We start from the raw sequence: 57,129 nt of genomic DNA on the forward strand, positions 1-57,129 counted from the left end.
GGTCGACGGTATCGCTTGCTCGGTCTTCGGTGCGGGCTCTGGCGTCGCCTCGCCGCCCGCAGCCCATTCGCCCGGCGCACGTGCTGCATCCGGCGTCGGCACCGAGTCGGTCGGAGGCTGCGGGGCGGAGGTGGCTGTCCGGGGAGTGTGTGCCGAGACTGCAGAAGGGGAGGTCTCGGTTTCGGGCGCCTTGCGCTCGGGCGTGCCTGCCGGGGGCGATACGCCCTGGTGCGGCACCGCCGAACCCGAGTTGACCGCGGCGATCTCTTCCTCGCCCGCGGGCCGAGGCGGACGGCTCGTTGACGCGGTTTTGGATGCGGTGTGCTTGGATGCGCCGCGGCGTGCGGCGTCCCTTTTCGATCCGGTTGGCTTGGATCCAGTCGGCTTTTTCGCCATGCCTGATTTCTTCCTGCAGCGGTGTTCGTTCCGGGTACGACTTCAGCGGCCGATGACTAGTGTAACCCGGGTGTCGAGCCGGGGCGCTCTTGGACCGGAGATCGCGAGATCCCATCCGAAGATCCCGCGCGACGCGGCCCGAGCCAAATCAGTCCCGCGCACTCAGGTCGCCGTGCCGCAGGCCGCGGCCGTAACGGCGAATCGCGTCGCGATAAAAGCGACCGCTGTCCTTGATCAGGCGTTGCCGATCGACGGGATCGACGTGGACTAGGCCGAAGCGCTTTGCGTAGCCGTAGCTCCACTCGAAATTATCCAGCAGCGACCAGGCGAAATAACCGCGCAGATCGACGCCTCGGCGCAGCGCACGGGAGGCCGCGCGCAGATGGGTGCGCAGATAGGCGATGCGCTGTCGGTCGTGGAGACGCCCCGCGACCGGCGGCGGGTCGTCGAAGGCCGCGCCGTTCTCCGTGATGTAGACCGGCGGGTTGCCGTAACGTCCCTGAATCCAGAGTAGGATGTGGGTCAGCCCTTGCGGGTAGACCTCCCAGTCCATCGCCGTGTGCGGGCGCGCGTCTTGGCGTACAGGGCGGGCACCAACCGGCTCCTCGGTCGGATCCGCGCGCACGACCGAGCGCGAGTAATAGTTCACGCCGATGAAGTCCGGCGGGGCGCGCAGGGCGTCCAGCTCGCTTGGACTGTGCCGCGGCCAAGCGCTGCCGAAAATGGTTTCCATCTCCGCGGGGTAGCGGCCGAGGAAGACCGGGTCGAGAAACCAGCGATTGATGAAGGCGTCGCGGCGTGCCGTCGCGCCGATGTCGTCCGCCGATGGGCTCGCCGGATACTGCGGTTCCAGGTTGACGGCAAGCCCGATGCGCTCGATCCCCTCGGCACGACCGCTCGCCGAGGCCGCGGCATGGGCGCGCAGCAGATTGTGCGCGACGATCGGCGTCTCGTGCGGATTGCGATGCCCGGGGGCCAGGTCGCCGTAGAGATAGCCGCCTGCCGTGATGACCCAGGGCTCGTTCAGCGTGATCCAGAGGCGTACCCGGTCGCCGAGGGCGCGATACAGGATCTGCGCATAGTCCGCGAACCACCCCGGACTCGCGTCGCTCGCCCAGCCCCCGCGCGCGTCGAGCGCCTGGGGGAGATCCCAATGGTAGAGGGTGAGCATGGGCTCGATCCCCCGCTCCAGCAACGCATCGACCAGGTGTCGATAGAAATCCAGGCCCGGCTGATTCACCCGCCCGCTGCCCTCGGGGAGGATCCGCGCCCAGGCCACGCTGAAGCGGTAGGCGTTCAGACCGAGCGTCGCCATCAGGGCGACATCCTCGCGCCAGCGCCGGTAGTGGTCGCAGGCGATATCCCCGGTTTCGCCGTTTAAGACGCGCCCGGGCGTATGGGCGAAGCGATGCCAGATGCTCGGCCCCGCCCGGTCGGCGAGCGGAGAGCCCTCGATCTGGTAGGCCGAGGTCGCGGCACCCCACAGGAAGCCTCGCGACGGCGAGGCGTTCTGCATCTCGGTGAGGGGTTCGTTCATGTCTGCGCGCTCCAGGTCCCGTCCTGGGCGACCAAGAGCACCTCGTCGTAGGCGGCGGGATCGTCGTCCTCGTCGCCGAGCGTGATGTAGGTCATCCCGCGCTCGCGCAGCATCGCGAGCAGCTCGTCGATCTGGCATTCGCTCAGCGCCCGGGTCGGGTGGTCGAGCATGACGAAGGCGGGCTCGGCGAGGATCACCCGCGCGAACGCCAGAAGCTGCTGCTCGCCGAGCGAGAGCAGCTCGTTCCAGTTGCGCTCCACGTCGAGTCCGCCCGCCCGAACGAGCGCGGGCTCGAGCTTGAGTGCACGCAAGGTCGCGAGGATGCGCTCGTCGGTGAAGGAGCCGTTGGAGTCGCTCGGGGTGACCAGATGCCTCAGGGTTGCGGGCGGGAGATAGGGCCGTTCCGGGAGGAACATGAGTGCACGGTCTTTCGGGCGCAGGATGCGCCCCTCGCCGGCGTCCCAAAGTCCGGCGGTCGCGCGGAACAGGGCCGTCTTGGCCGACTCGTTCGGCGCGATGATCAAGAGGCGTTTACCGCGCGGGACCGAGGCTGACAATGCCTTGACCAGATCTCGCCCGCTGCGCGGCGAGCGCAGCGTGAGTGCATCGAATGCCACGCGGTCACTATCGGTGCGGATCTCGATGTTCGATACTCTCGAGGTTTGGTCGTCGCCCATCGCCTCGCGCAGCCCCGCCAGGCGCGCGATCACGGCCGTGTAGGCCGAGATCGACTGAAACTGGGTGACGATCAGCGAAAAGGCGCCGAGCAGATGGGCGAAGGCGATTGCGGATTGGGCGATGACACCGAACTGAGCCTCCCCCTTGATGAACAAAGGGGCGACGATCAAGGCCGGAATGATCTGGATCATGTAGTTGTAGCCGGTGGTAAAGAATCCGAGGTTGCGGTTCACCAGGATGATGCGTTGGAAATTCGTCGTCAGATCCTCGAGACGCTCGAGCAGCTGATATTTCAGCCTGGCCTCGCGTCGCAGGAGCGCGATGGAGTCGGCGTTCTCGCGGACATGGATCAGGCGCGAGCGAAAGTTCGCTTCCTTGTCGAGCTGGTCGTAGTTTAAACGGATCAGCGGCTTACCCAGGAGCACCGTCATGAACGAGCCCAGCGCGGCATAGGAAACGGCCACGACGAACAAGAGCGGGCTGATGCTCCACATGACGCCCGAGAAGGCGATCACCGTGAAGCTCGCGTTGAGCAAGAGGAGCACGAACGAGAGCGTCGTGGCGGTGAGGTAGCGGATATCCTCGCTGATGCGTTGATCCGGGTTGGCCAGATCTACCGTGTCCTGCAGGCGAAAATAGGTCCGATCATCGAGATAACGCTCCACGGCTCGCGCCGTCAGCCAGTGGCGCCACACCAGACCCAAGCGTTCCTCGCTGTAGCGAAAATAGACCGCGACCAGGGTCGAGAGCGCGAACACGCCGACGTAAAGGAGGGCGAAGTGCGTGAAGCCGCTCATGTCCTTGTTCTCGATGGCCGTCATGAAATCCCGGCCGACATAGCTGTTGAGCACATTCAGGCCGTTGATGCCGAACAGAAGCAGGATCAACAAGGTAAACAGCAGCTTCGCTTTGCCGCCGACCTCCGAGCGCGCCAGCATGGCGAGCATTTCGAGGAAGCGTTTCCAGGTGGTGCGGCTGATGGTTGTGCGCAGTGCAATCATGGTGGAGCCGGGCCTTCGAGATCGGGGAAGCGAGCGCCGGCGGAGCGCACGACGACCCTTCCGGCTACCCTGGTCCAACGTCGCGGATGACGCTGGCCGGGCGCGAGTATAGCCTTACGCCCTGACCGGTTGCGCGGGATCATCGACGCGATCCTGCGTCGTCCCCGAAACGACCTCTTTCAACCCCACACGCGGGATCCGCAGCCCATGACGAGCGAGCTATTGGATGACTTCGTCGACCCTTCGCGTTGGCAGGCCTACGCGTCGGGACGGGCACAGCTTCGGCTGCAATCCGATAGCGGTCTCGAGGGATCGGCGCTGCGGCTCGACTTCGATTTCCACGGTGGCGGCGGCTTCGTCGTCGTCCGCCGAACGGCAGCGCTCGTGCTGCCGCCGGCCTACTGTATCCGGCTCGCCCTGTGCGGTGCGATGCCACCCAATGGATTCGAGCTGAAGCTGGTCGATCCGGGCGGGACCAACGTCTGGCGCTACCGGCAGGAGATGCTCGAACCCGACGGCGCCTGGCACGTTCTCGAAATCCCGAGCCGCCTGATCGACTTCGCCTGGGGACCGGCCGGCGGCGGTGTGGCGCGCGCGATCGGTGCCATCGAGATTGCGATCGTCGCCGGCTCGGGAGGGCAGGGCCATCTGTGCATCGCCGACCTTCGCATGGAGGACCGCACGCCGCCCTGGCCGCCCGAGCTTACGGCATCGTCCGCCCTGCCCGGACACCCGCCTGTGGCTGTCCTCGACCCGGGAACCGCGACCGACTGGCGTGCCGGCTCCGGTTGCGGGGAGGCATGGCTTACCTTGGATTTCGGTCGCGAATGCGAGTACGGCGGATTGATCCTGCACTGGAGCGACCCCGCGTCCGCTCCGGCCTGCGAGCGCGCCTTCCGCGTGCAGGCATCGAACGACGGGGAGGATTGGCGCCTGCTCTACTCGGCTTCCCGTGCCGGCAGTGCCTGCAGCTTTGTCGGTCTACCGAACGCATCCTCGCGCTTTCTGCGGCTTGCGCTCGATCCGGGGCCCGACGGCGTCTATCCGGCACTCGGATCGATCGAGCTTCAGCCCGATGCCTTTTCGCGCTCTGCCGACGAGCTCTTCCATCATGTGGCCGAGCGCGCGCCGCGCGGGCGCTATCCGCGTTGGCTCTATCGCGAGCAGACCTACTGGACGGCGGTGGATGTCCCCGACGGGGGGATTCCGGCCCTGCTCAACGAGGATGGCTTGATCGAGGTCGGACCCGCTACGGGCAAAGGCGCCGGCTGGACGCTCGAGCCTTTCTTGTTCGTCGACGATGGTCTGCTCGGCTGGGCCGAGCTGGCGCCGGCCCCGTGTCTGGAGCAGGGTGAGCTGCCGATCCCGTCCGTCACCGGAACCCGGGCCGGTCTGGTCCTTGCGACCACCGCCTTCGCGGCCCGCGCTCTCGGGCGCCGGGTGCTCTATGCGCGGTATCGTCTGGAGAATCGGCGCGACACCCCGGTGGCGTCCACACTCTTCGTCGCGGTGCGCCCCTTTCAGGTCTCGCCGCCTTGGCAGGGCTATGCCGACATCGGCGGCGTGAGTCCGATCCATCGGCTGGCCTATCGCGACGGCCGGGTTCGAGTGAACGACGAGGAGGTTGTGATCCCGCTGAGTGAGTCGAGCGGATTCGGCGCGGCGACCTTCGATCAGGGTGCGATCCTCGATCGGCTCGCACTCGGCCGGCTCCCGCCGGACCAAGCGGTGGAGGACCCGCTCGGCTTCGCCTCGGGTGCGCTGCGCTTCGATCGGGTGCTCCCGCCCGGCGGGGTCGAGGAGGTCGTGATTGCGATCCCCTTCGCCCGCGATGGCGTGGGGCCGGTCTCGGATGCATTGCGCCTCGGGCACGGGCTCGATGCAAACGCCGGATTCGCCGAGGCGGTGCGCGACTGGTCCCAGCGGCTCGGCGCCGTTGCCTTTGCTCTTCCACCCTCGGCCCGCCTCCTCGCGGAGACCGCCAAGACGGCGCTGGCCCACATCCTGATCAACCGCGACGGACCCGCCTTTCAACCCGGCCCGCGTCGCTACACCCGCTCCTGGATCCGCGACGGCGCGGTCATGTCCGCCGCGCTGCTGCGGATGGGCTGCCGGAGCGAATCGGCGGACTTTATTCGCTGGTATGCAGGGTTTCAGACCGAGGCCGGCGAGGTGCCCTGCTGCGTCGATCACAAAGGCCCGGATTGGCTGCCCGAGCACGACAGTCTCGGCGAATTCATCTTCGCCGTCGCCGAGCCGGTGCGCTTCACCGGCGATCGGCAGCTCGCGGCGGATCTCTGGCCCGCCGTGTGTCGCGCGGTGGCCTATCTGGAGCAGCTGCGCGCCGGTCGGTTGACCGATGCGGAGCGCACGCCCGAGCGTCGGGCCTGTTTCGGTCTTCTGCCCGAGTCGGTGAGTCACGAGGGGTATCTCGCCCAGCCGGTGCACGCCTACTGGGACGATCTCTGGGCGGTGCGCGGGCTCAAGGATGCCGCCTGGCTCGCCGAGATCCTCGGCGAGGATGCCGAGCATGTGCGTCTGACCACGCTCTGCGAGGATTTTCGCCGCACGCTCTACGCCTCGATCGCGCTGACCATGTCCGAGCGCGGGATCGACTTCATCCCGGGCTCGGTGGAATGGGCCGACCCCGACCCGACCGCCATCGCGGTGGCCCTGACCCTGATCGACGAGGGCTATCATCTGCCCGCAGCTGCCTTGCAGCGCACCTTCGAGGAGCTTCTGAATCGCTTTCGCGCCATGCATGAGCAAGGCGTGGACTGGACCAACTACAGTCCCTACGAGGTCCGCGTGGTCGGAGCCCTCGTCCGACTCGGGCGCCGCCGCGAGGCCCACGAGGTTCTGCGCGTCCTCCTTGCCGATCTGCGCCCGTCGGCCTGGCATCAGTGGCCCGAGATCATCTGGCGCGATCCGCGCGCGCCCGGCCATCAGGGCGACCTGCCGCATGCCTGGATCAGTGCCGAGTATGTCCTGGTCTTCCGCGATCTCTTCGCCTACGAGCGCGAGGCGGACGGGTCGCTCGTGGTCTGTTCCGGGATTCCGCTCGACTGGTTGGATGAGGGCCCGGTGAGCGTGACCGGGCTGCCGACCTGGTATGGCCGGCTGGACCTGCATCTCGGGCGCGGGGCAGGGGATGCCTTCGAGCTGAGTCTCTCCGGACTCGACCGGATCCCGTCGGGCGGGATCCGCTTCGCCCCGCCGCTCGATCTCGCGTCGCGCTCGGTCCGCGTGAACGGCGAGCCGGCGGACGAGGACACGGCGACGGAGCTAGTGATCCGGGCCTTGCCGGCGCGCGTCGTCGTGACCTGAGCCGCGGCTGTGCCGACCGAATTTGTCTTTAAACCGCGTCCGGAGCGACATGCGATATTTTCGTTTTGGGTTTGGCTTTGGAGATGTCCACGACCTCGGTGAGGCGCGGTTTAAAATTTAATATTTTTTAGTATGTTAAACCGCTCCGGCTCCAACGGTCGTCAAGTCGGCCGGGGCCGGTCCCATCCGAAAACATTGCATGTCGCGCCGGGCGCGGGTTAGATGACGCCTGTCAGGAACCTCAACGATGGACACTGATCGCTATAACCGACCGCAGGTCGCGCCTCCCGTCGAGTACCGGCTCTCGAACGGGCGCTATGCGGTGTCGTTCTCGGAGGTCGGCAGCGGTCTCTCATCATGGGAGTGGATCGCCCTGACCCGCGGATCGGTGGATCCCGTGATCGACGACCTGGGCTCGGTCCTGTATCTGCGCGACCTCGAGACCGGGCGTTTTTGGTCTGCGGGCTATCAGCCGACCCGGGTCCCGGCGTCGCTCTACCGCTGTCGTGCGGTCGACGAGGGTTCCGAGACACGCGTCGAGCTTGAACGCGAGACCGAGGGGCTGCTCACCCGTCTCACACTCGGCGTCGAGCCCGACTCCGACCTGGAGTGTCGTCGTCTGAGCCTGCAGAATCGCTCTGCGCGTGCGCGGCGCATCGAGGTGACCAGCTATCTCGAGGTCGTCCTGAACGACCCGAACGCGGACGCCGCCCACCCGGCCTTCAGCAAGCTGTTCGTCCAAACCGATCGCGACACCGCATCCGGCGCACTCTTGGCCCGGCGCCGGCCGCGTGCCGCCGAGGAGCGTTGGCCCTGGCTGGTCCATGCCGTTGCGGGCGCGCAGCCGATCGAATGGGAGACCGACCGTCGGCACTTCCTCGGACGCGGCGGCAGTCTGCACACCCCGGCGGCATTGCTCGGCACGGAGCCCTTGTCCGGTGCGCTCGGCAGTGTCCTGGATCCGATCCTCGCCTTGCGCGTCGTCGTCGAGCTCGCACCCGAGGGGGAAGAGGAGATCCTCCTCCTGACCGGGGCGGCGGAAGGGCGCGAGGCGGCCCTGGATCTGATCCGGCCCTTTCGAGAGGGACGCGACACCCGTTCGCCCGCGCGGCGGTCGCCGCAGCCTCCGGAGTCGGCGACGACGACGGTGCCTCCGTGTACCGAGAGGGACGGGATCGACCGGGACGGCGAGGCCCTGCGATGCTTCAACGGTCACGGTGGATTCTCGCCCGATGGTCGGGTGTACGTGATCCGCCTGCCTTGGAACGGAACCGCGCTGCACCGCCCGCCTCAGCCCTGGATCAACGTGGTCGCGAACGAGCGCGCCGGGTTCCTGGTCAGCGAGACGGGCGCGGGCTATACCTGGTGCCGCAACAGCCAGGCCAATCGGCTGACCCCTTGGTTCAACGATCCGGTCGGCGATCCGCACGGCGAGGCACTCTATCTGCGCGACGAGACCGAGGGCGATTCGGCGGAGGTTCCGCGGGTCGGCGAGGTCTGGTCACCCCTGCCGGGTCCGCGCCCGGCGCCGGTGGCCTACGAGGTCCGTCACGGCTTCGGCTATTCCGCATTTCGTTCCGATTACAAGGATCTGGTGCAAGAGGTCACGCTCTTCGTGCCGCGTCGCGACCCGGTTCGCATCCTACGTCTGCGCCTGACCCATCGCGGGACGCGCCCGCGCGCACTCTCGACCTTCTCGTATCAGCAACTGGTGCTGGGCAGTCAGCCGAGCGCGCCGGCGGCGATCGAGACCGCGTTGGATCCCAAGCGGGGCATTCTGCGCGCCGTCAACCCGGCCGCGGGCGACTTTGCCGGTGCGATCGTCTTCGCCGCGACCCTGGTCACGAAAGGTCGGGTCGAGCCGGTTGGGTTCAGCTGCGATCGCGCCGCCTTCATCGGCCGTCATCGCGATCTCGTCTCGCCGGCCGCCGTCCTCTCCGGCGCCGACCTTTGCATGGCCGCGGGCCCCGGCCTGGACGCCTGTTTCGCGCAGCAGTCGAGGATCCATCTGGCCCCCGGCGAGACGGCTGAATGCGTCTTCCTGCTCGGGGAGTGTCTCGACGAGGCGGAGCTGGACGCCCTGCTCGCGCGCTATCGCCGTGCGAATGCGGTCGCCGAGGCACTGGCCGAGGCGACGGGATTCTGGACTGATCTGACCGACGCGCTCCGGGTCGAGACCCCGAGCCCGGCGATCGATCTCATGCTCAACGGCTGGCTGACCTATCAGAACCTAGCCTGCCGCCAATGGGCGCGCTCGGCGCTCTATCAGTCCGGCGGTGCCTTCGGCTACCGCGACCAGTTGCAGGATGCCTCCGCCTTGGTCGGCCTGCGCCCGGATCTGACCCGCGCCCAGATCCTGTTGCACGCCGCCCATCAGTTCTGCGAGGGCGACGTGCTGCACTGGTGGCATCCAGCCCCGCTGGAGCGCGGTCTGCGCACCCGTTTTGCGGACGATCTGCTCTGGCTGCCCTTCGTGACCGCCGACTACATCCGCGCGACGGGCGACATCGCGATCCTGGACGAGTCGGTCCCCTTTCTGACGGCACCGCTGCTCGCGCCCGGCGAGGACGAGGTCTATCTGCGGCCCGAAGACAGCGGCGAGTCGGCCGATCTCTACGAGCATTGCTGTCGGGCCATCGACCGCTCGCTCACGCGCGGCGCACACGGCCTGCCGCTGATGGGTACGGGTGATTGGAACGACGGAATGAATCGTGTCGGGCGTCTCGGGCGCGGGGAGAGCGTCTGGTTGGGCTTCTTCCTGTATCGCATCCTCGCGGATGTCCTGCCCATCTGCGAACGACGGGGAGACGTCGCCCGCGTCGCCGCCTACTTGGCCTATCGCGACGCTCTGGTCCCTGCACTCGAAGACGCCGGCTGGGACGGGGCCTGGTATCGCCGCGCCTACGACGACGACGGCATTCCGCTCGGCTCGCACACCAACAGTGAATGTCGCATCGATGCGCTTGCGCAAGCCTGGTCGGTGCTCTCGGGCGCGGTCGATCGCACCCGGGCCGAACAGGCAATGGCTGCAATGCACTCGGAGCTGGTCGACGAGGAACGCGGCCTGATCCGCCTGCTCGCGCCGCCCTTCGTCGACACGCCGCAGGATCCGGGCTACATCAAGGGCTATGTGGCGGGCGTGCGCGAGAACGGGGGCCAGTATACCCACGCGGCCTGTTGGGCCGTGATGGCCTTTGCCGAGCTCGGTCACAACGCGCGTGCGGCCGCGCTGCTCGAACGCCTCACTCCGGTCTGGCACACCGGCACACCCGAGCACTTGGCCGCCTACGGCCTCGAGCCCTATGTGGTGGCGGCCGACATCTACGGCGCGGCGCCGCATGTCGGGCGCGGGGGCTGGAGCTGGTACACAGGCTCCGCCGGCTGGCTTTACCGTGCGGCCCTCGAGTCGGTGCTCGGGCTGCGTGTCGAGGCGGGGCGCACGCTGCTCATTCGGCCCTGTATCCCGAACGATTGGCCCGGGTTTCGGATCCTCTACCGCCTCCCCGACGGGACGACCCGTTGCGATATTCGGGTGGCGAATCCGCACGGAGGTGTCGAGGTCGTCGCGGCTCGTCTGGACGGGCAGGCTGCGGCGCTCTCGGCGGGGACCGCGCGGATCCTTCTGCCGACCTCCTCAGGCTTCTATTCCATCGAAATCGAGATGGGGTGAGGAGCCGCCGACGGCGGCGATGTCGGCGCCTGACCCGAGCGCGTATAACCCGCGTCGCGACCTCTTGCGGGGGGCTTCACGCGGACCTGACGCTCGCTTAAGATGTGCGTGTATAAGTGACCTGATCGATGGCGGTTGAGAAGGGTTCGGAGCTTCGCGCTTCGGATCGACACCGCGTCGCACGCCAGGGTCATCCTCATCTTCGCGGTGCTCACCGCGGGTCGGCCGAGCGGTCGTCTCCGCGACGTCCGTGCGTCGACGGCGAGCCCGCGGCGAGTGATCCGAATCCATCCTCGATGGCCACGACGCAGTGTCGCGGCCGGGAGCCGTGCCGCGTGATGTCGGTTGTCCGGACCGCACGGACGCGGCACTCGGCATCGGCGATTCCGCCGCGAGCAACCCTTTTAACGATCTTCGACCGGCATCTCTCACTGGACAACCTGGCGCTTCAGACTATGAATCCATCTCGCGACCTCAAACGAATCTCCGTCGGCCTGCTCGTCGTCTTGGCGATGACGCTGGCGGGAGAGGCCGTATCCCAGCCCGCTGCAGCGCCGGAGGATGCCGGCGTGCCCGGTGCCTTCACCTTTGCGAACGTCGTGCGCCGTGCCGCGGATCTGGCACAGGCGCCTTACCAACGCGATGCGCCCGAGCTTCCCGAAGCCTTCGCATCGCTCGATTACGACGGGTTCCGCGATATCCGTTTTCGACCGGATCACTCACTGTGGCGCGGCGACGGTCTGCCGTTTCAGGTCCAGTTCTTTCATCGCGGATTCATGTTCCAGGACCGTGTGACCATCAATCTGATCGAGGGGGAGCAGGTCACGCCGGTCGAGTTCTCCACCGAGCTGTTCGATTACGGCAAGAACCTGGTCCCCGAGCAGATCCCGCATGACTTGGGATTTGCGGGTCTGCGTCTGCTCTACCCCATCAATCGCGACGATCTCTTCGACGAGGTCGCGGTGTTCCTCGGGGCCAGCTATTTCCGTGCGGTGGCCCAGAATCTGAATTACGGGATCACCACGCGCGGTCTGGCCATCGATACCGGTCTGTCGACCCGCGAGGAGTTTCCGCTGTTTCGCGAGTTCTGGATCGAAAAACCCGCCGAGGACGCGGTCGAGATCAGGGTCTATGCCCTCATGGACAGCCCGCGTGTTTCCGGGGCCTATCGGTTCGTGATCAAGCCAGGCCTCGAGACGACCATGGAGGTCAAGAATCACCTCTATTTCCGGGACTCGGTCGAGAAGGTCGGCATTGCGCCCTTGACCAGCATGTTCATGCACGGCGAGCTTACCGAGCGGTTCATGGATGATTTCCGCCCCGAGGTGCATGACTCGGACGGACTCATCATCGAGACCGGGACCGGCGAGCGCATCTGGCGCCCCTTGATCAATCCGCTCGGTCTGCGCATCAGTACCTTCCAGGTCGAGAACCCGCGGATGTTCGGCCTGCTGCAGCGCGACCGCGACTTCGCTCACTATCAGGACCTCGAGGCCCACTACCACAATCGCCCGAGCGCGCAGGTCGAGCCCATCGGCGACTGGGGCAAGGGCGTGGTGGAGGTGGTCGAAATCCCGAGCAACTCGGAGCGCTACGACAATATCGTCGCCTTCTGGACACCGGAGCGCCGCGTCGAGGCGGGCGACGAGATGGAGTTTGCCTATCGCCTGAGATATTCGGCTGATCCGGAGGAGCGTTTGACCGGCGGACGGACCCTGGCGACCCGCATCGGCGCTGCGGGAACCGACGAGCTGGATTCCGATCGGCGGAAATTCGTCGTGGATTTCGTCGGCGAGAACCTCTCGAAGCTGCCGGCCGAGACCCCGGTCATGGCGACCGTCACCACGACCTCGGGCGAGCTGTCTCCCCCGATTGCGCAGCGCAATCCGGAGACCGGCGGTTGGCGTCTGTTCTTCGAGCTGACACCCGAGCGCGGTCGAACCGCGGAGCTGCGCGGCTTCCTTTATGACGGGAGCGACGTGCTGTCGGAGACCTGGAGCTTCGAATGGATTCCGCAGTGAGCGCGCAGGTCGGCGACACATTGCACGCGTCGCTCGACACCGGCGAGCCGGTGGCCGTATCGCCGGCCGACTGGGAGCACGCGGCGCCGCGTGTCGCCCGTTATCTGCGCGCGCTCGGGGTTCGTGACCCGCGCGATCTCGAACGCCTGTTGACGGCGATCCGCGTGCGCTTCGAGCATCAGGTGGAGACAAACCTGGTGGCCGACGCGGTCGAGACCGGCATCGAGGAAGCGTCCAAGCTGCTTGACGAGTGGCTGGCGGCCGAGCTTGGTCCGGACGTCCCCGGACCCATGCGGGGAGTGGCCCGCGCGGTTGTCCTGGGCGGCGCGGTGCCCGGTTGGGTCGGGGTTTGGTCGGGACGCACGCCCCACCTCGGTGATCGGAGCGGCGATCGGCTCAGGGATCGACCGATCAGCGAGCGTATCCGAGCCAGCAGTCTTGCCGCTGTCCCGGATCCGGCGCCTCTGGCGATGGTGACGCAACGCATCGATCCCTGTTGTTATCGTCTCTTTCGAAGGCTCGCGCGACGGCTGCACCGTATGCTCCCCGGATCTCTTCATCGGCGGCGTGTGAATCTCGGACAATCCATATGAAGGGCGTCTCCTCGGGCGTGCGCTCCGACCCCGTTTATCGTCGGGTCATTTTCTTTTCCCTGGTGTTGTTGACCACCTTCGGCGCCATGAGCCTGCTCAGCGGCGTCTTTCAAGAGGGCGGCATAACCCCGCTCGAGTTCGCGCTCCTGCTGCTCTACGCGATCTTGATCCTCTGGATCAGCGCCTCCTTCTGGACCGCCGCCATCGGTTTCATCCGCCTGTTGGTGCGGCAGGATGAGCCACCTCCGAGCGCACGCGCCGCCGGATCGGAGTCCGGGATGGGTTTCAAAACGGCCCTGGTCATGCCGATCTACAACGAGGATCCCGAGCGGGTCTTCGCCGGTTTGCGTGCGATCGACCGGTCGCTGCAGGAGACCGGACAGGCCGAGGGTTTCGAGATCTTCGTGCTCAGCGATACGCGCGACCCGGACATTTGGGTCGAAGAAGAGCTGCAATGGCGCAAGTGGGCCGTCGAGGCAGGGTTGCCCGAGCGCATCTTCTATCGCAATCGGGTCGAGAACACGAGCCGCAAGAGCGGCAACCTGGCCGATTTTTGTCGGCAGTGGGGCGGGCGCTATCGCTACATGATCGTGCTCGACGCCGACAGTCTCATGTCCGGCGAGACACTCGTGGAGATGGTCGCGCGCATGGAGCGCAATCCGGACGTGGCACTGATCCAGGTTCCCCCGGTCCCGGTCAACCGGGTCTCGCTGTTTGCGCGTGTCCTGCAGTTCGCCAGTAGCCTCTACGGGCGCATCTTCGTTGCCGGATTGAGCTGCTGGCAAGGCGATACCGGCAATTATTGGGGGCACAACGCCATCATCCGGGTCGAGGCATTCGCGGCCCATTGCGGTCTGCCCGAGCTTCCCGGGCATGAGCCGTTCGGCGGCGAGATCCTAAGTCACGACTTCGTGGAGGCTGCGCTCTTGCGGCGCGCCGGCTGGAAGGTCTGGCTCGCCGACGACTTGGGCGGTAGCTACGAAGAGATACCCCCGACACTGATCGATTATGCCAAGCGCGACCGGCGCTGGTGCCAAGGTAACCTCCAGCATGCCCGGCTCGTCTTCGCGGGCGGCTTCAGGCCCTTGAATCGGGTCCATCTCGCGATGGGCGTCATGTCGTACATGGCCTCGCCGCTGTGGCTCCTGTTTCTGCTCCTCACGGGCCTTCAGGCGTACCTGAACAGCCTGGATGTGCCGGTGTATTTCTTCGGCGACTATCTGCTGCCGATCTGGCCCGTGTCCTATGTGGTCGAGATGGCCACGGTCCTCTGGGTGACGCTGGCCATGCTCTTTCTGCCGAAGCTGTTCGCCCTGGTGCTGCTCGCCGTGCGCCCGCGCTTGGGCGCAGCCTACGGCGGATTGCCGCGCGCCACGCTGAGCGTCCTGCTGGAAAGTCTGCTGTCGGTCCTCTATGCCCCCGTGCTCATGCTCTTTCAGAGCAAGTTCGTCGCCTCGATCCTGCTGCGCAAGGTCGTCGGTTGGCCGCCGCAGCAGCGGGGCGATCACGGGACCGGGCTAACGGAGGCGCTCGGCGCCCATGGCGGCCAGACCCTGTTGGCGGTCGGTGCAGGACTGCTGACCTATTATTACGTCCCGGCCTTCTTCTGGTGGTTCACGCCTGTATTGGCCGGGCTCCTGCTCGCGATCCCGGTCTCGATGGCGACCAGCCGTGTTTGGCCCGGCAAGCGGGCAAGGGCACTCGGACTCTTCCTGACACCCGAAGAGCACAAGCCGCCGCGCGTGCTCGAGCTGCTCGAGGATCAGATGAAGCACACCGGAAGCGCCCTGTGCTCGGCGGATGCCGATTCGGGCGAGGCGGGCTCGGAGGAGATCGTCGGGGATCTCTGGTATCGCGCCGTCATCGATCCCTGCGCCTATGCGCTGCACGCCTCGCTCTTGCCTGAAGAAATCCCCAACCGGCGGCGCAGGCATTATCTCGAGGGTCTGATCTTCCAACTCCAGGACGAGGGGCCGAACAGCCTGAGCGCGGCTGAAAAGCGGGTGCTCCTCTCGCATCGCGACGGGCTCGAGGAGCTGCATCTGCTGCTGTGGTCGGCGCCGGCGGGTCCGGTCGCCGCGCAGGGGCCATCCCCGCAGCCGAGCTGACGGAGTCGGCGCGAGGGCGAGCGGTGCGTCTGTCGAGACTCAGGGCAAGGTCAGGCCGAGGAGTTTTGCGGCCTGATTCAAGCGCCGGTCGAAGCAGGAAAAACAGAGCGGCAAATCCGACTGCGCCATGGCGATGTGGGCTGCCGCCAATTGCACTGCATCGTAGCCACGCAAGGCGAAGGCATCGGCAAACTCGCCAGCACGCTCCACAAGGTTTTGCGTGACCTCCATCACGACATAATGGGGCCAGTCCCTGGCTAGGTCCGCTTTGGCGAACTCCAACGCAGCCTGATCAGCCGGGGTTGCTCGGGCGCGCCGTGCCACTGCTGCATGAAATTCGGCCCAGGCGATCCGGCACACCACGACTGCGTCTGCCTCTGCGACGAGGCCCTTCGCTCGAGAGCTATCCGGCTCGGCAACATAGAGCTTGACCACGGCGGATGTGTCGCAAAACAAAATCATCCCCGGTCTTCTTGGACTAGCTCCGAGAGCAAGGGGCCATCAGGCGAGAGACGAATATCGGCGCCTGCGGGTTTTCCGCCGCTCCACTGCGCCGCCCCGGAGACTAGTAGTCGGCCGATGCCTTGCTCGTCGCCGTTCGGAACGGCAGTGAGCCGCGCAATCACCCGGCGGTGCGACGTGATTTCGATGGGTTGGCCTGTGCGAGCCTCGGCAAGGTAATGCGCAAGCCTGGATTTGAGCTCTCGGACCGACACGGACACTTTAGTAGTCACCAATATAGTAAGGATACTTGATTGTGGTCACCGTATGGCATCCTGTCAAGGACGTCAACGGCCTTTTATTCATCACCTTCACCCGCCGGCCAGCAGTCGCTTCGGGTTCGCATGCGACGCTCGAGACGTACCATCGCCCGCGCGGCGCGCGATGCTTTTCCGCAGCACCGAGGCTCCGGGTCAGCCGCCACCGCGCGTGTTGAACGCGACGTTCCAGTGCTCGTCCGGTGTGTCCACCGGGATCGCCGTCAGCTCCAGCGTGCCGACCTCGGTCACCGTGGCCTGAAGCCGGACCGCGACCACCTCGCCCTTTTTGTGATCTTTTGCGGGCAGCACGGTCTGGATCTCGGCGAGCTCCTCGAGCTCATCTTCGCGCCACTCTTCCAGCAGCTCGCCGACCTCGTCCTCGCGCCGGACGCTCGAGCCGAAGAAACGGAAGCGCACCTGCTCGCCCACCACGAGACCGAATTCCTGCGGCGGTGCGACCGGATCCGAGCCTTCCTCGAGCCCGAAAGGCACCAGGCAGAGCGCCTGAATCTCGGGTTCCATGCCGGGAATGGCCGGCATGGCGCTCTCCACCCCGACGTAGTAGGAGTGGCTCGTGCCGCCGCGGATCCGAACCCCGCCGTGACGCCGGACATGGGCATAGAAGGCGGCCCCGCGGGCGACGGCCAGGTCCAGATCGCGTGCATCCAGTAGGCGGGCCACGGGCGCATCCTCCGCGACCAGCCACTGGTTGAGCACCTCGAGCACGCGCTCTTGGAGAACCGGTGCCTTGAAGACGCCGCCGTTAAAGAGCACGGCGGTCGGATGCAGGAAGCTCGCGCCCGGTGTCTGGGCCACGAAGCCCTGCAGGTCCTCGGTCGCCCCGGTTTGGCGGCCGAGGAAGGCGGCCAAATGACGGGTTACGGCCGGATCCTGCGCGTAGGGCAGGCCGACCTTGGTGATCGCGCCGCGCGCGCGAACGGCCGGGCGACTGTCCGCGGCGACCGCCGGGAAGAAGCCCTCGATCAGGGTCGAGCGGACCTCCTCGCGGGTGAGCTCGGTGCGGATGCTGCCGCCGATCAGACGCGAGCCGCGACTCGGGACCACGACCGGCATGCTTTCCAGATCGGGATCGGCCAGCAGTGACTCCTTGGCGATGCGGCAGCCGTGCGTCAGTGCCTGCAATTGCCAGCGATCCAGCTCCACGCCGCTCTTCGCCAGCTTCTGCTTCAACAGATGTGCGAGGGTCAGGTCCATGTTGTCGCCGCCGAGCAGGATGTGCTCGCCCACGGCCACGCGCGTCAGCTCGAGCGCCCCGTCCTGCTCGGTGACCGCGATCAGCGACAGATCCGTGGTCCCGCCGCCGACGTCCACCACCAGGATGATGTCGCCGACCTGCACCTCATGCCGCCAAGCGCCCTTGGTGTCGTTGACCCAGGAGTAGAGTGCCGCCTGCGGCTCTTCAAGCAGGACCAGGTGCTCGATGCCGATCGCACGGGCCGCCTCGGCGGTCAGCTCGCGCGCGGCCGGGTCGAAGGAGGCCGGCACCGTGACCGTGACCTCCTGACGGCTCAGCTGGTCGTACGGAAACTGCCCGTTCCAGGCGTCGCGCAGATGGGCGAGGTAGTGCACGGTCGCATCGAAGGGCGAGATCCGCGGGATCTCGTCCGGCGCACCTGCCGGCAGGATCGCGGACTTGCGGTCGACGTCCGGATGACAGAGCCAGCTCTTCGCACTCGAGACCAGACGGATCGGCGTCGTGGTGCCCTGGTTGCGAGCCATCTCGCCGCAGATGCGGGTCGGGTCGGTCTGCCAGGGCAGGCCAAGGTCAGCGGCCTTGAGTTCGTCGGGATGCGGCAGATAGAGAGAGGACGGCAGCAGGGGGCGGGCCTCGACGGAGCCCGGCCCGATCAGCTGCGGGATGGAGACGAGCCCCTGGACGATGTTCTCGCCCTCGCTCTTGTCCGACTCCACGAACGACAGGGCGCAATGGGTGGTTCCCAGATCGATGCCGACGGCGTAGCGATAGTGACTCACAGTTCCACCTCCGCTGCGGCGAGGATGCGCAGGTCATGTCCGCCGGTGGTCTTGGGGAGATCCATCTCCGTGACGCGCCAGCCGCGATGCACGAGCGTCCCGTGGAACGGCGGATCTCCGACGACATTGCCGGTCGGTCGATTCGCGGAGGCGTCGAAACCGGGCGCCAGCGTGACGCGACTGCCCTCGGGCTCCTCGCGCACCGGTGCGATCTTCAGGTGTGTGTTCAGGACACCCCGACAGCCCTGATGGACGATGCGTGCGGCAGCGCCGATCTCTTGATCGGAGGCGCCTTTGAGATCCTCTTGCAGAAAGTCCACCAAGCGCCCCTCTTTCTGCAGCAAACCAAGCAAGAGCAAGGCCGAATCCGGCGCAGCGCTCGCCAAGGGCACCGCGGCCGGTGCGGCGGGCCGCGCCAAGGCGTGCCCGGCCTCGCCCTTGGCGAGCGCCCCGACGGCGCGGGCAAAGCCCGGATCCTTCAGGATACGTTTGAAGCTGCTGAAGGCGATGAGGGCCCTCCGGAAGAAGGAAGGCGTTGCTGAGCCCATGGAAGCATCCTCGTGACGGCCGGTGTAATCAGATCGGACGGCGGGCGATCGCACGCCGTCCCGAGGTGCGCATGGTACCGCGCCGCTCGCCGTCGCTCGACCGTGGATTTCACGCAAATCGGCTGATCTAAACGCACCTGTCTCGATGGCATAATCGGGGCCTCACCAACAGCCCGGATCGGGCGACATCAGGGGGCTCGGTCGATGCAACCGACGAACTTACCGGCGCCCGGCGCGCCGACCATGGACGAGCGCCGCAAGATGGTCGAGATCGCGGCCTATTTTCTCGCCGAGCATCGCGGTTTCGCCCCGGGCGAGGCGGATGCCGACTGGCTTCGTGCCGAACAGACGATCGACGCCATGATCGCGGACGGACTCGCCCACGGGCTCGGTCGCGACTCGGCGCATCGCGCAGACGTGACCGAGGGGATCCGCAACGCGCTCAAGCTCGGCGGCGGATTGCCGGCTGGACCTTCGTCGCGCTCCGAGCACTCGTGAACCTGGCATGAGCCGGATCGTCCAGTGATGTCGACGGGACGCAGCACCATCAGCCATTCACCACGGCGCCGCGACCGTGTGCTAGTGTGTCCGGTCATCGCCAAACACTACCGGTTCAGGGCGCAGCCAATGGCGTCAGAGCAGATCGATCAGCAACAAGAACCAGGGAGCGGTGGCCCGGGCGAGGTCTTCCGCGCCTTTCTCAAGCTCGGGCTGACCTCCTTCGGTGGTCCCATCGCTCACCTCGGTTACTTTCGCGACGAGCTGGTGCTGCGCCGGCGCTGGCTGAGCGAGGCGGCCTATGCCGATCTGGTCGCACTGTGCCAGTTCCTGCCGGGACCGGCGAGCAGCCAGGTCGGGTTCGCGCTGGGTTACTTGCGCGCCGGACCGGCGGGCGCCTTGCTGGCTTGGGCGGCGTTCACGCTGCCGTCGGCGGCGTTGCTGCTGGCGTTCGCGTTCGGTGCCCATGCCTTCGGCGGCCCGATCGGGCAGGACGTGATCCATGGTCTCAAGCTGGTGGCGGTCGCGATCGTCGCCCAAGCGGTCTGGGGGATGGCGCGCACGCTCGCGCCCGACCGTGAGCGGGCGACGATCGCGCTCGGCGCCGTGCTGATCGTCGTATTCGTTCCGACCGCGTTCGGACAGATCGCCGCGATCGTCGCCGGGGTTGTCGGCGGGACTCTCTGGTGTCGCCGGGTCGATCGGCTTTCCGCCGGGCACCTGCCCGTTGCGATCTCCCGGCGCGCCGGAATGCTCCTCCTCATGCTGTTTTTGTTGTTGTTGCTCGGACTGCCCGCGCTCGCCGCCTTGTGGTCCCTGCCGGGTCTCGCGCTGTTCGAGGTCTTCTACCGGGCCGGCGCCCTGGTCTTCGGCGGCGGGCACGTGGTCCTGCCGCTGCTCGAGACGCGGCTGGTCGAGCCTGGCTGGTTGAGCGCCGACGCCTTCCTCGCCGGCTACGGCGCAGCGCAGGCCGTGCCCGGTCCGCTGTTTACCTTTGCCGCCTACCTCGGTGCACTCGTCGAGCCGGGACCGAACGGGATCCTCGGAGCAAGCATCGCGCTGCTCGGCATCTTTCTGCCGGGCATGCTGTTGTTGATGGGCGTACTGCCGTTTTGGGACGGGCTGCGTCACTATGACGGTGCCCGCGCCGCCATGGCCGGCACCAATGCCGCGGTGGTGGGTATCCTGGGCTCGGCCCTTTATCACCCGGTCTGCACCAGCGCGGTGGCTTCGTCCTCGGATGTTGCCGTCGCCTTGACCGCCTTCGTCCTGCTCACGGCCTGGAAGGCGCCGCCCTGGCTGGCGGTCGTGGTCACGCTACTCGCCGCAGTGGCGCTAGGCTTCGTCTCGCAACCCGTCTGAGCGTCGCCGGCCGTGATGGTCTGCCCGGTTTGCGGTCGCTTACTCGAACGCCGCCGCTTCCCGATCGCGATCAGTCTGGTGCGCGTTGCGCCCGGATAGGGCCTCGAAGTCCGCCGGGCCTTGCCGAGGGGGGACTGGTCCAGGCCCTCGATGGCATCCTGGAGCCGCGTGCCTTCCTCCGTCTCCGCATCCATGTGGGTTTTGAGCGCCTTGAGGTAGTCGAGGGTCGGTTGCTCGAAATCCGAGAGGGGGCCGACCTCCCTGTGGCCAGGCGCGAATCGTGTTCTGTCGAAGTCGCGCAGGCGCTCGAAGGCGTCGATCCAGCCCCGGTGTGACTCGCCGGCAGCACTGCCGACAGGCGGCGCCGTAGAGTACATCCCCGGCGAAGACCAGGCTGTCCCGAGGGACGTGCACGATCAGGCTGCCCTCGGTGTGGGCGGTGCCGACCGGGAGCATCTCCAGGGTCACGCCGCCGAGGTCGAGCGTCACCGCCTCCTCGATCAGGCGGTCCGGCGCGCCGGGGGCTGAATGCTGCCGGCCTCGATCGTCATGAAGGCCCTCACGGCCCTGCTGCGTCGGCCCGGGAAACCGATTAGGGGGTAGAGCAGGTTGCTGATCGATAGGCAAAAAAAAGCGCGACGGGCGTCGCGCTCGGAAGTTACCACCAAAGGAGGATGGAGGAGTGCACCGAAGCAGGAAGCTTCAGTACATCAACAGTTTCTTATTTACTGTTTCTCTTGTCAACCCCCTTCGTGAATGCCTTGCTCGGCGGTCTCGAACCCGATCCGAAACACCGATTCATTGACAACGCTGTTGCGGGATCGGCCTCGCCCCCACCTGTGCGATCGAGACGCGGTCAAAACGGGTGACCGTTGCAAGTGGTCTCGGTGCGCCACGGCGCGGTTGCGAAGCACAACGGGAGCGAAGAGCGATGGCGATTGAAACAGCGACACTCGGCGGCGGGTGCTTTTGGTGCCTGGAGGCGGCCTTTCAGGGCGTGGAGGGTGTGCAGTCCGTGGTCTCCGGATATGCCGGAGGCCCCGGCGCGCAGCCGACCTACCATCAAGTCTGCACGGGTACGACCGGCCATGCCGAGGTGGTCGAGATCGGCTTCGACGACACCCGGATCGACTTCGAAAGACTCCTCGAGGTCTTCTTTACGATTCATGACCCGACGACCCTGAACCGCCAGGGTGCGGATATCGGCAGCCAGTACCGCTCGGTGATCTTTTATCATTCGGATGTGCAACGCGAGATCGCCGAGCGGGTGATCGCGCGTCTGAACGCCGAAGGCGTCTGGTCGGACCCCATCGTCACGCAGGTCCAGCCCGCCCCGGCCTTTTATCCAGCCGAGGCGTATCATCAAGATTATTACCGCCGCAATCCGGGGCAAGGCTACTGTCAGATCGTCATCTCGCCCAAGCTGGCCAAGCTCCGGGCGCGCCATGCCTCGCTCTTGGCCAAGTGATCGCAGTCGACGAATCGGCGCGAGCGGTGCAGGATAACGCCATGCCCGACGCATCCTTTCGTCTCATCACCCTGGACCTGGACGACACCGTCTGGCCCTGCGTGCCCGTGATCCAAGCGGCCGAGGAGGTTTTCCACGACTGGCTGCACCGGCATGCGCCGCGCCTGGCCGAGGCCCACGATTTGACCAGCATGCGCCGGCACCGTCGCGAGCTGATGGACGCCATGCCCGAGATCGCGCACGACTTGGGTCAGATCCGTCGTCGCTCCTTGGCCATGCTGCTGGAGTCGTTCGGCTATGCGGTTGGGCTGGCCGAGGAGGCACTGGCGCTCTTCGAGGAGCACCGCAATCGTGTCGATCCGTTCGAGGACGTGGCCCCGGTGCTGCGGAGGCTCTCCGCGCGTTATCGCTTGGTGTCGCTCACCAACGGCACCGCCAACCCGGAGGCGACGCCCCTGCGCGGGTTGTTCGAGCGCAGCATCACGGCCGCGGATGCGGGCGCCGCCAAGCCCCATCCGGCGCTCTTCATGCGTGCGCTCGAGCACGCCGGTTGTGCGCCGAGCCAGTGTCTGCACCTCGGCGACGACCCCTGGATGGATGTCGAGGGGGCGCGCGCGGTCGGGGTGACCGCGGTCTGGGTCAATCGCTACGGGCGGACCTGGCCGGACGATCTGACGCCGCCGACGCTGACCGTGACCACCCTTCATCAACTCCTGGATTGGCTCGACGCCGAACCGCAGCGCGACCCGAGGTAAGTACGCATGGACTTTGATCTCCTGGCCGTCGATGGATTGGCCCGGCGCGGTCGTTTGAGCTTCGCGCGCGGGACGGTCGAGACCCCCGCCTTCATGCCGGTCGGGACCTACGGGACCGTCAAGGCGATGACCCCGGAGGAGTTGACCGATCTCGGCGCCGAGATCGTCCTGGGCAACACTTTCCATCTGATGCTGCGTCCCGGCACCGAGATCATCCGCCGCTGCGGCGACCTGCACGGCTTCATGCACTGGGATCGCCCGATCCTGACCGATTCGGGCGGCTTTCAGGTCTTCAGCCTGGGCGAGCTGCGCAAGATCACGGAGGAGGGCGTGCACTTCCGCTCGCCGGTCGACGGCAGTCCGGTCTTTCTGAGCCCCGAGATCTCCGTGCAGGTCCAGCGCGCGCTTGGCTCCGACATCGTGATGATCTTCGACGAGTGCACGCCCTATCCCGCCGACGAGGCGCAGGCGCGGGCCTCGATGGCGCTCTCGCTGCGCTGGGCGGGGCGCTCGCGCGAGGCGCACGGCGACAATCCATCGGCCCTCTTCGGCATCGTCCAAGGCGGCATGCATGAGGGACCGCGGGCCGAATCCTTGGACGGGCTCATGAGTATCGGTTTCGACGGCTATGCCGTCGGCGGCTTGTCGGTCGGCGAAACGGAGGCCGAGCGCCTGCGCATACTCGATTTTCTCGCCGAGAAGCTGCCGAGGGATCGCCCGCGCTACCTGATGGGTGTGGGCACGCCCGAGGACATCGTCGCGGCGGTCGGCCGCGGCATCGATATGTTCGACTGCGTCATGCCGACCCGCAACGCGCGCAACGGCGACCTCTTCACGCACCAAGGTAAGGTCCGGATCCGCAACGCCGCAAATCGCACCGACGAGGGGCCGTTGGATCCGCTCTGCGACTGCTACTGCTGCCGCCATTACAGCCGCGCCTACCTGCACCACCTGGACAAGTGCAAGGAGATCCTCGGGGCGCGCCTGCAGACGATCCATAATCTGCACTACTACCAAACCCTGATGCGCGGACTGCGCGAGGCCATCGCCGCAGGCCGCTACGCTGCCTTCGTCGGCGAGTTCGAAGCGCTGCGCGCAACGCCCGATCCAGTCTGATCCAAGACGCGTCCTCCTAGACCGCGTCCGGAGCGAGACGCCAACTTTCGAGTGCGTTCGAGGTTTGGCGCATCCGCGGCCCTTACCGAGGAGGCGGTTTAAGTGAGTTTCGTGGCGACGTCGGACCGACCTCGAAAACATGCCCGTCGCGACGGATGCGTCTTGCCCGACGCTGCAACTTGCTCCGCGCTATGCCATAATTCGGCGCCGAGTTTTCCGGAGGTTGAGCGGCCTTTGCGGGCCGCATCCTCGTTACTAACCGTCGGGTCGCGACCGTGCGATCCTCAGACCATAGGCGCTGAATGATGAGCTTCCTGATCTCCGATGCCGTCGCTCAAGGCGAGGCCGCTGCCGGTGCGGGTGACCCCTTTTTGGCAATGCTCCCGCTGGTACTCTTTGCGGTCGTCTTTTATTTTCTCCTGATCCGCCCGCAGTCCAAGCGCCAGAAGGAGCACCGCAAGATGGTGGAGTCCTTGGCGAAGGGTGACGAGGTCGTGACGATCGGCGGCATCGCCGGGCGCATCGCCGACATCGGGGACAACTTTGCGTTGCTCGACATCGCCGAGGGTGTCGCGGTGAAGATCCGGCGCAGCTCGGTCGAGTCCGTGATGCCGAAAGGAACGCTGAAAGACCTGTAAGCCCCTCGCCCGCACCTCGGTCGCGGTGCCTCGTGCGCCGCGGCGTCTTGACCGGACTCCTCCGGATCAGGGCGCGGGCGCCCTCTTTGGCGCCGTCCGGTGTCCGGCCCATCCCCGCTCGCGCCCGCTGTTGCGACTGGAATTGCAATGAATCAATACCCCTTGTGGAAGAATCTCCTGATCCTGGGCGTCATCCTCGGCGCCTTGCTCTTTGCCGTTCCGAATCTGTTCTCTCAGGATCCGTCGATCGAGATCACCGCTGCGCGCGGCTCCGAGGTGACCGAGGCCAGTCTTGCCGAGGTACGAGCGGCACTCGAGACCGCCGGCGTTCCCGTCAAGGATGTCGAGCAGCGCGAAGGCGGTAAGCTGTTGGTGCGGTTCGCCTCCTCGGCTGATCAGTTAGCGGGGCAGGACGCAATCGAGCGGACCCTCTCGGAGCGGTACCGCACCGCGCTGACCCTCTCGGCGGACCTGCCCGGTTGGGTACGGTTCCTCGGCCTCAACCCCATGTCGATGGGGCTCGACCTGCGCGGCGGCATCCACGTCGTGATCGACGTGGACATGGAGGCTGCGCTCGACCAAGCGCTCGAGCGCTACGTCGGTGACATCCGCACCGAGCTGCGCGACAGCAAGATCCGCTATCTCACCGTTGCACGCGAGGGCTCGCGCATCCTCATCAAGTTCAACGATGCAGCGATGCGCGACGAGGCCCAACGGACCCTGGGCCGCGAGTTCCGCGATCTCGATATCCAGCCCCTCGACGAAGGAGGCAATTTCGTGATTGCGGCGAGCCTGCCGCCGTCCCAACAGGAGCAGATCCGCTCCTTTGCGCTGCAGCAGAACATCACGACCCTGCGCAACCGCGTGAATGCGCTCGGCGTGGCCGAGCCCAGCATCGCCCGTCAGGGGGATCGCCGCATCGTGGTGCAGTTGCCCGGCGCGCAGGATCCCGGGCGCCTGAAGGAGCTGCTGGGTGCGACCGCGACGCTCGAGTATCGCTTGGTCGACACCGAGCACAGCGTCGCCGATGCACTCGATGGCCGCGTCCCCGTCGGCAGCCGGCTTTATCGCGAGCGTGACGGCACGCCGATCCTGTTGAACCGTCGCGTGATCGTCACGGGCGATCAGATCACCGATGCCTCCGCCGGATTCGACAGTCAGAGCGGCAGTCCCGCGGTCTTCGTGAACCTCGACGGTCAGGGTGCGCGGCGGATGCGGACCATGACGACCGAGAACGTCGGCAAGCCGATGGCCGTGGTCTTCATCGAGAACGTGACCACCACCGAGGTCGTCGACGGCGAGGCGGTCAAGCGTACCCGTAAGGTCGAGGAGGTGATCAGCGTCGCGACCATCCGCGAACCCTTCGGGCGTCGTTTCCAGACCACCGGGTTGGACAGCAGCGACGAGGCGCACAACCTCGCGCTTTTGCTGCGCTCCGGCGCCTTGGCGGCCCCGATCCAGATCGTCGAGGAGCGCACCATCGGACCCAGTCTCGGTCAGGACAATATCGACCAGGGCTTCATGTCCGTCATGGTGGGTTTGGCCCTGGTCCTGCTCTTCATGGCGTTCTATTACCGCGTCTTCGGCTTGGTGGCGAATGTCGTCCTGGTCGCCAACGTGATCATGATCGTCGCGATCCTGTCCATGTTGCAGGCGACCTTGACCTTGCCCGGAATCGCCGGGATCGTCTTGACCGTGGGTATGGCGGTCGATGCGAATGTGCTCATCTACGAGCGAATACGCGAGGAGATCCGTAACGGAAGCACGCCTCAGGCCAGTATCCATGCGGGGTTTGACAAGGCGCTCTCGAGTATCGTCGACGCGAACGTGACAACCCTCATTGCAGCTATCGTCTTGTTCAGCTTCGGGACGGGGCCGATCAAGGGGTTTGCAGTGACATTGGTCATCGGTATCTTAACCTCGATGTTCACCGCCATCTACGGCTCGCGTGCAATGATCAATCTGATCTACGGCGGACGGCGTGTGAAGAAGTTGGCCATTTGAACCGCGTCCGTCGAGGCGTCTCGATAGTGTGGCGTATGCTGCGCTGTCGAGCATGCCATGGGCCTCGGCGTCGACGCGGTTCAAGTGAGGAAAAGCACTCAAACGTTTAAACCGCGTCTGCTGCAGCGCGAAAGGATTCACGTCGAGCCGAGATGAATCCGAATGCATGCAGATCTCGCCGGATGCGGTTTCCCGAGTCACGATCCACTACTCCAAGGGCGCTCTTGACCAAGAGCGCCCTAAATCAAGGGCGATTCCGATGAGAGACCTGGGTGTCATCAACGAACTGAATATCGACTTCATGGGCATGCGCCGAGCGTGGGTCATCGTGTCCGGTGCGTTGATGGTGATCTTTTTTCTGTCGATGCTGATACGCGGGTTCAACCTCGGTCTGGACTTCACCGGCGGTACCGTGCTCGAAGTGGGCTATCAGAACCCGGCCGAGCTGAGCGACGTGCGCGCAGCCCTCGAGGTCAAAGGCTTTACCGGTGCGACCATTCAGCATTTCGGTGCGCTCAACGACGTCCTGATCCGGCTCGCGCCGCAGGAGGGCGAAGAGGCCAGCGCTCAACTGAGCGAGGAGGTCTTCAAGGCGCTCAGCGATGCTGTCGGCGGGCAGGTCGAGCTTCGTCGCGTCGAGTTCGTCGGCCCCCAGGTCGGCGAGGAGCTGCGCGAGCAAGGTGGTCTGGCGGTGCTCTTCGCGCTCATTGGCATCTTGATCTACGTGGCCTTGCGCTTCGAGTGGCGCTTCGCCGTCGGTGCCATCGCAGCCACCATGCACGATGCTCTCTTTGTCGTCGGGATCTTTTCACTGTTTCAGATCCCGTTTGATCTGACGGTCCTGGCTGCGGTTCTGGCGGTGATCGGATATTCGCTGAACGACACCATCGTCATTTTCGACCGCGTCCGTGAGAGTTTCCGCAAGATTCGTAAGGGAACGGTGCTCGAGATCACCAATATGGCGATCAACCAGACCATGTCGCGGACCATCATCACCTCCGGGACGACACTGCTTGTTCTCGTCTCGCTGTACATCTTCGGCGGCGAGGCACTGAGTGGCTTCTCGCTTGCGCTGCTCATCGGGGTCTTTGTCGGGACTTACTCCACCATCTTTATCGCCACCGCCACGGTGATCATGCTCGGGGTGAGTCGCGCCGATCTCCTGCCGGTTCCAAAAGAAGGTGCCGAGGCCAGCAACACGCTGCCTTGAGCCATGCTGCCCGCGGCGTGACGCAGCGCCGCCGGGTCTTGGTCGCCCAAAGCGAGATCAACATCGCCATCGCCGCCAAGCCGCCCGAAGTCTCTTTTCGCGAACTCGCAGAGCAGGCGAGCGGCGGTAAGAAGCGGTACGGCGGGATCGACGACCTGACGGAGATGCAGGCGAACCTACACATGAGTTGCGTATCGGATACCCTGCTGCAGGGCGAGATCCTGGCCTGTGAGGACTTGCTGGAGCGGCGCCGCCGCCTGATGGCGCTCGAGATCAAGGCCGGGTTCGAAGGCGTGTAAGGCGATGATGCAACGGTCGGGAGGTCTCGGATGCCGGAACCCTGCGCTGCGCTGATCGACAGGATTAGCCCGGGCGAGTTCTGGCGCCTTGCCGTTGCGGGCATGCTGATGGCCTGTGAGCACCCGGAGCGGCGGCTCCCCGGTGCCTTCGGTGGCATACGTCGGCACCAAGGTCATCCCGGACCCCGAAAAGGGTGCCTACCAGTTGGATGCGATGGACATCACCGGTCTGCTGGATCGGCAGATCGCGGGAGTCTTGCACTTCGTTCGGAAGACCATGCGGGTCGCGGCGCGCAAGCTGCCCGCGGGCGGGCGTCAGAACCTGCCGCAATTCGACCTGCTTGCGGTCTTCGAGGCCGTCACCAACGCCGTTGCTCATCGGGACTACTCGATGGCTGGCAGCAAGGTCCGCCTGCGGCTATTCCAAGACCGGCTGGCGCTTTACAGCCCCGGCAGGCTCGTCAACACCATGACCCCCGAGAGCCTGCCCCTGCGCCAGGCCGCGCGCAATGAGGCACTCACCAGCCTGTTGGCCCGCTGCCCGGTGTCGGACACGGAGTCGGCCCCCACCGCGCCTGTATCATGAACAAGCGCGGCGAGGGGGTCTCCATCATTCTGCAGTGCGGTACCGCCCTATCCGGCAAGGCGCCCATCTACCGCCTGGCCGACGATGACCCGGCAGAGGAATACGGGGTCCGGTCATGAGATGTTGCCGCCGACCACGTTGCCGAGCTCTCAGGTCTGCATCGGCCGCTCGAACTTCTCGTGGCCGAGCACCGAGACATCGGACACGAACACGGTGAGGTGATAGCCCTGGCCGATCAGCGCGTCCAGGTCATCGAGTAGGCCGGACATGCGCTCGGGCGGCAGAATGACCTTCAGAAGCAGATTCGTGTCGATCTCCAGGTTGCCCGACTGCAAACCGTCGGAGCCGGCGCCGCCGGCGCGCAGCAGTGTATAGCCGCTTGCGCCGCGGCGACGCACTGCAGCGACCAGACGGTGCTCGAGCACGTCGGTGGTGATGACGGTGACGAGCTTTTCAGGGACGAGGCGGTGCATCTGCGTGCGCTCCTGCGGTTTGCGATGTGACAGTCTGACGGGACAAGCGGGTTACCGCGCCGCGTGCGTCGATCAGGCCTTGCCGACCAACAGCAGGGCCATTTGATAATAGATCGGGATGCCGACGACGACGTTGAACGGGAAGGTCACGCCGAGCGACAAGGTCAAATAGAACGACGGATTGGCCTCCGGCACCGCCAGGCGCATCGCCGGCGGGACGGCGATATAGGAGGCGCTTGCACTGAGCACCCCGACCAGCGTCGTGCCGCCGACACCGAAACCGAGCATGAGGTGTCCGACCAGCACGCCGATCACGCCGCCGATCAGCGGCATCACCAGGCCGAAGGCGCCGAGGGCCAAGCCGACGCGCCGAAAGTCGCCGAAGCGCCGCCCCGCCTCGAGTCCCATCTCCAGTAGGAAAAGGCAGAGCATGCCCATGAAGATGTCGGTGGTGAAGGGGTGCAGCGACTCCATGGCCGTCGGGTTGGCGATCGCGCCGATCAGCATCGACCCGATCAAGAGCACTACGCTGCCGTTCGTGAAGGCCTCGCGCAGGATGTCCCCTAGATGGCCTTGGCCGCGCCCGGTATCCTCCGAGCGGCTCGCGCTGGCCTTGGCGGCGCGTCCGCGGCTCCAGCTCGCGAGCAGGAGACCGACGACGATGGCCGGAGACTCCATGACCGCGAGCATGATCAAGGGGTAGCGTTCGTAATCGATCCCTTGACTCGACAGAAAGGCGATCGCGGTCAGGAAGGTGCCGGCGCTGACCGAGCCGTAATGGGCGGCGATTGCGGCGGCGTCGAGCGGTTCGACGCGACGCATTGCAAGCAAAAGACCGAACGCGATGATCGGCAGCAGGAAACCAAGCACCAGAGCCCAGATGACTGCAGCAAGGGCCGCGCCGAGATCTGCATTCGCCAGTTCCACGCCGCCGTGCAGGCCGATCGAGACCAGCAGATAGATGGAGAGGATCTTCGCTAGATCGGGCGGAAAGCGCAGATCCGACTTGATCAGACGTGCAATGAAGCCGAGTGCGAAGAAGAGCACGGCCGGGATCAGCAGGTTGGAAAACGCGGACATCGTGCCTCTCGGGTTCCGGACGGACTTGGATGATCGGAGCTCGGGGCGAAGCTTAATCGCCGCAGGGACTTGGATAATAGTCGATGGTTTTGATGTCGACGATCAGCGAAATGCGATGGGTTGATGCCTGACTCAAGCGGGGTCCTCGGACGGGTTGCCCGTGCCGATCGGTCTCAGCTCGGATACCGGACTCGAGGGCAGGAGCAAGTCGATCCGATGGCTGCGCGACTCGTCCGTCGGAGGAGTCGCGCGCTCGATCTCGGGCCGGGAAGACCTTGACGTGCCTTGCGGTCAGGCTGCCCTTCGAGGGTTTAACGGTGATACTCGCCCGCGCGCTCGGGTTGGTAGGTCACCTCTTCGATACGCACCCGCAGCGTGCCTCCGCCCGGTTTCGGCCAGTCGATCGCGTCGCCCTCGGACAGGCCCAGCAGGGCGCTGCCGACGGGGGCGAGGATGGAGATGGTCCGACCGCTGTCATCGACATCGCTCGGGTAGACGAGCGTCAAACAGCGCTCCTCCGAGGATGATTCGATGCGGAATTTCACGGTCGATCGCATGGTGACGACCTTGGCCGGAATATCCTTCGCATCCACCACGATGGCCCGAGAGAGCTCGGCCTCCAGGTCTGCTTTGCCGGGGAAGTCGGCCTCGTCGACGGAGTCCAGAAGCCGCTCCAGCCGCTCGGCATCCGTTGTCGAAAGAATGATGTTGGGTCGCGTGCTCATGTCGTGTCCTGACTAACGGTAAGGGCGCAGATACCACCATTCGAAGCCGAGCTTCATCCAATGGAAGAGCCGTGTCGAAGGGAGCACCCAGTTGTTCTTTTCGGTACGCGCGACCAGCATGCCCGTATCGTTGGCGTCCACGATGCAGACCAGCTCGACCTTGAAGGTCTCGCTCGGCGCGCGGCCCTGCAGCTCTCCGAGCAGATTCTTCACCGCCGCGCGCGCTTGCAGGTCCGCCATGTGGGCCTGCTTCGGCATCCAATCAGGACCGGGAAAACTGCCCGAATCGCCCGCGACATAGACCCGCTCGTAGCCGGCCACACGGCAGTGTGCATCGGCCTGCAACAGTCCGCCGGGCGAGCGCGGCAGGGCCGTGTTGTCGAACCAGCTGTTGCCGGTCATGCCGGGCATAAAGAGGATGAGGTCGGCGTCGAATTCCCCGCCTTCGGTCGTCACCTTCGTCTCCGAGAAAGACTTGAGCTTGTCGCCCAGATGGGTCTCGATGCCGCGGCGCTTCATCTCGGCGAGGATGCCGTCGACCGCCTTCGGGCCGAGCCGGTTGCCGGGTCGTTCCGCCGGGGTGAAGAAGTGCAGGCGGAAACGCTCCCGACGCCCTTCCTTGCGCAGTTGGCTGTCCATCCCGAAGATAAACTCGAAGATGGGTCCGCCGCGCATCGAGCTCGGCTCGTTGGGGTTTCCTGCGAAGCCCATGGCGATGCTGCCGCCGTCCATCGCCTTGACGCGATCGCGAATCGCCTCCGCCGCGGCGATGCCCTCGCAAGGCGTGATGGCGTGCTCGATGCCGGGGAGCTTCTTGATGAAGCGTCCGCCACTGCCGATGACGAGTCCGTCGTTCTCGACCGGGCCGGCGGTGGTCTCGAGCGTGCGCCCGTCCGCGCTCAGTCCGGTCGCCTCCCCGGCGAGATGGCGCACGCGCATCCGCTTGAAGAAGGGGCGCAGATCGATGCGCAGATCCTCGCCGCTGCGGATGCCGCAGGGCACCCAAATCAGGCCCGGATAGTAGATGAATTCGGGCTTGGCGCTGACGAGCGTGATCTCGGCGTCGGGTGCGCTCCGTCGAATGCTTTGCACGGCGGTGAGGCCGGCGAATCCGGAACCGACGATGGTGATGCGATGCATGGATGACTCCGGTGGTCTTTAAAATGGGACATTGCGATCGATGAGATTGTATCCCGATCCAAGCGCGGGATTCGGACAAGCCCTTCGAGCGTATCGGGACATGCGCGGTCGAGATGATGATTCGCGGAAATCGCCTAACGGCTCGCCTCCAGCAGCGGCTCCAAGATCGGCCAGACGTTGTCCAGGATCCGCGGCTGCGCCTCGGCGCTCGGGTGCAGTCCGTCGGCCTGCATCAGATCCCAATTCTCGGCGACCCCGGCGAGCAGATCCGGTACCAAGGGGACGGACTCGGTCTCGGCGACCTCCCGGAACACCGCTTGAAAGCCGTCGGTGTAAGCCGCACCGTAGTTGGGCGGAAGACGTAAGCCGGCCACGATGACTCGACTGCCGGCGGCGCGGCTGCGCTCCACCAGCGTCATCAGGTTGTTGCGGATGATCTCGAATCCCAGCCCCCGCAAGCCGTCGTTTGCACCGAGCTCGATCACAACCAAGGCGGGTGCGTGGTCGTCGAGCAGCGCACCGAGCCGCGTCAGTCCGCCGGCTGTCGTATCGCCGGAGACACTCGCATTGACGACGCGGTAGACCATTCCACGCTCGCGCAGACGCTCCTCGAGGAGCGACACCCAGCCGCTCTCGCGATCCAAACCATAGCTCGCGCTCAGGCTGTCGCCGAGGACCAAGATCACCGGTGGGATGACCGGCGCGTCGGTCGCGGTTTTTCCGAGCGTCAGGGCGGGCAACAACATAAAGGTCAGCAGGAGTAGACGGATCATGTCGGGACAAAGACCTCGGACCGTGTCGAAAGCGGTCGCAGTTGGGAAGCATGTTACGGGGCCGGCCGGCGGCTTGACCATCCTGGAGCGCCTCGACCTGGAGATCCAGGCCGGCGAGGCGGTGGCCATCCTCGGTGCATCCGGATCGGGCAAGTCCACATTATTGGGGCTCTTGGCCGGTCTCGACAGTGCCACCTCGGGCGAGGTCTGGCTGTGCGGGGAGCGCGTCGACGATCTCGACGAGGACGGACGCGCGGCCCTGCGCAGCGGGCGTGTCGGCTTCGTCTTCCAGAACTTCCAGCTCTTGCCGACCCTGACCGCACGAGAGAACGTGCTGCTTCCGCTGGAGTTGACCGGGACGCGCGATGCCGCGCGCCGGGCCGACGAGGCCCTGGATCGGGTCGGTCTGACCCCGCGTGCCCGACACTATCCGCGCCAGCTCTCGGGCGGGGAGCAGCAGCGTGTCGCGATCGCCCGTGCCTACGCCCCGCGTCCCGAGGTGTTGTTTGCCGACGAGCCGACCGGGAACCTGGATCAGGTTACCGGCGAGCATATCATCGATCTCCTTCTGGACCTGCGCAGCGACGCCGGTGCTGCGCTGGTGCTGGTCACCCATGACGCGCGTCTCGCCGAGCGCTGCGATCGGCGTCTGCACATGTCGGCCGGTCATCTGGAGCAAGGCGCGTGAAGACCTGGCGGATTACCCTGCGACTGCTGGGTCAGGATTGGCGCAGCGGCGAGCTCTATTTGCTCGCCTCGGCCCTGATCCTGACCGTCGCCGCCATCACGGCGGTGGGCTTCTTCACCGATCGCGTCGAAAGCGCCATGGCCCGTCAGGGCGGTGAGCTGATCGCGGCGGATCTCGCCCTGGAGTCGGCCACCCCGCTGCCGGCCGATTACCGGGAGCAGGCGGATCGCTTGGGTCTAACCAGCGCGGAAATCATCGAGTTTCGCAGTGTCGTGGTGGGCGAGGGCGGGCCGCAGCTCGTCCAGGTGAAGGCCGTCGACACCGCTTATCCCTTGCGCGGACGCTTGAGCGTCCGCGATGCCTTCGATGCGCCTGATCGCGAGGTCGAGACTGGGCCGCCGCCCGGCGAGGTCTGGGTCGAGTCGCGTCTCCTGCCCCTGCTCGGCGCGGCGCTCGGCGACGAGGTGGGTCTCGGCGAGTCGCGTCTGCGTATGGGCGCCATCCTGAGCAACGAGCCTGACCGTGGCGGTGCGCTCTTTGCGCTGGCACCGCGGGTCATGCTGAGCCAGTCGGACCTCGCGGCGACCGGGCTGATCACCGAGGCGAGCCGGGCCGAGCATCGTCTCTTGGTCGCCGGGGAGGCTTCGGCGGTCGAGCGGTTCAAAAGGGATATCGAAGCGGGTCTGCCGGTCAATATCGACCTGGTCGACGGCAGCACCGCCCGACCCGAGTTCGAGTCCGCGGTGGATCGCGCTTCGCGTTTCCTGCATTTGGCCACGCTCGTCACCCTGCTGGTCGCCGGGGCGGCGATCGCGTTGGCCAGCCGTCGCTTCGTCGAACGCCAAACCGACGCAGTCGCCGTGATGCGTTGTCTGGGTGCGCCCAATCACCTGCTGATGCGGGTCTTCATGATGCGGCTGGCGCTCTTCGGTCTGATCGCCAGTCTGGTGGGCTGTCTGCTCGGCTGGCTTGGGCAGCTCGGGTTGATGAGCCTGCTGTCGGATTGGTTCGCGACGGATCTGCCGACGCCCTCCCTCGCACCCGTCTTCGTCGGCGTGGCGACGGGTCTGGTTGCACTCTTGGGCTTTGCACTTCCGCCCCTGTTTCAACTGGCACAGGTCTCGCCGTTGCGTGCGCTGCGTCGCGATCTGGGTGCTCCGCGCGGCTCGGCCATCCTGACGGTGCTCGGTGCCGCGTCGGCCCTGGCGCTCTTGATTATTTGGCAGGCGGATGATTTCCAGCTGGCCTGGAAGCTGATGGCCGGCGTGCTCGGCGCGGTCGCGAGCCTGGTGATCACGGTCCTCGTCCTGGTGCGTCTCGCCGGCGGTCTCGCCGGACGTGCCCGCGGTGTCTGGCGACTCGGGCTCGCGGCCTTGGCGCGACGACCCTCTGCAGCGGTCCTGCAGATCTCCGGCCTGGGGCTCGGCATCCTGGCCTTGCTGCTGCTGGCCGTGGTGCGCGTCGATCTGCTCGCGGCCTGGCAGGAGACTCTGCCCGAAGGTGCGCCGAATCACTTTCTGATCAACATCCAACCCCAGGATGTCGAGCCGCTTGGGGAGTTCCTGCGCGAGGCGGATCTGGGCGAGTCGGCCATCTATCCGATGATCCGCGGCCGACTGGTGCGGATCAACGACCGCGAGATCGTCCCGTCCGACTTCGAGAATCCCCGTGCCGAGCAGCTCGCCTCGCGCGAGTTCAACCTGAGCCAGGGCGCGGAGCTGCAATCGGACAACCGCATCGTCGCCGGCGCCTGGTGGTCGGGCGCGGATGCGCCTCCGGAGTTTTCGGTCGAGGAGGGCATCGCGGAGACGCTCGGTATCGCCTTGGGCGACGAGATCGCCTTCCTGGTCTCCGGTCGCGAGGTGAGTGCGCCCGTGACCAGTCTGCGCGAGGTCCAGTGGGACAGCTTCAACGTCAATTTCTTCGTGATCTCCTCCCCTGCGCTCTTGGGCTCCGAGCCCGCGACCTACATCACCAGCTTCTATCTGCCCGAGGAGCGCGAGTCGGTGATCCCGGAGCTGGTCAAGCGCTTCCCGAGCGTGACCCTGCTCGATGTCGACGCCTTGCTGACGCAGGTTCGTCAGGTGGTCGACCGCGGCGTGATGGCGGTGGAATATGTCTTCCTCTTCACGCTCGCGGCCGGGATCCTGGTCATGTACGCCGGCATCCAGGCCAGCCTGGAAGAGCGCCGACTCGAGCACGGCATCCTGCGCACCCTGGGCACCGGACGCCGAGCGCTGCTGACCAGTCTCGCCGTGGAGTTCACCGCGGCCGGGATCCTCGCGGGCGCGCTCGCCTCCGTCTTTGCCGAGCTGACCGGCTGGCTTCTGGCCGAGCAGCTCTTCGGCCTGACCTTCAGCTTCAATCCGATGCTCTGGCTGATCAGCGTCTTCGGCTCCGGGGCTCTGATCGGAATCGCCGGGACCCTGGCGACCTATCCGTTGTTGATTCGCCCGCCGTTGCATACGCTGCGGCAGGCGGGCTGAGTGCCGACGCGCGTTACCCGGCGCGTGCGTTATTCCCGACGGGCGGCATTGGTTTCTTATTGGCCGTCGTCTACGCTCTGGTTACGGTCGAGCCTCGACCGGGCAGTTGCATATCACACATCGGGAAAGAGGATCAATTTTACGAGGAGCCGCATCCATGTCTCAGAGCATCTTGCTGCCGGCGGCGTTTGCCGCCACCCTGATCAGCGTCTCGCCCTTCGCTTGGTCGACGGATCGTCCCGATCTGCAGGGCGAACAGTTGTTTACCTACCATGGTTGTGTGAACTGTCACGGCGCTGCGGGGAAGGATCCCAGCAGTAAGCTGGTCCCCAAGATCGGTGGTCTGGAGGCCGACGAGATCCTGGAGCGGGCCCAAAAGATCCTGCGCGGCGAGGGCGAATCGGAGGAGGCGAAGCTGATGCATTCGGCCGTCGCCTACAGTCAGTCCTGTGATGCACCCCCGACCGAGCCCGAGCTCCAAAAGATCGCGGCCTGGTTGGCGCTCCAGAAGTGAACCTCCGCGCAAGGCGGTCCGGATCCCGATTGCGGGTTTGCCGCCTTGCGTTCGTCTTTGCGCTCTGCTGTTTCGGCGTGGGTGCGGTTCTCGCCGCAGCTGCCGAACGGCAGGCGTTGGCCGCGCACTGCAACGGCTGCCACGGCCTGAACGGGGTCAGTGCAGGGCCGGCATCTCCGAGCTTTGCCGGCTTCGACCGTCAATACCTGATCCGAGTCCTCCAAGATTTCCGCAGCGGCGAGCGCGTACCCACCATCATGGATCGCATCATGAAGGGCTACACCGCCGGTCAGATTCGCCAGTTGGCCGCCTTCTATGCCGAGCAGTCTTGGCAGGGTGCCGACGCACTGTTGGACCCTGTTGCCGTCGCCGACGGCAAACGTCTACATGACGAGGCGTGCGCCGAGTGCCACGAGGACGAGGGGCGATACCAGGACCGCGACACCCCGCGGATCGCAGGTCAGTGGCCGGACTATCTGGTATTTCAACTCCTGACCTATCGTGACAGACCCGATTCGATCCCGCAGCCGACCAAGATGCGCGAGTCCTTGGTTGGACTCTCGGATGCGGATCTGCATGCACTCGGACAGTTTTACGCCAGTCAGCGGTAGGTGGCGCGCAGCAGGTGTCGCTCGCCGACGAGGGTGCTCGACCCTCGTGAAGGTCCGCATCCTGTCGATGTTCGCCGAGCAGACACGAAAAAGGCGGGTCTCCCCGCCTTTTTTGTTCGCCCGAAACTGGGTCAGGCCTTGACCCAGTCCCCGAAGTTGTCGGTGTTCTTCTCTTCGCCGTCGCCGTACCCGGCCTCGTAGGCCTCGGTGAGGCGCTGCTCTTCGCGCTTCGGATTCTGGAGGAAGCCGCACTGCCAGCCTTGGATGTACTCGTCGTCGACACCGAGTTGTTCCATCTTGGTTACAGCGTCGTAATAGAATTGGTTCATGTCCGCTCTCCGGGCTCTTATCGTTGACGAAGGGTCGGCTTGGAAACGCCTCGCCTTCAGAAATCTTGATCTTATCGGCGACGTGGATTCGGGTGCGTCGACCCGGATCCGCGGGTCCTCTCTCGAGTCTCGTATGGAGCCTTGCCCGCACGACTCTCAGGGTCATGAGGGGGCGAGAAGAGCGATAAGAATACAGCGTTTTTCTTATGTGTGACAAGGCGGTCACGCACTCGGCCGGGCACGGGTTGTGCCCTGTCCGCGTGCCGCCTTGTGAAGCCGAGCGCCGAAACCCACTCTCATGCCATCCCAATTGCGAAGGGCTACCTGATGTCGGGCCAATCTCCGGCCAATCTCGGGCGGCCATCGCCCCGGGCCTCGCGGATGAGGCATCTTCGCACCAGACCCAAGAGGAAGACGACCCGCTATGCGTCCAGCCCAGTTGCTCCGTGTCCTCGAACGCGAGTTTTCGAGTACCGCGGAAGGTCACCACACCCCCGTCATGCTCTGGGGCCCTCCGGGCGTCGGAAAGTCGCAGATGGTCGCGCAGATCGCCGAGCGCCACCGCGTGCCCATGATCGACATCCGCCTGTCGCAGATGGAGCCGAGCGATCTGCGCGGGATCCCGTTCCGTGCCGGGGATCGGGTGGAGTGGGCGATCCCCGCCATCCTGCCGGACGACGAGCGCCATGGGCCGGCCGGGATCCTTTTCCTCGACGAGATTACCTCGGCGCCTCCGGCGGTGTCCGCGGCCGCCTATCAGCTGATCCTGGATCGGCGACTCGGCGAGTACCGCGTTCCCGACCGGTGGGCGATCTTCGCGGCCGGGAATCGCCAGGGCGATCGCGGCGTGACCTACAGCATGCCCGCGCCGCTGGCCAACCGCTTCTCGCACTTCGAGGTCGAGACCCATCTGGACGACTGGGTCGCCTGGGCCTATGCGCAGGGCATCGATGAGCGGGTCATCGGCTTTCTGCGCTTTCGCCCCGAGCTGCTGTTCGATTTCGACCCGGCCCACAACCCGGTCGCCTTCCCCTCGCCGCGCTCCTGGGAGTTCGCGCACCGCTGTCTGAAGAAGTTCGAGGACATCCCCGAGCTGCTGCAGGGCACCTTGCAGGGCTGTGTCGGACCGGCGGCGGGGATCGAGGTCGCCGCCTTCGTCGACAGCCTGGATCAGATGCCCGATCTGGATGCCATTCTCGCGGGCGAGGTCGTGCCCGTGCCGCGCGAGATCGATCTCCAATACGCCGTCGCCGCAGCCCTGGTCGGACGGGCGATCCGCGCTCAGGGGGAGCCGGACAAGGATCGGGTGATCGGCAACATCCTCGCCTACGCGGGTCGTTTTCCGCAGCGCGAGATGGGTGTCATGCTGGTGTCGGATCTGCATCGCGCGGTCGGCAACAGCCTCTTCGAGGTCCCGGCCTTTGCCGATTGGGCTGCGGTCGTTGCCGACGTGATGCTCTATGAGTAGCGGTGCCGGCAGTGCGGCGATATCGGATGCCGAGCGGCGTGCGATCGAGACCAAGCTCGCGGCGGCCCGTACGCGCTTGATCCTGGACAAGCCCTTTCTCGGGGCCTTGGTGCTGCGCCTGCCGATGCATGCGTCGAACCCCGATTGGTGCCCGACCACGGCGACCGATGCGCGCGCCTTCTACTACAACCCCGAGTACATCGCGAGCCTGACCCTCGACCAGACCCAGTTCATGCTCGCGCACGAGGCCCTCCACTGTGCGCTGTCGCATTTCGCTCGGCGACAGCATCGCATCAAGCACAAGTGGGATCTCGCCTGCGACTACGCGATCAATCCGCTCTTGATCGACGAGGGTTTGACGCCTCCGCCGAACGCCTTGGTGATGCCGCCCTACAAGGGCATGACCGCCGAGGAGATCTATCCGCTCATCGACGACGACGATGAGTCCGAGACCCTGGACACGCACGCCTACGATCGCGACAACCAGCAGGACGGCAGCCGGTCCGGGATGAGCGAGAAGGATCTCGATCGCCGGCCCGAGCAGCCGCAATCGCAGCAAGGCGAGTCCGAGGCGGCGCAGGGGGCGAACCGCTCGGCGCAGCCGAACCAAGCCGAAGGGTCGGACGGCGGCCCCGGGGGGCTCAAGTCCGAGCCCGAGCCGGAGCCCCTGACCCCGGACGAGCAGGAGACGCTCTCGGTGCAATGGCAACAGCGTCTCGCCGGGGCCGCTCAGCAGGCGCAGCAGGCCGGCAAGCTCGGCCGCGAGATCGCGCGCATGATCGACCATCTTCTGCAGCCGCGCCTGCCTTGGCGGATGCTGCTGGCCCGCTACATGACGGCCGTCTCGCGCGAGGACTACAGCTACGCACGCCCCTCGCGCCGCGACGGCGACTTCATCAGGCCGAGTCTGCGTGCCCAGCAGACCGACCTGGTGGTCGCCGTCGATACCTCGGGCTCGATCAAGGCGGCGGAGCTGGAGGAGTTCATCGGCGAGATCGACGCGCTCAAGGGCCAGGTGCGCGCCCGCGTGACCCTCTTGCCCTGCGATGCGGCCTTGTGTGAAGGTGCACCCTTTCGGTTCGAGCCGTGGGAGAGCTTGCGGCTGCCCGAGGCGATCGGCGGCGGCGGGGGTACCAGCTTCCGACCGGTCTTTCGGTGGATCGATCGCGAGGGCCTCCGTCCGGATCTGCTCGTCTATTTTACCGATGCCGAAGGCGAGTTTCCGCCGATCGAGCCGACATTTCCGGTGATCTGGCTGGTCAAGGGGCGGGGCAAGGTGCCTTGGGGGCAGCGCATTCAGCTCAACTAAAACCGAATCGCGTCCGGAGGGCTATGGGTTGTTTCGAGGCGGTTTTGCCGTTGCCGGAATCAAGACCCTCGGAGCGACGCGATTCAGGAGATTCTTTCTCCAAGAAGCGCCTCCGCCACGACGCTTGCGGATCGCAGATCGCAAAAAATCAGGGTCGTCGAAGCCGGCGACGGATTCGCACGGCGCGCGCTTTGAGGAACTACTAGGGGCGTATTACGTCTCACCAAACCATGATGATCCGGATGTTTGTCGGTCGATGTCGGCGCTTGGCGCTGGGCGTGCTTGCGTTCTCGGCGGTAGTGTCCGCGCCGATATCGTCGCCGGTGTCGGCCGATGCCTACAGTCTTCCCGATATGGGCAGCTCCTCGGACAGCATGATGACCCGGTCCGCCGAGGTGCGGCTGGGCAGACTCTTCATGCGCAGCGTGCGCAAAGCCCTCCCCGTGATGGACGATCCGCTCGCCACCAGCTATATCGAGTCCTTGGGTGCCGCCTTGGTCGAGGCCGATCGGACCGCCGGGGGCAGCTTTACCTTTTTCCTGATCGACGAGCCCGTGGTCAATGCCTTTGCGGGGCCGGGCGGCTATATCGGCGTCTACGGCGGTCTGGTCTTGGCGGCGGAGACCGAGAGCGAGCTTGCGGCCGTCATGGCGCACGAGATCGCCCATGTCACTCAGCGCCATCTGATGCGCTCGTTCGAGGACCAGAGCAAGCTCAGTCTGCCGACCATGGCCTTGCTCATCGCCGCGGCCGTTCTCGGCGCCCAAGTCTCGCCGGATGCCGGGGCCGCGGCCATCGCGGGCGTGCAGGCCGCCGCGCTCCAGCGTCGGATCAACTTTACCCGGGACAACGAGAAGGAGGCGGATCGCATCGGGATCCAGACGCTGGCCGGTGCCGGTCACGACCCCTTTGCGATGGCCGGCTTCTTCGAGCGCCTCGCCAAGGCCACACGCGTCTACGAGTCCAACGCCCCGGAGTTCCTGCGCACGCATCCGGTGACGGCCGATCGGATCTCGGATTCGCTCGGACGAGCCGAGGGCTTCGGTGTGCGTCAGCGCCCGGATAGTCTGCGGTTTCAGCTCACGCGCGCCAAGCTGCGCGAACGCTCCTATCGGCGTGCCGAGCAGTCCGTCGCGCATTTCGAGGACACCTTGAAGGGTGGGCGTTTTCGCGACGAGATTGCCGAGCGTTACGGCTATGCTCTTGCGCTGCAGCGAGCGCGACGGTTCAGCGAGGCGAAGCGCGAGAGCGACAAGCTGATCGCGTCCCATCCGAGCCAGGCTGAATTCATCGTCCTGGATGCCGAGCTGGATCTCGCGCTCGGCAACAGTGCCGACGCCTTGGCGCATCTGAAACAGGCGGTGAGCCTCTTCCCGGGTCAGTGGCCTTTACGGGTCGCTTACGCGGAGGCCCTCATGTCAGCGGGTCAGCCCGCTCGCGCGGTGGACGAGCTCAAGGCCGTCGAGCGTGTGCGGCCGGCCAACGCCATGCTCTACGAGGCGCTCGTGCAGGCGGCGACCAAGGCGGGCGATCGGACGAGCGTCGATCGTTATCGCGCGGAGAAGCTCTATGTCGAAGGTGACCTCGAGCCTGCCATTCGGCATCTCGAGCTGGCCTTGCGTCGGCCCGGTGTTCCGTATCACGAGGCGGCACAGATGCAGGTTCGCCTCGATGCATGGCGTGAAGAGGAGCGCGACGAGAAGCGGCGAGGCGGGAACCCCCTGCGCGCGACAACCTCGAACGCGCGATGAAGTGCGTTCCAAGTCCGTTAGGACTGAGGTAACATCATCCCGGTGTCAATGTCGGGAAAGCGCTCGAACGAGCCGATTCCAAGCTTGTCGGATCGGAAGGCCGCGTCGGACAGGGCGTTGTTGCCCGACCGCATAATAAGATCGATAAAGATGTGGAGGATTTCACCGTTCATGCCGCACGCGAGCTGGATTGAGCCGCGAGGGCTCGGGCGTCCGCGCACTCGAATCCGAATCTCGGACGAGCGCCGGCATCCGGGTCGATCGAGCCCGACAAACACTCCCGCTGGCCTGCATGCGTGTCGAACCGGCTTATCGAAGGCATCGGTCCGGCTTCGGCCTGAGCCTGTGCCGACGCGCGCGATGCTCAATGCATCCCAGTACACCCACCCATGCTCCATAGGAGATGTCCCATGATCGATGCAAAACGTCGAATCCTGCTGAAGGGTTCACTCGCCGCCGGTACCGTCGGAGTCGCTGTCGGCGCCGGTCTGCTGTCCCCCAGCCTGGTCCTTGCGAGCTGGAACGAGGCGGCCTTCCAAGCGAAGGATCTGCCGACAGCCCTGCAGAGTTTGATGGGTTCGGATGCCGCTGAGACCAACGATGCGATCAAGATCAAGGCCCCGGATATCGCCGAAAACGGCGCCGTCGTGCCGGTGACCGTCGAGACGGACATGGAAGGTGTCAAGTCGATCGCGATCGTCGCCGACGCGAACCAGACCCCCCTGATTGCCTCGTTCGACCTCGGAGATTCCGCGGTCCCCTTCGTGTCCACCCGGATCAAGATGGCCAAGACGTCCAACGTCGTCGCCGTGGTCCAAACCGGCGACAAGCTCTACAGCAATGCCAAGGAAGTGAAGGTCACCATCGGCGGCTGCGGCGGCTGATCGAGTCGATCCCCGCGCGACACGCATAGACACCAAACTCGAGGTATACAGAGATGTCAGACATCAAGATCCGCGCCAAGCTCAAAGACGGCGAGACCGAAGTCAAGTGCTTGATGAGCCACCCGATGGAAACCGGGCTGCGTAAGGACAGCAAGACCGGCGAGCTGGTTCCCGCGCACTTCATTCAGGAAGTCGTCTGCAAATCCAAGGATCAGGTCGTGATGACGGCCAACTGGAGCGGCGGCGTATCCAAGAACCCCTATCTGGCGTTCAAGTTCAAGGGTGGCGAGGTCGGTGATCCGATCGAGATTACTTGGACCGATAACATGGGCGAGACTCAGAACGCGGCCGATAAGATCACCTGATCTCGGGGCGGTCCGATCGAGCACAGGGATGTGCTCACGTTGCTTCGCGCATCCCACGGCGTGATCCCGACACCTGCTCGAGTGCGTGCCGATCCGAAAGCGGTCCGTTGTAGATCCCCGGGGCGCCGTTCGGGCGCCGTCGAAAACGCTTGTAGGGCCAAACATATTGCTCCGGGCAGACCGCGACGCATTGCTCGATCCCTCTGTTCAAGGCGGTCGCCGCCTCGATGTCGTCCTCGCTGTCGATTCCGGTCGGAGCCGGGATGCAGTGCATCCTAAAACCCTGTGTACCCTTCAAACGTTCCGCGAACATGAAGATCACGGGTACGCCCGTGCGGCGCGCCAGTCGGTTGACCAAGAGCATGGTAAAGGCCGGAATCCCGAAGAAGGGTGCGAAAACAGCGCCTTTGTCGGCCTTCGGCTCCTGATCGGGTAGGATGCCGACGTAGTCGCCGCGCTCCAGCGCCTGGACCAGGATCCGGATGCCCTTCGCCGTGATCGGCGCTAGCTCGGCCCCGCTGCGTGCGCGCGAGGCGAGGATCATGTCGTCGAGATATTGCTGCGGCTTGTAGAAGATGGCCGTCGGGCCTTGTGCCGCGAGGTGTAATCCTGCCAGCTCCCAGGCGCCCAGGTGCGGCGAGAGTACGATCAAGCCCTTGCCGTCGCGTCGCTCCAACAGCTCGCCTCCTCTGACCTCGCGGACCAGCGCGAGCACCTCGTCCGCCGGCCGCAACCACAGATGGGCGATCTCGACATAGGTCTTGCCGAACTCGCGCAGATTGCGGTTGCGCAAACGGATCTGCTCCTTCCCGTCGAGCTCGGGGAAGCAGAGTGCGATATTGATGAGTGCGTTGCGCCGTTGCTTGTTCGGCCATAACCCGATCACCGACCCGATGGCCGAGCCGAGGCGGTGCAGCATGCCGAGCGGCAATCGGGCCAGCAGATGCATGAGCCTGCGCACCAAGGCATCCTTCACGCGTGCGCTGTTCGGTCGTTCGACGGATTGCGCCTTGTGTCCCAAACCCATCTCCTTTCATGCTTCGCGTCCGGTCGATCCCCGTCGGGTGCGATGTTGCGTCGCACCTCCGATTCGGATGACAGATCCGAGTTGCTTGATAAACTGCCGACCGCCGCAGGTTTCCACGGGGGCTTGTCTGCACCGGGGCCGACGCGGCGAGCAACGACTAAAACGACAACCACCAAACGAGGTATCCCTGCGTGAACGATGATCATCCGAGACCACTGACGCCCCAAGAGGCCTTCGAGATGCTCGAAGAGCATCCCCAGGCGGTCCTGGTGGATATCCGCTCCTCGATGGAGTTTCTGTTCGTGGGTCATCCCAAGGGTGCCGTGCATGTCCCCTGGATCGATGAGCCGGATTGGGTGGTCAACCCCCATTTCGTCACCGAGATCCGCAAACTCTTGCTCGGCGGCGCCGTCTGCGAGCCGGGCACGGCATGCGCGCCGGTCATCCTGATCTGTCGCAGCGGCAAGCGCTCGCTCGAGGCCGGCAAGGCGCTGGTTCAGGACGGGCTCAAGGCCGTCTATCATGTCGAGGAGGGCTTCGAGGGCGATCTCGACGAGCAGCACCACAGAAGCACCCTAGGCGGTTGGCGCTTTCGCGGCCTGCCTTGGGAGCAGTGCTGAGTCCGTAAGCGCTGCGCCTGGCCCGTTCCGTCCCGGGCCGGGCGACCGGCCCGGCGCTCCGCGGGATGGCTCAGGCCCGGGGCGTCAAGGCCGCACGACGGTCCTCCGCATCGCGCCGATAGGTCTCGACGAGTTCGATCCGTCGCAGGATCTCGCGTGCGGCGGCCAGACTTTGCGGTGACGGATCGGCGAGCACGCGCTCCAGATCCTTCTCCAAAGAGGCGCCCTGCTCGGCGAGATCGGTTAGGATTCCGGCCACCGCGGCAGCCGAATCCGGCCGGCTGATCGCCTCGTCGAGGCTTTCCCGCAGCTCGATCTCGGCCATCAAGAAGGCCCCGAGGGCATCGTATTCCCCGGTGCTCGCCCGGTAACATGCGCTTCGACACTCCAGGAGGTCGAGCAGGTAGGCGGCCCGCGCCAAGGGATCGACCAAGGTCCGGTAAGCCAGCTCGATCTCGATCGGCGACTGTTCCGGCGCCGAGTCGCGGGCCGATCGCGCATCGCCGTAGGAGGTTACGACATCCCCGCCGAGCAGTGCACGGTAGCGCTCGGAGAGGCGGGATTGGTCGACGACAAACCCGATCGGCAGATCGAAGAGATCGAAATAGTTTTTGGCGCCGTCCACAACGGCGTAGATCGTTGCCACCTGCGGCGTGCCTCGACCCGGAATTCGACAACCGAAACCGAATCCTAGTGCGCGCAGGTCACCGAAGGCAAGCGGCGAGCATCGTTTCGGCGAGGTCGAGACGCGCCCTTGACTCGGAAGGCGACGCTCTCGCACAAGGAGGCCGCGAGAACATGATCCACTTCAGGCGTTCGCGACGCGGCGCTGAACGCCGAGCTTGACATCGACGGCCGTGCAGCTCGTGCCGGGGCGGTTGCCGGTTTCGTCGCGGCGGTCCACGAGCTGCTGCAGGCTGATGTGGTTGAGATAATCGTAGATGCGGTCGCTGAGATCGTGCCAGAGATCGTGGGTTAGGCAGGGACCATTGTTCTGGCAGTTGTGCGCTCCGCCGCAGCGGGTCGTGTCGACGTTCTCGTCGACCGCAGCGATCACCTCGGCGATGTGGATGTCGGCGGCTTGGCGGGCCAGGTTATACCCGCCGCCCGGTCCGCGGACGCTGGTCACGAGCGAGCGCCGTCGCAGCTTCGCGAAGAGCTGCTCGAGGTAGGACAGTGAAATGCCTTGGCGTTGGGCAATGTCGGCCAACGCGATAGGGCCTTGGCCTTGATGGATGGCCAGATCGAGCATTGCGGTGACCGCATAGCGGCCCTTCGTCGTCAGTCTCACGTGCGCCTCGCTGCGTTAATCGATATCCCATAGGATGATACGGTACCCGACCATGGCGATCAATTAATCCATATCGAAATTGCGATTAAACCGAGCTCGAGTCGGTTGCGGGCGGGATCTCGACCTCGTCGAGTGCGGGGTCATGCTCGAAGTGCTGCATGATGCCGCGGCTTTCGAGGGCTCTGGACATCTGCTCGACGCGCTGGTCCATGTGGTGGATGTGGTCGAGCATACGGTTGATGGCGTTGGCGATCGGATCCGGGGCGTCGCGTGTCGCGCCGTACGCATCGAAGCCGATCCGCTTGGCCGTGTCGGCGCGCCGGCGGCTGGTGGCGTCCTTCGTCGGCTCGATGATGCGGCCCGGGACGCCGACCACGGTCGCGCCGGCCGGAACCGATTTCACGACCACGGCGTTTGAGCCGATGCGCACGCCGTCGCCGATCAGGAGCGGGCCCAGGACCTTGGCCCCGGCGCCCACGACCACGTCGCGCCCCAAGGTCGGATGGCGCTTGCCCTTTTGCCAGGTCGTACCGCCCAAGGTCACCCCGTGATAGAGGGTGCAGTCGTCGCCGATGACTGCCGTTTCGCCGATCACCACGCCCATGCCGTGATCGATGAAGAACCGCCGGCCGATCACGGCGCCCGGATGGATCTCGATCCCGGTGAAGAGTCGCGCCAGATTGGAGAGCACCCGGGCGAGCCACTTGAGATTGCGTTTCCACAGTCGGTGCGTCAGGCGATGGGCCAGCACGGCGTGCAGCCCGGGGTAGGTGGTGAAGACCTCGAACCCCGTGCGCGCGGCGGGATCGCGCTCGAAGACGCAGGCGATGTCTTCCTTCAATCGTTCAAACATAAATGCGAGCCTTTAAACCGCGCCCGGCGCGGTGTGCGATGTTTTGGATGGGATCGGCCCCGGCAGACCTGGCGACCGCTGGAGCCGACGCGGTTTAAGACGTCTCTTCAGTCGGCCGGAGACGTCGGTCGTTTGCCGCTCTTGCGCCCTTGTGCGGCGCTCAGGATGCCGCGCAGGATGTTGATCTCGACGCGATCCGGGCGAGCGCGATTGAAGAGGTGGCGCAGGCGCAGCAGCAGCTTCTTGGAGCTGTCCGGATCGCCGAAGCCGATGTCGCGCAGTGTGTCGGCCAGATGAGTGTGCAGACCCTCGAGCTCCTGCGCCGTGGCGAGATCGCGCACGGGCTCGCCCGACGGGGCACTCGGGGGTGCGCCCGTGGGCTCGGGGAGGCACTCGCGCCGACAGCGTCGGATCTCGTAGGCGAAGACCTGTGCCGCGGCCGCCAGATTGAGCGAGCTGAAGTCCGGGTTCGTGGGGATGTGGACCAAAAACTGGCAGCGTGCCAGCTCCGCATTGGTCAGGCCGGAGCTCTCGCGCCCGAGCAGCAGCGCGACCTCGCCCACGCCTGCCTCCGCAAGCAGTTTTCGGGCCGTTTCGGGCGGCTCCAGGGTCTCCCAATCGAGCGTGCGCCGACGCGCGCTTGTGCCGATCACGAGTCGGCAGCCGGCGATGGCCGCGGGAAGGTCGGCATGGATCCCGGCGCGTTGCAGCAGGTCGTCCGCTCCGCAGGCGCGGGCAAGGGCCTCGGCATCGATGGGTTGTTTGGGTGCGACCAGCTCCAGGCGCGAGAGGCCCATGGTCTTCATGGCCCTCGCGACCGCCCCGATATTCCCGCTGAGTGTGGGCTCGACGAGGACGAAACGGATGCGCGCGAGGGCGTTGTCGGGGTTCTCTGTCATCATGGATGCAAGTTCTTCAGAACATCGGTAGATTGTCAATCTTTGATCGGTGACGCGCATCGGTTATCTTGCATACTATGCAACACCCAAGCCTCAATATCGCCATTCGCGCCGCACGCAGTGCCGGCAAGCTCCTTCTGCGCTACATGGATCGTGTCGACTCGCTGAAGGTCGAGTCCAAGAGCCGCAATGACTTCGTGAGCGACATCGACCGCGGCGCCGAAGCGCTCATCATCCAGGAGCTGCGCGCACGCTTCCCGGATCATGCGATCCTCGCCGAGGAAAGCGGCGCACAGGGTCGAGGCGATTTCCAGTGGATCATCGATCCGCTCGACGGCACGACCAATTACCTGCACGGATTTCCGCAGTTCTCGGTCTCGATCGCGCTCAAGCACAAGGGCCAGCTCGAGTGCGGCGTGGTCTATGACCCGCTGCGCGAGGAGATGTACAGTGCCGCCCGCGGCCAGGGCGCTCAACTGAACGATCGCAAGATCCGCGTCGCCAATCGCCCCTCGCTCGAAGGTGCCCTGATCGGGACCGGCTTTCCCTTCCGCGACCAGCGCCACATCGACGTCTATCTGCGCATGTTCAAGGACATGACCCTGGCGACCGCGGGTCTGCGTCGGCCGGGGTCGGCCGCGCTGGATCTCGCCTATGTCGCGGCCGGACGTACCGACGGATTCTGGGAGGTCGGTCTCGCCGAATGGGATTGCGCGGCGGGCGCGCTCCTGGTCGCCGAGGCGGGCGGCACCGTCACGGATCTCGCCGGCGGAAAAACCTTTCTCGAAACCGGTAATCTGATCGCCGGGAACCTCAAGGTGCATCGCTCGATGCTGGATCTCCTGACGCCGCATCTCACCGAGCAGTTGAAGGCATAAATCGCCTCCGGCGGGGTATGGGCTCCAGTGGCTTGAATTCAGGCGTGCATCGACCCTCGGACGCAGGCGAAGGCGCCGTTTAACCGATTTCTTCTGTTGCTGTCATCGTTCCGAATCGCGTCTCGACGATGCTTGTCCGGCTGATGCTTTGATTTCGGACACGGCGTCGAGCGTGCGATGGGTGCTGTTTTGCGGCAGCGGATCCCGGCGAAAGGTCTAGACTTCTCTGTGAGTCAATCCAGCGGAGGAGTTCATCATGTCCATCTCTTGCACGCTTGAGTCTTACCTCGAGGAACATCGCATCGACTTTACTTTGGTTCGTCATCCGCACACCGGGGCGAGCATGGACACGGCGCAGGCGGCGCATGTCCCCGGCGATCGACTGGCAAAGGGTGTCGTGGTCAACCAAGACGGGCACTCTCTCCTGGTGGTCGTTCCCTCCGACTATCATGTCCACTTGGGACGCCTTCACGAGCACCTCGGCGAGGCGGTTGGCCTCGCGACCGAGGCGGAGTTGGCGGGGCTGTTTCCGGATTGCGAGCCGGGAGCCGTGCCTCCGGTCGGTGCGGCCTTCGGGCTGAGAACGCTCGTGGATCGTCATCTCATGAGCCTGCCCGAGGTTTACTTCGAATCCGGCGACCACGAGCATCTCGTCAAGATCTCCGGGGCTGGGTTTGCCGACCTCATGCGTGCTGCAGAGCTCGTCGATGTCGGCCGGCATATTTGACCCTGTCTCCGGGCGGTTGAGCGCCTCGTGCGTCATGGCGGGTTTGCACGGCACGCACGCATGCGTTCATCCGATGGCCGACGGTCGGGTTCTACTGCCGGATTCGGGGTGACGAATTTCAGGATGCCGCTCGGAGGTGAGCGGCATAATCGAGGGGCGACCGTTCGGGAATCATGCCGCGCAGATGACTCCGACCCTACAGATGCTGGCGTTGGTGGTCTGGGCGAACGGCGTGCCGGTTTCGGCGCGCCTGCTTCTCGGGTCTCGCCTCGCACACCCGCTCGACGGCGGACGGCTTTTCCGCGACGGTCGCCCTTGGCTCGGTACGTCGAAGACCTGGCGCGGTCTCGGCGCGGCACTGCTGACGACGCCGTTGCTTGCCGTGCTGCTCGGTTTGCCCTGGTTACTCGGCCTGATCGCCGCACTGGGCGCCATGTCGGGCGATCTACTCGCCAGCTTCATCAAACGACGTCTGGGGCGGCAGCCCAGTGAGCCCGTCCTCTTCTTGGATGAGCTCCCGGAGGCACTCATCCCGGCGGTCCTTCTGATGGCGGCCTTGGATCTCTCGGCCGCCGGGGTCGTCATCGTCGTGATCGCCTTTGCACTGACCGATCTGCTCTTGACGCCCGTTGCGGGGCGGCTGCGTCGGACGATCAAGAGGCTCCGCTGATGGAGATGACGTCCCTTGCGGACGGCGGGTCGGCGATCTCGCTCGCCACCGACATCGCCATGGCGACGGCGGCTAGAGGGGCGCGCGCCGTAGCTCGTGCAGGGTCACCTCCGGTAGACAGTTGAGTCGGGCGTTGACCACCGAGGTGCCGGCGCCGACCGAGGTGTAGCCGATCAGTGCGTTGTAGCGCCAGGATCCCGAGGCCATGGCGCGGGGACAACGCGCGTCCCAGACGATCGGCACGCCGCCGGGCAGACAGATCTGACCGCCGTGGGTGTGACCGCTCAGCATGAGGTCGAAACCGGCGTGAGCGGCCAGCCGGTAGATCTCGGGCGTGTGCGAGAGCAGGATGGACACGGCCTCGTCCGGGATCTCGGCGGATGCACGGTCGATGTTGTGGACCTGGTAGTAGTGGGCGTCGTCCACGCCGGCGAGGTGGATCAACTGGCCGTCGCGTTCGATGACGACCGCCTCGTTCAGCAGCAAGCGGATCCCGAGCGCCTCGAGGCCGGGCACCAGACGCAGGGTGTCGTGGTTGCCGAGCACCCCGTACACCGGACCCTTGAGCTGGAGTCGGATCGTCGCCATCCCCGCCAGGACTTGCGCGATCGGCCCGAAGGTGCGGGCGCGATAGTCGCCGGTCAGCACGCAGAGGTCATAGTTCAGGCCGCGTACGCACTCGCTGATCGCGTGGGTGTTGCGGCTCTCCATGTCGACATGCAGATCGGTCAGATGCAGGATGCGAAAGCCATCGAAGGCCGAGGGCAGGTTCGCAATGTCGACGCGGTGGTGTTTCACCTGGATGCTGCGGGCGTTGCGCTGGGCGCGGGCGTAAAGTCCGCTGATCCGCAAACACGCACGAATCACGCCGTGAACCGAGTACCAATTCTCAGGGTAGAAGAAGTGGGCGCCGGGGCGGCGCAGCACGAAGACCTCATGGTCGCCTTCCAGCCCCAAGCGTTGGCGCAGGTGGGTGCGTCCGATGCGTGCGGCCATACCGGTGAGGTCGATCCTGTCGAAATCGTTTGTCGTGTCTTGGGTGTCCATGCCTTGATCGATGCCTTGGCGGTCGTGTAAAGACGGGGTCGAGATGTGTTCTGTTCGGGTTGGTTCTTTCATCTCGTCTGCACCTATCATACGGCAGGGCTCGACAACGTGACCCGGATCCTGTGCATGGGCGACGCTTTATCTCGTCGCGCGCCGAATTCAGGCGGAGAGGCTTCAGGACGATGCGAATCCAATTTCCCGAGAACCTGACCTGGGGTGCCGCTACGGCGGCCTTTCAAATCGAAGGTGCCCCCGATGTCGACGGCAAGGCACCCTCGATCTGGGATCGCTTCACGGCGCGCCCCGGGCGTGTGCAGGACGGCAGCCACGCGGGTGTCGCCTGCGATCATTATCGCCGCTATTTCGAAGATCTGGATCTGATGGCCAGGCTTGGCCTGGGGGCCTATCGCTTCTCGATCTCCTGGCCGCGGGTGATCGCCGGACCGCACGCGCAGCCGAACCGGCGCGGGCTGGATTTCTACGATCGGCTGGTCGACGGACTGCTCGAGCGCGGCATCCGACCCTTCGCGACCCTCTATCACTGGGATCTCCCCTGGTTCGAGGAGCAGCGCGGAGGCTGGGAGGCGCGTGCGACGGTCTGGCGTTTCGCCGATTACACCGAGGTCGTCGCGCGCCGTCTCGGGGATCGCGTCAAACACTGGGTCACCGTCAACGAGCCGCTGACGGTGGTCGCCGCGGGTTATGTCTCCGGCGATCATGCGCCCGGTCGGCGTAACCCCTTGATGGCGTTTCGCGTCGCGCATCATCTGCTGCTGGCCCACGGTGCAGCACTGCAGCGTCTGCGCGGCTTGGTGCCGGATGCGCAGGTCGGACCCGCGCTCAATCTCTTTCCGGTGATCCCGCGGCGGCGCGGCGATGTCCGGATCGCCGAGCGGATCGATGCCTTGGCGAACCGGCTCTTCGCCGATCCCATCCTGGCCGGCAGGTATCCGAACCCGGTTCGGCGTCTCCTGTCGGCCTTCAACTGGAGCTTGCGCCCGGGTGACCTGGACCTGATCGGCCAGCCGGTCGACTTCGTCGGCGTGAACCATTACTCGCGCATCATTATCGAGCGCAGTCGGCTGCCTTGGCTCGGTTTTCGGCTCGCGCGCAGCCCGGATCCGAACGCGGTGCATACCGACATGGACTGGGAGATCTACCCGCGCAGTTTTCTCGATACGCTCATCTGGCTGCGCGAGCGTTACGACAATCCGCCGGTCTATATCACCGAGAACGGCGCGGCCTTCGCCGACCGCGTGGAGGACGACGGCAGCGTGCAGGACACGGCGCGGCGCGATTATCTGGAGGCCTATCTCTTCATGCTGCGCAAGGCGCTGGATGCCGGCAGCGATATTCGCGGCTATTTCGTTTGGAGTCTGCTGGACAATTTCGAATGGGCCTTGGGCCTCTCCAAGCGCTTCGGGCTCGTCCATGTCGACTACGACACCCTGAAGCGCACACCCAAGTCGAGTGCCTACTGGTACGCATCGGTCTGCCGCACGGGCGGGTTCGATCTCCCCGATCCCATGTACCGATCCTTGCTTGCGACGGCACTCGACGACTCGCTGGATTTGATCGAAGAGCACGACCTCGCGAGGGCAACACCATGAAGGCAAGCGTCATTATTCCCGCGTTGAACGAGTCCGGTCTGCTGCCCAAACTGCTCGATCGCCTCGACCGACAGACCTTTCGCGACTTCGAGATCATCGTCGCCGACGCCGGCTCGACCGACGGCACGCGCGAGATCTGTCGCTCGCGCGGTGTGACCCTCGTCGACGGGGGGATGCCGGCGGTCGGGCGCAACCGCGGCGCGGCCGTCGCGCAAGGCGAGCGTCTGTTCTTCTTCGACGCCGATGTCCTGCCGCCGGATGACTTTCTGGAGAGGGCCCTGGCTGAGATGGACGCCGAAGGCATGCGCCTTGCGACCTGTTGGTTCGAGCCGGACTCGGACAATGCCCTCGACGAGCTGCTCTTCGAGCTGGCCAACACGTTCGTCAAGCTCAGCCTGAAGACGGATCCGCATGCCGGCGGATTCGCGATCTTCGTCGATCGCGCGCTGTTCGATCGCGTCGGGGGATTCGACGAATCGCTGCGTCTCGCCGAGGATCACGACTTCGTCAAACGCGCGGCCCGGTATGCGCCCCTGCACATGCTCGAGTCGACCCGGATTCGCATGAGCGTGCGTCGGCTGGAGAAGGACGGGCGCTTCAGCTACAGCGCCAAGTGTGTCCAGGTCGAGCTGTACCGACTCTTCAAGGGCGAGGTGACCGAGGATATCGTCGAATACGGCTTCGGCTACGACGAGAAGGACAGGGCCGGCGGAGCCGACGAGACACTGAAACGTCTACGCGAGCGGATGGAGGAGTGGCGAGACGAGCATGCTGCAGCGATCCGCCGGATCTCCAAGGAGGTGACCCCTGAGGTTCAGGATGCCATGGCGGAGATCAGACGGAATTTCGATCTCCTGAAAGAGTCCGTCCGGGCCTATCTCTCGCGCTGAGTCGAGCTCAGCTCTTATCTCGGGTCGACTCCTCGGCAACGGTCTGCGCCGCCGACTCACCTTCCGGTTCGGCTTCCGGCGTCTGCGCGCCGGGGGCCGGCTGCTTCAATGCCTTCATCTGCGAGTAAGCGAACCAGAAGACGCCGCCTGCGATCAACAAGACCTCGATTCCCTTAACGGCTCCGGCTGACATGGCTTTTGCTCCTGTTGCGACGCGTCGGTCAGTGTAATTCGGGAGTACAAACACTGTACAGGGTCGGCTTCCATCTTATTCGATATGTTTGCGGATACCGAACAAAATCAAGTATCGCGCTCGACATGAAGGATCCCCGGCGCCGTGATCGCGGTCTCGACGCCGGGCCGTCAAGCCCTCGAGCACTCAAATGACCATGGCCTGAAAGGAGTATCTCTTGTGTCTGTTTGGGGTGCCCTAATAGTTGACAGCGTCGGTAGGTAAATGCGGTGACACAGCGGGCTCGATGCCGTTCGTCACCGCAACGGTCCTTGATCTTGTTCCAACACGCAGAGGTATTCGACGATGAGCACCGAAAAGGCACCCGAGACGAATCCCTGGACCATCGCCGTCGTTCTGGCGGTGGCACTGGGTCCGCTGACTGCGCTCGCACTCGGCAGCAAGTATGCGGACGAGGAGACCCGCGAGCGGGCGCGCGCCGGATTGGTCAACGCCACGCCGTCCGATTCACTCAACGCATACGACACCACGCGCGCGCCGGACTACGCATCGGAGAAGACGCTCGGCGACATCACCGGCGGCTCGGCGGTCTTCAGTCAGCTGCGGGCTGCCATCAAGGCAGCAGGATCCGAGGCGATGCTCGAGGGTGAAGGCCCCTACACCATCTTCGCGCCCAGCAACGAGGCCTTTGCACGGGTTCCGAAGGAGCAGCTCGAGGCCCTTTTGGCGGATCCCGTGGCACTTCAGTCGCTGATCGCGGCACATATCGCCCCGGGGCGCCTGAGCGCGACCCAGATGATGCAGGGTCTGACCGCCACCAATCTGGCCGGAGAACAGGTGCCGGTGGGCATTCAGGGCAACCTGAAGGTGGGTGATGCGACCGTGTCGCAGTCGATCGTCGCCAGAAACGGCATCGTCCATGTGATCGACCGCGTGATGCTTTAGTCGGATCGGGCGGATCTCCCGCACTTGTGACCCCGATGCCGTTGTGACCCGAAGGGCGTATCGACAGGGTCCGGACCGTGCGATGCGCCCTTCTTCAATGGCTCGTCCGCCATTCCACCGTGCGTGTGGATGACTAAACCGCTTCCGGAGCGAGATGCTCGTTTTCGAGTGACTTCGACGCTTGGTGCATCCAGGCCCTTAGCGGGGACGCAGTTTAAGGCTGATGTTTCTAAAGCGCCGCCGTGCCAATGGCGGCTCAGTCGATCGGCTCGGCTCCCGGCTCGATGATCCCTCCTCGAAGCAACGCCTCGATTCGATCGGCCGGTCCCGGCCGACAGAACAGGTAGCCTTGCACCTCACGACAGCCGTGCTTGATCAGGAAGGTTCGCTGGGCCTCTGTCTCGACCCCTTCGGCGATAACGTGAAGAGCGAGGTTTGCGCCAAGCCCGATGATGGCCTTGACGATCGTCTCGGCCTGAGATTCCCCCGGCCCTCCGCTGCCGATCTCGGCCAAGAAGGAGCCGTCGATCTTGATGGTTTGTACCGGCAATCGGCTCAGGTAGCTCAAGGAGGCGAAGCCGGTCCCGAAGTCATCGATCGCGAGTGTGAATCCGTGATTATGCAGCTGCGACAGGACCTCGACCGCCTGGTCGATCGAGCGCATGGCCGTGCTCTCCGTGACCTCGATCTCCAAGAGCTCCGGATCGACCCCGACCTCGGCTGCGATGTTCGAGATCCGCCCGGCAAGCCCCTCCTGATAAAGCTCGGTGGCGCTGAGGTTGAACGCTATCGGCACCAAAGCAACCCCGGCCCTGCGCCAAGCGGCGATCTGCTCGCAAATGAGTCGTACGACGATGGGTCCGACGATCAGAATCAATCCGCTCGACTCGGCGACCGGGACGAAGCGGCCCGGCGGGATCAACCCGAGCTCGGGGTGATTCCACCGCACCAATGCCTCCAAACCCAGAATGCGGCCGGTGACGATGTCGACGCGTGGCTGGTAATGAAGCAGCAGCTCATGACGTTCGATCGCGCGGTGCAGGGCCTGCTCGGTCCGAAACTGCTCCCGCAGATCATCGTTCAAGGCCGAGGTAAAGAACCGATGCAGCCCGCGGCCCTCCCTCTTTGCGCCGTGCAGTGCGGTATCGGCATGATTGATCAGCCCTTCGGCCGTGCGCGCATCCTCCGGATAGAGCGCGATGCCGATGCTGCAGCTCACCACGACGCCCTCCTCGCCAAGGATGATCGGTTTGCTCAGTGCCTCTCGGATCCGATCCGCGAGGAGGGAGGCGTCTTCGATACGCCGCAGCCCGGTGGCCAGGGCGATGAAGTTGTCGCCGCTGAATCGGGCCAGAGTATCCTCGTCTCGCAAGAGCGGCTGCCAGCGTTCGGCCACGACACGCAAGAGCTGATCGCCCGCCGGGTGACCGAGCGAGTCGTTCACCGACCTTAGATCGTCCAGGTCGATCGAGAGGAGCGCGAGAATCTTGTCTGAATGTCGTGCGTCGAGCAGGGCCTGCTCGACGCGCTCGCGCATCGATGTCCGATTGGGCAGGCCGGTGAGCGGATCGTACCGGGCGAGGTAACTCACCTGCTGCGAGAGTGCCTTGCGGTCGCTGATATCCTCGGCAAGCTTGACGTAATGGGTGACCAGGTCCTGCTCGTTGCGCAAGGGCGTGATGTGGGCGTACTCCCAATAGGGGTCGCCCGACTTCTTGCGATTCTGTAATTCTCCCGTCCATGACTCGCCCTGTTGGAGCGCGCTCCAGATCTCCGAATCCTCGTCCGCGCTACGGGTAGCGGATCGCAGGATATCGACCGGTTGACCCAGGACCTCCCGCGGCCGATATCCGGTGCTCGCGCAGAAGCGCGCGTTGACGTACTCGATCGTCCCCGCGATGTCCGTGATCAGCACGATGCTCGGGCTCTGCTCGACCACGAGCGCAAGGCGCTCGATCTCGGCCTCGCGCGACTTGTGCTCGGTGATATCCAAGAGGCCGCCGAAGAGTCGACGCAGCGCCGGGTCGGTGTCTTCGGCGACGCATTCGGTCGTGGCGCGGAGCCAGCGTATCGCCCCGTCCTTGCGGCGCAGGCGTAGCTCGCAATCGGCCATGGTTCCCGGGACGAGTCCTATGACCTTGTCGTTGAAGATTCCGCGATCCTGGTCGATCGGCAGGCCGCCCCAGCATCCCATGTCCTGCACCTCGGCCAAGGTGTAGCCGGTCAGTGCCTCGATCGAGTCGGTCATCCAGTCGATCCGGAAACCCTCGCCGGGACGCTCCACGCAGGAGTAGGCGACGTCGCTCATGATG

Annotated in this window: 52 protein-coding genes (1 of these 52 running past the window's edge); 32 read left to right on the forward strand and 20 right to left on the reverse strand. The window is 65.3% G+C overall.

The window, feature by feature from the left end; all coding sequences use genetic code 11:
• Positions 1–544: 544 nt before the first annotated feature.
• Complete coding sequence (locus B4N44_RS18450) at positions 545–1,933, reverse strand: GH1 family beta-glucosidase (RefSeq protein WP_296704091.1); 1,389 nt, start codon at positions 1,931–1,933, stop codon at positions 545–547.
• The gene (locus B4N44_RS18455; RefSeq protein WP_296704092.1) at positions 1,930–3,612 is read right to left on the reverse strand and encodes an ABC transporter ATP-binding protein/permease; all 1,683 of its coding nucleotides are present in this window, start codon (positions 3,610–3,612) and stop codon (positions 1,930–1,932) included. The genes B4N44_RS18450 and B4N44_RS18455 overlap by 4 nt, the downstream gene beginning before the upstream one ends.
• A gap of 207 nt (positions 3,613–3,819) precedes the next feature.
• On the opposite strand from B4N44_RS18455, the gene B4N44_RS18460 reads away from it, so the two are divergent.
• From B4N44_RS18460 to mdoH, 5 genes are all read left to right on the forward strand, one after another.
• On the forward strand, positions 3,820–6,939 hold the full coding sequence (locus tag B4N44_RS18460) for a discoidin domain-containing protein (RefSeq protein ID WP_296704095.1): 3,120 nt from the start codon (positions 3,820–3,822) through the stop codon (positions 6,937–6,939).
• Positions 6,940–7,186: 247 nt separating this feature from the next.
• Positions 7,187–10,609, forward strand: coding sequence for a GH36-type glycosyl hydrolase domain-containing protein (locus B4N44_RS18465; RefSeq protein ID WP_296704097.1), 3,423 nt, complete (start codon positions 7,187–7,189; stop codon positions 10,607–10,609).
• Positions 10,610–11,064: 455 nt separating this feature from the next.
• Positions 11,065–12,630 carry a glucan biosynthesis protein gene (locus B4N44_RS18470; protein WP_296704101.1) on the forward strand — a complete coding sequence of 522 codons (1,566 nt, stop codon included), beginning with the start codon at positions 11,065–11,067 and terminating at the stop codon, positions 12,628–12,630.
• Positions 12,615–13,223: a hypothetical protein gene (locus tag B4N44_RS18475; RefSeq protein WP_296704105.1), complete on the forward strand. Its 609-nt coding sequence runs from the start codon at positions 12,615–12,617 to the stop codon at positions 13,221–13,223. The genes B4N44_RS18470 and B4N44_RS18475 overlap by 16 nt, the downstream gene beginning before the upstream one ends.
• Positions 13,220–15,331: a glucans biosynthesis glucosyltransferase MdoH gene (gene mdoH / locus B4N44_RS18480; RefSeq protein WP_296704107.1), complete on the forward strand. Its 2,112-nt coding sequence runs from the start codon at positions 13,220–13,222 to the stop codon at positions 15,329–15,331. Before B4N44_RS18475 ends, mdoH begins: the two co-directional genes overlap by 4 nt.
• A gap of 39 nt (positions 15,332–15,370) precedes the next feature.
• Here the strand turns inward: mdoH and B4N44_RS18485 are convergent, their stop codons facing one another.
• The 4 genes from B4N44_RS18485 to B4N44_RS18495 form a co-directional block, all read right to left on the reverse strand.
• Positions 15,371–15,793 carry a type II toxin-antitoxin system VapC family toxin gene (locus tag B4N44_RS18485; protein WP_296704110.1) on the reverse strand — a complete coding sequence of 141 codons (423 nt, stop codon included), beginning with the start codon at positions 15,791–15,793 and terminating at the stop codon, positions 15,371–15,373.
• Positions 15,790–16,065 (reverse strand): type II toxin-antitoxin system Phd/YefM family antitoxin, encoded by a 276-nt coding sequence (locus B4N44_RS20010; RefSeq protein WP_414718171.1) that lies wholly within the window; start codon positions 16,063–16,065, stop codon positions 15,790–15,792. Before B4N44_RS20010 ends, B4N44_RS18485 begins: the two co-directional genes overlap by 4 nt.
• Before the next feature lie 180 nt (positions 16,066–16,245).
• A complete protein-coding gene (locus tag B4N44_RS18490; RefSeq protein WP_296704112.1) occupies positions 16,246–18,087 on the reverse strand; it encodes an Hsp70 family protein in 1,842 nt (613 codons plus the stop codon).
• Entirely contained in the window at positions 18,084–18,635 is a 552-nt protein-coding gene (locus tag B4N44_RS18495; protein WP_296704115.1) for a DUF2760 domain-containing protein, read from the reverse strand. Before B4N44_RS18495 ends, B4N44_RS18490 begins: the two co-directional genes overlap by 4 nt.
• Before the next feature lie 204 nt (positions 18,636–18,839).
• Here B4N44_RS18495 and B4N44_RS18500 point away from each other — a divergent pair, with 204 nt between their 5' ends.
• From B4N44_RS18500 to B4N44_RS18550, 11 genes are all read left to right on the forward strand, one after another.
• The gene (locus B4N44_RS18500; protein WP_296704116.1) at positions 18,840–19,133 is read left to right on the forward strand and encodes a DUF2934 domain-containing protein; all 294 of its coding nucleotides are present in this window, start codon (positions 18,840–18,842) and stop codon (positions 19,131–19,133) included.
• 129 nt (positions 19,134–19,262) lie between these two features.
• Positions 19,263–20,495 carry a chromate efflux transporter gene (gene chrA / locus B4N44_RS18505; RefSeq protein WP_296704118.1) on the forward strand — a complete coding sequence of 411 codons (1,233 nt, stop codon included), beginning with the start codon at positions 19,263–19,265 and terminating at the stop codon, positions 20,493–20,495.
• 931 nt (positions 20,496–21,426) lie between these two features.
• Complete coding sequence (msrA, locus tag B4N44_RS18510; RefSeq protein WP_296704120.1) at positions 21,427–21,963, forward strand: peptide-methionine (S)-S-oxide reductase MsrA; 537 nt, start codon at positions 21,427–21,429, stop codon at positions 21,961–21,963.
• 41 nt (positions 21,964–22,004) lie between these two features.
• On the forward strand, positions 22,005–22,718 hold the full coding sequence (locus B4N44_RS18515) for an HAD family hydrolase (RefSeq protein ID WP_296704122.1): 714 nt from the start codon (positions 22,005–22,007) through the stop codon (positions 22,716–22,718).
• Positions 22,719–22,724: 6 nt separating this feature from the next.
• Positions 22,725–23,834 carry a tRNA guanosine(34) transglycosylase Tgt gene (tgt, locus tag B4N44_RS18520; RefSeq protein ID WP_296704125.1) on the forward strand — a complete coding sequence of 370 codons (1,110 nt, stop codon included), beginning with the start codon at positions 22,725–22,727 and terminating at the stop codon, positions 23,832–23,834.
• Positions 23,835–24,139: 305 nt separating this feature from the next.
• Positions 24,140–24,472 carry a preprotein translocase subunit YajC gene (yajC, locus tag B4N44_RS18525; protein WP_296704127.1) on the forward strand — a complete coding sequence of 111 codons (333 nt, stop codon included), beginning with the start codon at positions 24,140–24,142 and terminating at the stop codon, positions 24,470–24,472.
• A gap of 147 nt (positions 24,473–24,619) precedes the next feature.
• Entirely contained in the window at positions 24,620–26,476 is a 1,857-nt protein-coding gene (secD, locus tag B4N44_RS18530) for a protein translocase subunit SecD (protein ID WP_296704130.1), read from the forward strand.
• Positions 26,477–26,735: 259 nt separating this feature from the next.
• Positions 26,736–27,686, forward strand: a complete 951-nt coding sequence (gene secF, locus B4N44_RS18535; RefSeq protein WP_296704133.1) for a protein translocase subunit SecF — start codon at positions 26,736–26,738, stop codon at positions 27,684–27,686.
• Between the two features lie 38 nt (positions 27,687–27,724).
• Positions 27,725–27,985: a hypothetical protein gene (locus B4N44_RS18540; RefSeq protein WP_296704135.1), complete on the forward strand. Its 261-nt coding sequence runs from the start codon at positions 27,725–27,727 to the stop codon at positions 27,983–27,985.
• Positions 27,986–28,127: 142 nt separating this feature from the next.
• Positions 28,128–28,571 (forward strand): ATP-binding protein, encoded by a 444-nt coding sequence (locus tag B4N44_RS18545; protein ID WP_296704138.1) that lies wholly within the window; start codon positions 28,128–28,130, stop codon positions 28,569–28,571.
• A complete protein-coding gene (locus B4N44_RS18550; protein ID WP_296704140.1) occupies positions 28,568–28,690 on the forward strand; it encodes a hypothetical protein in 123 nt (40 codons plus the stop codon). Before B4N44_RS18545 ends, B4N44_RS18550 begins: the two co-directional genes overlap by 4 nt.
• A 30-nt stretch (positions 28,691–28,720) precedes the next feature.
• On the opposite strand, the gene B4N44_RS18555 is transcribed toward B4N44_RS18550, so the two are convergent.
• From B4N44_RS18555 to B4N44_RS18575, 5 genes are all read right to left on the reverse strand, one after another.
• A complete protein-coding gene (locus B4N44_RS18555; protein WP_296704143.1) occupies positions 28,721–29,044 on the reverse strand; it encodes a P-II family nitrogen regulator in 324 nt (107 codons plus the stop codon).
• Positions 29,045–29,116: 72 nt separating this feature from the next.
• Entirely contained in the window at positions 29,117–30,124 is a 1,008-nt protein-coding gene (locus tag B4N44_RS18560; protein WP_296704146.1) for a sodium-dependent bicarbonate transport family permease, read from the reverse strand.
• A 311-nt stretch (positions 30,125–30,435) separates the two neighbouring features.
• On the reverse strand, positions 30,436–30,849 hold the full coding sequence (rnk, locus tag B4N44_RS18565) for a nucleoside diphosphate kinase regulator (protein WP_296704149.1): 414 nt from the start codon (positions 30,847–30,849) through the stop codon (positions 30,436–30,438).
• A gap of 12 nt (positions 30,850–30,861) precedes the next feature.
• Positions 30,862–31,989 (reverse strand): NAD(P)/FAD-dependent oxidoreductase, encoded by a 1,128-nt coding sequence (locus tag B4N44_RS18570; protein ID WP_296704152.1) that lies wholly within the window; start codon positions 31,987–31,989, stop codon positions 30,862–30,864.
• 134 nt (positions 31,990–32,123) lie between these two features.
• Positions 32,124–32,762: an arylesterase gene (locus B4N44_RS18575; RefSeq protein ID WP_296704155.1), complete on the reverse strand. Its 639-nt coding sequence runs from the start codon at positions 32,760–32,762 to the stop codon at positions 32,124–32,126.
• Here B4N44_RS18575 and B4N44_RS18580 point away from each other — a divergent pair.
• From B4N44_RS18580 to B4N44_RS18595, 4 genes are all read left to right on the forward strand, one after another.
• A complete protein-coding gene (locus tag B4N44_RS18580; protein ID WP_296704157.1) occupies positions 32,761–33,450 on the forward strand; it encodes an ABC transporter ATP-binding protein in 690 nt (229 codons plus the stop codon). The genes B4N44_RS18575 and B4N44_RS18580 overlap by 2 nt on opposite strands.
• On the forward strand, positions 33,447–35,936 hold the full coding sequence (locus tag B4N44_RS18585; protein ID WP_296704160.1) for an ABC transporter permease: 2,490 nt from the start codon (positions 33,447–33,449) through the stop codon (positions 35,934–35,936). The genes B4N44_RS18580 and B4N44_RS18585 overlap by 4 nt, the downstream gene beginning before the upstream one ends.
• A gap of 157 nt (positions 35,937–36,093) precedes the next feature.
• On the forward strand, positions 36,094–36,450 hold the full coding sequence (locus B4N44_RS18590; protein ID WP_296704162.1) for a c-type cytochrome: 357 nt from the start codon (positions 36,094–36,096) through the stop codon (positions 36,448–36,450).
• Between the two features lie 29 nt (positions 36,451–36,479).
• Positions 36,480–37,061 (forward strand): c-type cytochrome, encoded by a 582-nt coding sequence (locus B4N44_RS18595; RefSeq protein WP_296704164.1) that lies wholly within the window; start codon positions 36,480–36,482, stop codon positions 37,059–37,061.
• A 131-nt stretch (positions 37,062–37,192) separates the two neighbouring features.
• Here B4N44_RS18595 and B4N44_RS18600 read toward each other — a convergent pair whose 3' ends face one another.
• A complete protein-coding gene (locus B4N44_RS18600) occupies positions 37,193–37,390 on the reverse strand; it encodes an Alvin_2107 family globule sulfur oxidation protein (RefSeq protein ID WP_093031698.1) in 198 nt (65 codons plus the stop codon).
• A 424-nt stretch (positions 37,391–37,814) separates the two neighbouring features.
• On the opposite strand from B4N44_RS18600, the gene B4N44_RS18605 reads away from it, so the two are divergent.
• The 5 genes from B4N44_RS18605 (at position 37,815) to soxZ (ending at position 43,167) form a co-directional block, all read left to right on the forward strand.
• Positions 37,815–38,858: an AAA family ATPase gene (locus B4N44_RS18605; protein WP_296704173.1), complete on the forward strand. Its 1,044-nt coding sequence runs from the start codon at positions 37,815–37,817 to the stop codon at positions 38,856–38,858.
• Positions 38,851–40,167 carry a DUF2201 family putative metallopeptidase gene (locus tag B4N44_RS18610; protein WP_296704176.1) on the forward strand — a complete coding sequence of 439 codons (1,317 nt, stop codon included), beginning with the start codon at positions 38,851–38,853 and terminating at the stop codon, positions 40,165–40,167. The genes B4N44_RS18605 and B4N44_RS18610 overlap by 8 nt, the downstream gene beginning before the upstream one ends.
• 323 nt (positions 40,168–40,490) lie before the next feature.
• Positions 40,491–41,918 carry a M48 family metalloprotease gene (locus B4N44_RS18615; RefSeq protein WP_349681102.1) on the forward strand — a complete coding sequence of 476 codons (1,428 nt, stop codon included), beginning with the start codon at positions 40,491–40,493 and terminating at the stop codon, positions 41,916–41,918.
• Between the two features lie 410 nt (positions 41,919–42,328).
• Positions 42,329–42,802 carry a thiosulfate oxidation carrier protein SoxY gene (gene soxY, locus B4N44_RS18620; protein WP_296704179.1) on the forward strand — a complete coding sequence of 158 codons (474 nt, stop codon included), beginning with the start codon at positions 42,329–42,331 and terminating at the stop codon, positions 42,800–42,802.
• 53 nt (positions 42,803–42,855) lie between these two features.
• A complete protein-coding gene (gene soxZ / locus B4N44_RS18625; RefSeq protein ID WP_296704182.1) occupies positions 42,856–43,167 on the forward strand; it encodes a thiosulfate oxidation carrier complex protein SoxZ in 312 nt (103 codons plus the stop codon).
• A 34-nt stretch (positions 43,168–43,201) separates the two neighbouring features.
• Here the strand turns inward: soxZ and B4N44_RS18630 are convergent, their stop codons facing one another.
• Complete coding sequence (locus tag B4N44_RS18630; RefSeq protein ID WP_296704185.1) at positions 43,202–44,188, reverse strand: lysophospholipid acyltransferase family protein; 987 nt, start codon at positions 44,186–44,188, stop codon at positions 43,202–43,204.
• A gap of 197 nt (positions 44,189–44,385) precedes the next feature.
• On the opposite strand from B4N44_RS18630, the gene B4N44_RS18635 reads away from it, so the two are divergent.
• Positions 44,386–44,814, forward strand: a complete 429-nt coding sequence (locus B4N44_RS18635; protein ID WP_296704188.1) for a rhodanese-like domain-containing protein — start codon at positions 44,386–44,388, stop codon at positions 44,812–44,814.
• Between the two features lie 70 nt (positions 44,815–44,884).
• On the opposite strand, the gene B4N44_RS18640 is transcribed toward B4N44_RS18635, so the two are convergent.
• The 4 genes from B4N44_RS18640 to B4N44_RS18655 all read right to left on the reverse strand — a co-directional run bounded on the left by B4N44_RS18640 (position 44,885) and on the right by B4N44_RS18655 (position 47,857).
• Positions 44,885–45,460 (reverse strand): iron-sulfur cluster co-chaperone HscB C-terminal domain-containing protein, encoded by a 576-nt coding sequence (locus tag B4N44_RS18640; protein ID WP_296704190.1) that lies wholly within the window; start codon positions 45,458–45,460, stop codon positions 44,885–44,887.
• A 162-nt stretch (positions 45,461–45,622) separates the two neighbouring features.
• Positions 45,623–46,105, reverse strand: a complete 483-nt coding sequence (gene iscR, locus B4N44_RS18645; RefSeq protein WP_296704193.1) for a Fe-S cluster assembly transcriptional regulator IscR — start codon at positions 46,103–46,105, stop codon at positions 45,623–45,625.
• Positions 46,106–46,190: 85 nt separating this feature from the next.
• The gene (gene cysE / locus B4N44_RS18650) at positions 46,191–46,958 is read right to left on the reverse strand and encodes a serine O-acetyltransferase (RefSeq protein ID WP_296704196.1); all 768 of its coding nucleotides are present in this window, start codon (positions 46,956–46,958) and stop codon (positions 46,191–46,193) included.
• A gap of 107 nt (positions 46,959–47,065) precedes the next feature.
• Complete coding sequence (locus tag B4N44_RS18655; protein WP_414718173.1) at positions 47,066–47,857, reverse strand: RNA methyltransferase; 792 nt, start codon at positions 47,855–47,857, stop codon at positions 47,066–47,068.
• 77 nt (positions 47,858–47,934) lie between these two features.
• Here B4N44_RS18655 and B4N44_RS18660 point away from each other — a divergent pair, with 77 nt between their 5' ends.
• The 3 genes from B4N44_RS18660 (at position 47,935) to B4N44_RS18670 (ending at position 50,132) form a co-directional block, all read left to right on the forward strand.
• Positions 47,935–48,735, forward strand: coding sequence for an inositol monophosphatase family protein (locus tag B4N44_RS18660; protein ID WP_296704202.1), 801 nt, complete (start codon positions 47,935–47,937; stop codon positions 48,733–48,735).
• A 256-nt stretch (positions 48,736–48,991) separates the two neighbouring features.
• The gene (locus B4N44_RS18665; RefSeq protein ID WP_296704205.1) at positions 48,992–49,462 is read left to right on the forward strand and encodes an aminoacyl-tRNA deacylase; all 471 of its coding nucleotides are present in this window, start codon (positions 48,992–48,994) and stop codon (positions 49,460–49,462) included.
• Positions 49,463–49,646: 184 nt separating this feature from the next.
• On the forward strand, positions 49,647–50,132 hold the full coding sequence (locus B4N44_RS18670; protein ID WP_296704212.1) for a CDP-archaeol synthase: 486 nt from the start codon (positions 49,647–49,649) through the stop codon (positions 50,130–50,132).
• Positions 50,133–50,204: 72 nt separating this feature from the next.
• Here B4N44_RS18670 and B4N44_RS18675 read toward each other — a convergent pair whose 3' ends face one another.
• Positions 50,205–51,179 carry a metallophosphoesterase gene (locus B4N44_RS18675; protein WP_296704375.1) on the reverse strand — a complete coding sequence of 325 codons (975 nt, stop codon included), beginning with the start codon at positions 51,177–51,179 and terminating at the stop codon, positions 50,205–50,207.
• Positions 51,180–51,361: 182 nt separating this feature from the next.
• Between B4N44_RS18675 and B4N44_RS18680 the strand changes: the two genes are divergently transcribed.
• The gene (locus B4N44_RS18680) at positions 51,362–52,789 is read left to right on the forward strand and encodes a GH1 family beta-glucosidase (protein WP_296704215.1); all 1,428 of its coding nucleotides are present in this window, start codon (positions 51,362–51,364) and stop codon (positions 52,787–52,789) included.
• Positions 52,786–53,679: a glycosyltransferase gene (locus B4N44_RS18685; RefSeq protein ID WP_296704218.1), complete on the forward strand. Its 894-nt coding sequence runs from the start codon at positions 52,786–52,788 to the stop codon at positions 53,677–53,679. The genes B4N44_RS18680 and B4N44_RS18685 overlap by 4 nt, the downstream gene beginning before the upstream one ends.
• 7 nt (positions 53,680–53,686) lie before the next feature.
• Here B4N44_RS18685 and B4N44_RS18690 read toward each other — a convergent pair whose 3' ends face one another.
• Positions 53,687–53,872, reverse strand: coding sequence for a hypothetical protein (locus tag B4N44_RS18690; protein ID WP_296704220.1), 186 nt, complete (start codon positions 53,870–53,872; stop codon positions 53,687–53,689).
• Positions 53,873–54,217: 345 nt separating this feature from the next.
• On the opposite strand from B4N44_RS18690, the gene B4N44_RS18695 reads away from it, so the two are divergent.
• The gene (locus B4N44_RS18695) at positions 54,218–54,817 is read left to right on the forward strand and encodes a fasciclin domain-containing protein (protein WP_296704223.1); all 600 of its coding nucleotides are present in this window, start codon (positions 54,218–54,220) and stop codon (positions 54,815–54,817) included.
• Positions 54,818–55,073: 256 nt separating this feature from the next.
• On the opposite strand, the gene B4N44_RS18700 is transcribed toward B4N44_RS18695, so the two are convergent.
• A protein-coding gene (locus B4N44_RS18700; RefSeq protein WP_296704226.1) for an EAL domain-containing protein crosses the window boundary here: on the reverse strand, positions 55,074–57,129 show its 3' portion. Its footprint extends 1,922 nt past the window's final position; 2,056 of the gene's 3,978 nt are visible here — the last part of the coding sequence; its start codon lies beyond the right edge, outside the window; its stop codon occupies positions 55,074–55,076.

The sequence above is a fragment of the Thiocapsa sp. UBA6158 genome (assembly GCF_002423035.1).
Classification (GTDB): Bacteria; Pseudomonadota; Gammaproteobacteria; order Chromatiales; family Chromatiaceae; genus Thiocapsa.

Coding starts and splice junctions, on each gene's coding strand:
- B4N44_RS18460 (WP_296704095.1), top strand. CDS start 3,820: ATGACGAGCGAGCTATTGGATGACTTCGTCGACCCTTCGCGTTGGCAG.
- B4N44_RS18670 (WP_296704212.1), top strand. CDS start 49,647: ATGACTCCGACCCTACAGATGCTGGCGTTGGTGGTCTGGGCGAACGGC.
- B4N44_RS18485 (WP_296704110.1), bottom strand. CDS start 15,793: ATGATTTTGTTTTGCGACACATCCGCCGTGGTCAAGCTCTATGTTGCC.
- B4N44_RS18580 (WP_296704157.1), top strand. CDS start 32,761: ATGTCGGGACAAAGACCTCGGACCGTGTCGAAAGCGGTCGCAGTTGGG.
- soxY (WP_296704179.1), top strand. CDS start 42,329: ATGATCGATGCAAAACGTCGAATCCTGCTGAAGGGTTCACTCGCCGCC.
- B4N44_RS18590 (WP_296704162.1), top strand. CDS start 36,094: ATGTCTCAGAGCATCTTGCTGCCGGCGGCGTTTGCCGCCACCCTGATC.
- B4N44_RS18675 (WP_296704375.1), bottom strand. CDS start 51,179: ATGGACACCCAAGACACGACAAACGATTTCGACAGGATCGACCTCACC.
- B4N44_RS18500 (WP_296704116.1), top strand. CDS start 18,840: ATGCAACCGACGAACTTACCGGCGCCCGGCGCGCCGACCATGGACGAG.
- secF (WP_296704133.1), top strand. CDS start 26,736: ATGAGAGACCTGGGTGTCATCAACGAACTGAATATCGACTTCATGGGC.
- chrA (WP_296704118.1), top strand. CDS start 19,263: ATGGCGTCAGAGCAGATCGATCAGCAACAAGAACCAGGGAGCGGTGGC.
- rnk (WP_296704149.1), bottom strand. CDS start 30,849: ATGAGCACGCGACCCAACATCATTCTTTCGACAACGGATGCCGAGCGG.
- mdoH (WP_296704107.1), top strand. CDS start 13,220: ATGAAGGGCGTCTCCTCGGGCGTGCGCTCCGACCCCGTTTATCGTCGG.
- B4N44_RS18550 (WP_296704140.1), top strand. CDS start 28,568: ATGAACAAGCGCGGCGAGGGGGTCTCCATCATTCTGCAGTGCGGTACC.
- yajC (WP_296704127.1), top strand. CDS start 24,140: ATGAGCTTCCTGATCTCCGATGCCGTCGCTCAAGGCGAGGCCGCTGCC.
- B4N44_RS18665 (WP_296704205.1), top strand. CDS start 48,992: ATGTCCATCTCTTGCACGCTTGAGTCTTACCTCGAGGAACATCGCATC.
- B4N44_RS18605 (WP_296704173.1), top strand. CDS start 37,815: ATGCGTCCAGCCCAGTTGCTCCGTGTCCTCGAACGCGAGTTTTCGAGT.
- tgt (WP_296704125.1), top strand. CDS start 22,725: ATGGACTTTGATCTCCTGGCCGTCGATGGATTGGCCCGGCGCGGTCGT.
- soxZ (WP_296704182.1), top strand. CDS start 42,856: ATGTCAGACATCAAGATCCGCGCCAAGCTCAAAGACGGCGAGACCGAA.
- B4N44_RS18655 (WP_414718173.1), bottom strand. CDS start 47,857: ATGACAGAGAACCCCGACAACGCCCTCGCGCGCATCCGTTTCGTCCTC.
- B4N44_RS18470 (WP_296704101.1), top strand. CDS start 11,065: ATGAATCCATCTCGCGACCTCAAACGAATCTCCGTCGGCCTGCTCGTC.
- B4N44_RS18610 (WP_296704176.1), top strand. CDS start 38,851: ATGAGTAGCGGTGCCGGCAGTGCGGCGATATCGGATGCCGAGCGGCGT.
- msrA (WP_296704120.1), top strand. CDS start 21,427: ATGGCGATTGAAACAGCGACACTCGGCGGCGGGTGCTTTTGGTGCCTG.
- B4N44_RS18570 (WP_296704152.1), bottom strand. CDS start 31,989: ATGCATCGCATCACCATCGTCGGTTCCGGATTCGCCGGCCTCACCGCC.
- B4N44_RS18465 (WP_296704097.1), top strand. CDS start 7,187: ATGGACACTGATCGCTATAACCGACCGCAGGTCGCGCCTCCCGTCGAG.
- B4N44_RS18660 (WP_296704202.1), top strand. CDS start 47,935: ATGCAACACCCAAGCCTCAATATCGCCATTCGCGCCGCACGCAGTGCC.
- B4N44_RS18560 (WP_296704146.1), bottom strand. CDS start 30,124: ATGTCCGCGTTTTCCAACCTGCTGATCCCGGCCGTGCTCTTCTTCGCA.
- B4N44_RS18690 (WP_296704220.1), bottom strand. CDS start 53,872: ATGTCAGCCGGAGCCGTTAAGGGAATCGAGGTCTTGTTGATCGCAGGC.
- secD (WP_296704130.1), top strand. CDS start 24,620: ATGAATCAATACCCCTTGTGGAAGAATCTCCTGATCCTGGGCGTCATC.
- B4N44_RS18455 (WP_296704092.1), bottom strand. CDS start 3,612: ATGATTGCACTGCGCACAACCATCAGCCGCACCACCTGGAAACGCTTC.
- B4N44_RS18495 (WP_296704115.1), bottom strand. CDS start 18,635: ATGGGCTCAGCAACGCCTTCCTTCTTCCGGAGGGCCCTCATCGCCTTC.
- B4N44_RS18515 (WP_296704122.1), top strand. CDS start 22,005: ATGCCCGACGCATCCTTTCGTCTCATCACCCTGGACCTGGACGACACC.
- cysE (WP_296704196.1), bottom strand. CDS start 46,958: ATGTTTGAACGATTGAAGGAAGACATCGCCTGCGTCTTCGAGCGCGAT.
- B4N44_RS18600 (WP_093031698.1), bottom strand. CDS start 37,390: ATGAACCAATTCTATTACGACGCTGTAACCAAGATGGAACAACTCGGT.
- B4N44_RS18575 (WP_296704155.1), bottom strand. CDS start 32,762: ATGATCCGTCTACTCCTGCTGACCTTTATGTTGTTGCCCGCCCTGACG.
- B4N44_RS18680 (WP_296704215.1), top strand. CDS start 51,362: ATGCGAATCCAATTTCCCGAGAACCTGACCTGGGGTGCCGCTACGGCG.
- B4N44_RS18450 (WP_296704091.1), bottom strand. CDS start 1,933: ATGAACGAACCCCTCACCGAGATGCAGAACGCCTCGCCGTCGCGAGGC.
- B4N44_RS18555 (WP_296704143.1), bottom strand. CDS start 29,044: ATGCACCGCCTCGTCCCTGAAAAGCTCGTCACCGTCATCACCACCGAC.
- B4N44_RS18475 (WP_296704105.1), top strand. CDS start 12,615: ATGGATTCCGCAGTGAGCGCGCAGGTCGGCGACACATTGCACGCGTCG.
- B4N44_RS18685 (WP_296704218.1), top strand. CDS start 52,786: ATGAAGGCAAGCGTCATTATTCCCGCGTTGAACGAGTCCGGTCTGCTG.
- B4N44_RS18695 (WP_296704223.1), top strand. CDS start 54,218: ATGAGCACCGAAAAGGCACCCGAGACGAATCCCTGGACCATCGCCGTC.